General features: G+C 58.7%; 47 protein-coding genes, 1 other RNA gene, 1 pseudogene and 1 riboswitch. Of the genes and pseudogenes, 33 read left to right on the forward strand and 16 right to left on the reverse strand.

Annotated elements, in window-relative coordinates; genetic code table 11:
- Positions 1-3 precede the first annotated feature (3 nt).
- Complete coding sequence (locus ACR0DB_RS20995; RefSeq protein WP_480552786.1) at positions 4-1,755, reverse strand: DNA polymerase III subunit gamma/tau; 1,752 nt, start codon at positions 1,753-1,755, stop codon at positions 4-6.
- Between the two features lie 138 nt (positions 1,756-1,893).
- Here ACR0DB_RS20995 and ACR0DB_RS21000 point away from each other — a divergent pair, with 138 nt between their 5' ends.
- Positions 1,894-2,391: a protein-tyrosine phosphatase family protein gene (locus ACR0DB_RS21000; RefSeq protein WP_480552788.1), complete on the forward strand. Its 498-nt coding sequence runs from the start codon at positions 1,894-1,896 to the stop codon at positions 2,389-2,391.
- 2 nt (positions 2,392-2,393) lie between these two features.
- Here the strand turns inward: ACR0DB_RS21000 and ACR0DB_RS21005 are convergent, their stop codons facing one another.
- Positions 2,394-2,801 carry a hypothetical protein gene (locus tag ACR0DB_RS21005; protein ID WP_480552789.1) on the reverse strand — a complete coding sequence of 136 codons (408 nt, stop codon included), beginning with the start codon at positions 2,799-2,801 and terminating at the stop codon, positions 2,394-2,396.
- Between the two features lie 84 nt (positions 2,802-2,885).
- A riboswitch (cobalamin riboswitch) is annotated at positions 2,886-3,104 on the reverse strand.
- Positions 3,105-3,240: 136 nt separating this feature from the next.
- On the opposite strand from ACR0DB_RS21005, the gene ACR0DB_RS21010 reads away from it, so the two are divergent.
- Positions 3,241-4,119: an alpha/beta hydrolase family protein gene (locus ACR0DB_RS21010; protein WP_480552791.1), complete on the forward strand. Its 879-nt coding sequence runs from the start codon at positions 3,241-3,243 to the stop codon at positions 4,117-4,119.
- Here ACR0DB_RS21010 and ffs read toward each other — a convergent pair.
- An RNA gene (gene ffs, locus ACR0DB_RS21015) (signal recognition particle sRNA small type) lies at positions 4,114-4,212 on the reverse strand. The genes ACR0DB_RS21010 and ffs overlap by 6 nt on opposite strands.
- A gap of 39 nt (positions 4,213-4,251) precedes the next feature.
- Complete coding sequence (locus ACR0DB_RS21020; RefSeq protein ID WP_480552792.1) at positions 4,252-6,093, reverse strand: bifunctional 2',3'-cyclic-nucleotide 2'-phosphodiesterase/3'-nucleotidase; 1,842 nt, start codon at positions 6,091-6,093, stop codon at positions 4,252-4,254.
- Positions 6,094-6,273: 180 nt separating this feature from the next.
- On the opposite strand from ACR0DB_RS21020, the gene nudC reads away from it, so the two are divergent.
- The gene (gene nudC, locus ACR0DB_RS21025) at positions 6,274-7,254 is read left to right on the forward strand and encodes an NAD(+) diphosphatase (RefSeq protein WP_480552793.1); all 981 of its coding nucleotides are present in this window, start codon (positions 6,274-6,276) and stop codon (positions 7,252-7,254) included.
- Between the two features lie 40 nt (positions 7,255-7,294).
- Positions 7,295-7,762, forward strand: coding sequence for an SRPBCC family protein (locus ACR0DB_RS21030; protein ID WP_170791135.1), 468 nt, complete (start codon positions 7,295-7,297; stop codon positions 7,760-7,762).
- A gap of 143 nt (positions 7,763-7,905) precedes the next feature.
- Here ACR0DB_RS21030 and ACR0DB_RS21035 read toward each other — a convergent pair whose 3' ends face one another.
- Positions 7,906-8,736 (reverse strand): prephenate dehydratase, encoded by an 831-nt coding sequence (locus ACR0DB_RS21035; protein WP_480552795.1) that lies wholly within the window; start codon positions 8,734-8,736, stop codon positions 7,906-7,908.
- Between the two features lie 119 nt (positions 8,737-8,855).
- Here ACR0DB_RS21035 and ACR0DB_RS21040 point away from each other — a divergent pair, with 119 nt between their 5' ends.
- The 5 genes from ACR0DB_RS21040 (at position 8,856) to ACR0DB_RS21060 (ending at position 15,216) form a co-directional block, all read left to right on the forward strand.
- The gene (locus ACR0DB_RS21040; RefSeq protein WP_170775003.1) at positions 8,856-9,365 is read left to right on the forward strand and encodes a c-type cytochrome; all 510 of its coding nucleotides are present in this window, start codon (positions 8,856-8,858) and stop codon (positions 9,363-9,365) included.
- Between the two features lie 170 nt (positions 9,366-9,535).
- On the forward strand, positions 9,536-11,440 hold the full coding sequence (locus tag ACR0DB_RS21045; protein WP_480552797.1) for an extracellular solute-binding protein: 1,905 nt from the start codon (positions 9,536-9,538) through the stop codon (positions 11,438-11,440).
- Positions 11,441-11,449: 9 nt separating this feature from the next.
- Positions 11,450-12,535, forward strand: a complete 1,086-nt coding sequence (locus ACR0DB_RS21050) for a microcin C ABC transporter permease YejB (protein WP_170774684.1) — start codon at positions 11,450-11,452, stop codon at positions 12,533-12,535.
- Entirely contained in the window at positions 12,536-13,642 is a 1,107-nt protein-coding gene (locus ACR0DB_RS21055; RefSeq protein ID WP_170783025.1) for an ABC transporter permease, read from the forward strand. It abuts the gene before it with no gap.
- Positions 13,639-15,216: an ABC transporter ATP-binding protein gene (locus ACR0DB_RS21060; RefSeq protein WP_170783024.1), complete on the forward strand. Its 1,578-nt coding sequence runs from the start codon at positions 13,639-13,641 to the stop codon at positions 15,214-15,216. Before ACR0DB_RS21055 ends, ACR0DB_RS21060 begins: the two co-directional genes overlap by 4 nt.
- Positions 15,217-15,235: 19 nt before the next feature.
- Here the strand turns inward: ACR0DB_RS21060 and ACR0DB_RS21065 are convergent, their stop codons facing one another.
- Both ACR0DB_RS21065 and hemN read right to left on the reverse strand, forming a co-directional pair.
- The gene (locus ACR0DB_RS21065) at positions 15,236-17,164 is read right to left on the reverse strand and encodes an elongation factor G (protein ID WP_170774678.1); all 1,929 of its coding nucleotides are present in this window, start codon (positions 17,162-17,164) and stop codon (positions 15,236-15,238) included.
- A 205-nt stretch (positions 17,165-17,369) separates the two neighbouring features.
- On the reverse strand, positions 17,370-18,725 hold the full coding sequence (gene hemN / locus ACR0DB_RS21070; protein WP_480552799.1) for an oxygen-independent coproporphyrinogen III oxidase: 1,356 nt from the start codon (positions 18,723-18,725) through the stop codon (positions 17,370-17,372).
- A gap of 61 nt (positions 18,726-18,786) precedes the next feature.
- Here hemN and fnrL point away from each other — a divergent pair, with 61 nt between their 5' ends.
- Positions 18,787-19,530: a transcriptional regulator FnrL gene (fnrL, locus tag ACR0DB_RS21075; protein ID WP_170774674.1), complete on the forward strand. Its 744-nt coding sequence runs from the start codon at positions 18,787-18,789 to the stop codon at positions 19,528-19,530.
- Between the two features lie 6 nt (positions 19,531-19,536).
- On the opposite strand, the gene ACR0DB_RS21080 is transcribed toward fnrL, so the two are convergent.
- Positions 19,537-20,376 carry a universal stress protein gene (locus ACR0DB_RS21080; protein WP_480552801.1) on the reverse strand — a complete coding sequence of 280 codons (840 nt, stop codon included), beginning with the start codon at positions 20,374-20,376 and terminating at the stop codon, positions 19,537-19,539.
- A gap of 195 nt (positions 20,377-20,571) precedes the next feature.
- On the opposite strand from ACR0DB_RS21080, the gene ccoN reads away from it, so the two are divergent.
- From ccoN to ccoP, 4 genes are read left to right on the forward strand one after another with little or no spacing between them, the layout of a single operon-like run.
- Complete coding sequence (ccoN, locus tag ACR0DB_RS21085) at positions 20,572-22,179, forward strand: cytochrome-c oxidase, cbb3-type subunit I (RefSeq protein WP_170774670.1); 1,608 nt, start codon at positions 20,572-20,574, stop codon at positions 22,177-22,179.
- A gap of 14 nt (positions 22,180-22,193) precedes the next feature.
- Complete coding sequence (ccoO, locus tag ACR0DB_RS21090) at positions 22,194-22,922, forward strand: cytochrome-c oxidase, cbb3-type subunit II (RefSeq protein ID WP_170774668.1); 729 nt, start codon at positions 22,194-22,196, stop codon at positions 22,920-22,922.
- Between the two features lie 10 nt (positions 22,923-22,932).
- Positions 22,933-23,118 (forward strand): cbb3-type cytochrome c oxidase subunit 3, encoded by a 186-nt coding sequence (locus ACR0DB_RS21095; RefSeq protein WP_170774667.1) that lies wholly within the window; start codon positions 22,933-22,935, stop codon positions 23,116-23,118.
- Positions 23,115-23,978, forward strand: coding sequence for a cytochrome-c oxidase, cbb3-type subunit III (gene ccoP / locus ACR0DB_RS21100; RefSeq protein WP_170774665.1), 864 nt, complete (start codon positions 23,115-23,117; stop codon positions 23,976-23,978). The genes ACR0DB_RS21095 and ccoP overlap by 4 nt, the downstream gene beginning before the upstream one ends.
- Positions 23,979-24,123: 145 nt before the next feature.
- Here ccoP and ACR0DB_RS21105 read toward each other — a convergent pair whose 3' ends face one another.
- Positions 24,124-24,282, reverse strand: coding sequence for a hypothetical protein (locus tag ACR0DB_RS21105; RefSeq protein ID WP_170791117.1), 159 nt, complete (start codon positions 24,280-24,282; stop codon positions 24,124-24,126).
- A gap of 99 nt (positions 24,283-24,381) precedes the next feature.
- On the opposite strand from ACR0DB_RS21105, the gene ACR0DB_RS21110 reads away from it, so the two are divergent.
- The 7 genes from ACR0DB_RS21110 (at position 24,382) to nusG (ending at position 30,580) form a co-directional block, all read left to right on the forward strand.
- Positions 24,382-25,257 (forward strand): LysR family transcriptional regulator, encoded by an 876-nt coding sequence (locus tag ACR0DB_RS21110; RefSeq protein WP_480552803.1) that lies wholly within the window; start codon positions 24,382-24,384, stop codon positions 25,255-25,257.
- A gap of 99 nt (positions 25,258-25,356) precedes the next feature.
- A complete protein-coding gene (ccoG, locus tag ACR0DB_RS21115) occupies positions 25,357-26,784 on the forward strand; it encodes a cytochrome c oxidase accessory protein CcoG (protein WP_480552804.1) in 1,428 nt (475 codons plus the stop codon).
- 2 nt (positions 26,785-26,786) lie between these two features.
- Complete coding sequence (locus ACR0DB_RS21120) at positions 26,787-27,245, forward strand: FixH family protein (RefSeq protein WP_170774659.1); 459 nt, start codon at positions 26,787-26,789, stop codon at positions 27,243-27,245.
- Positions 27,246-27,248: 3 nt separating this feature from the next.
- Positions 27,249-29,426, forward strand: coding sequence for a heavy metal translocating P-type ATPase (locus tag ACR0DB_RS21125; RefSeq protein WP_480552819.1), 2,178 nt, complete (start codon positions 27,249-27,251; stop codon positions 29,424-29,426).
- A 4-nt stretch (positions 29,427-29,430) separates the two neighbouring features.
- Positions 29,431-29,589 carry a cbb3-type cytochrome oxidase assembly protein CcoS gene (ccoS, locus tag ACR0DB_RS21130; protein ID WP_170355309.1) on the forward strand — a complete coding sequence of 53 codons (159 nt, stop codon included), beginning with the start codon at positions 29,431-29,433 and terminating at the stop codon, positions 29,587-29,589.
- Between the two features lie 68 nt (positions 29,590-29,657).
- Positions 29,658-29,855 carry a preprotein translocase subunit SecE gene (gene secE, locus ACR0DB_RS21135; protein ID WP_058272489.1) on the forward strand — a complete coding sequence of 66 codons (198 nt, stop codon included), beginning with the start codon at positions 29,658-29,660 and terminating at the stop codon, positions 29,853-29,855.
- 191 nt (positions 29,856-30,046) lie between these two features.
- A complete protein-coding gene (gene nusG, locus ACR0DB_RS21140) occupies positions 30,047-30,580 on the forward strand; it encodes a transcription termination/antitermination protein NusG (protein ID WP_170774657.1) in 534 nt (177 codons plus the stop codon).
- Positions 30,581-30,675: 95 nt separating this feature from the next.
- Here nusG and ACR0DB_RS21145 read toward each other — a convergent pair whose 3' ends face one another.
- Positions 30,676-31,911, reverse strand: coding sequence for a peptidoglycan-binding domain-containing protein (locus ACR0DB_RS21145; RefSeq protein WP_480552805.1), 1,236 nt, complete (start codon positions 31,909-31,911; stop codon positions 30,676-30,678).
- Between the two features lie 132 nt (positions 31,912-32,043).
- Here ACR0DB_RS21145 and ACR0DB_RS21150 point away from each other — a divergent pair.
- Positions 32,044-32,292: pseudogene (locus ACR0DB_RS21150) on the forward strand (transcription termination/antitermination protein NusG); the annotation flags it as partial.
- A gap of 86 nt (positions 32,293-32,378) precedes the next feature.
- Here the strand turns inward: ACR0DB_RS21150 and ACR0DB_RS21155 are convergent.
- Together ACR0DB_RS21155 and ACR0DB_RS21160 are read right to left on the reverse strand one after the other, a co-directional pair.
- The gene (locus ACR0DB_RS21155) at positions 32,379-33,143 is read right to left on the reverse strand and encodes a hypothetical protein (RefSeq protein ID WP_480552806.1); all 765 of its coding nucleotides are present in this window, start codon (positions 33,141-33,143) and stop codon (positions 32,379-32,381) included.
- Positions 33,140-33,961 (reverse strand): hypothetical protein, encoded by an 822-nt coding sequence (locus tag ACR0DB_RS21160; protein WP_480552807.1) that lies wholly within the window; start codon positions 33,959-33,961, stop codon positions 33,140-33,142. The genes ACR0DB_RS21155 and ACR0DB_RS21160 overlap by 4 nt, the downstream gene beginning before the upstream one ends.
- Before the next feature lie 348 nt (positions 33,962-34,309).
- On the opposite strand from ACR0DB_RS21160, the gene rplK reads away from it, so the two are divergent.
- Together rplK and rplA are read left to right on the forward strand one after the other, a co-directional pair.
- The gene (rplK, locus tag ACR0DB_RS21165) at positions 34,310-34,759 is read left to right on the forward strand and encodes a 50S ribosomal protein L11 (protein ID WP_170774649.1); all 450 of its coding nucleotides are present in this window, start codon (positions 34,310-34,312) and stop codon (positions 34,757-34,759) included.
- Position 34,760: 1 nt separating this feature from the next.
- Positions 34,761-35,459: a 50S ribosomal protein L1 gene (gene rplA, locus ACR0DB_RS21170; RefSeq protein WP_170774647.1), complete on the forward strand. Its 699-nt coding sequence runs from the start codon at positions 34,761-34,763 to the stop codon at positions 35,457-35,459.
- 61 nt (positions 35,460-35,520) lie between these two features.
- Here rplA and ACR0DB_RS21175 read toward each other — a convergent pair whose 3' ends face one another.
- Together ACR0DB_RS21175 and ACR0DB_RS21180 are read right to left on the reverse strand one after the other, a co-directional pair.
- Complete coding sequence (locus ACR0DB_RS21175) at positions 35,521-36,546, reverse strand: Hint domain-containing protein (protein WP_480552809.1); 1,026 nt, start codon at positions 36,544-36,546, stop codon at positions 35,521-35,523.
- 139 nt (positions 36,547-36,685) lie between these two features.
- Positions 36,686-37,651: a phosphotransferase family protein gene (locus ACR0DB_RS21180; protein ID WP_480552810.1), complete on the reverse strand. Its 966-nt coding sequence runs from the start codon at positions 37,649-37,651 to the stop codon at positions 36,686-36,688.
- Between the two features lie 376 nt (positions 37,652-38,027).
- Here ACR0DB_RS21180 and rplJ point away from each other — a divergent pair, with 376 nt between their 5' ends.
- The 4 genes from rplJ (at position 38,028) to rpoC (ending at position 47,679) form a co-directional block, all read left to right on the forward strand.
- Positions 38,028-38,546: a 50S ribosomal protein L10 gene (rplJ, locus tag ACR0DB_RS21185; RefSeq protein ID WP_170774641.1), complete on the forward strand. Its 519-nt coding sequence runs from the start codon at positions 38,028-38,030 to the stop codon at positions 38,544-38,546.
- 79 nt (positions 38,547-38,625) lie between these two features.
- Positions 38,626-39,000 (forward strand): 50S ribosomal protein L7/L12, encoded by a 375-nt coding sequence (gene rplL, locus ACR0DB_RS21190; protein ID WP_010441182.1) that lies wholly within the window; start codon positions 38,626-38,628, stop codon positions 38,998-39,000.
- A gap of 250 nt (positions 39,001-39,250) precedes the next feature.
- Positions 39,251-43,387, forward strand: coding sequence for a DNA-directed RNA polymerase subunit beta (rpoB, locus tag ACR0DB_RS21195; RefSeq protein ID WP_480552811.1), 4,137 nt, complete (start codon positions 39,251-39,253; stop codon positions 43,385-43,387).
- A 50-nt stretch (positions 43,388-43,437) separates the two neighbouring features.
- Positions 43,438-47,679, forward strand: coding sequence for a DNA-directed RNA polymerase subunit beta' (rpoC, locus tag ACR0DB_RS21200; RefSeq protein ID WP_480552813.1), 4,242 nt, complete (start codon positions 43,438-43,440; stop codon positions 47,677-47,679).
- A gap of 330 nt (positions 47,680-48,009) precedes the next feature.
- Here the strand turns inward: rpoC and ACR0DB_RS21205 are convergent, their stop codons facing one another.
- Positions 48,010-48,240, reverse strand: coding sequence for a hypothetical protein (locus ACR0DB_RS21205; protein ID WP_480552814.1), 231 nt, complete (start codon positions 48,238-48,240; stop codon positions 48,010-48,012).
- Between the two features lie 144 nt (positions 48,241-48,384).
- Between ACR0DB_RS21205 and ACR0DB_RS21210 the strand changes: the two genes are divergently transcribed.
- The gene (locus ACR0DB_RS21210; RefSeq protein WP_480552815.1) at positions 48,385-49,254 is read left to right on the forward strand and encodes a DMT family transporter; all 870 of its coding nucleotides are present in this window, start codon (positions 48,385-48,387) and stop codon (positions 49,252-49,254) included.
- Here ACR0DB_RS21210 and ACR0DB_RS21215 read toward each other — a convergent pair.
- Positions 49,239-50,045: a putative rhamnosyl transferase gene (locus ACR0DB_RS21215; protein WP_480552816.1), complete on the reverse strand. Its 807-nt coding sequence runs from the start codon at positions 50,043-50,045 to the stop codon at positions 49,239-49,241. The two genes, ACR0DB_RS21210 and ACR0DB_RS21215, sit on opposite strands and share 16 nt — an antisense overlap.
- 398 nt (positions 50,046-50,443) lie before the next feature.
- Here ACR0DB_RS21215 and rpsL point away from each other — a divergent pair, with 398 nt between their 5' ends.
- From rpsL to ACR0DB_RS21235, 4 genes are all read left to right on the forward strand, one after another.
- Complete coding sequence (rpsL, locus tag ACR0DB_RS21220; protein WP_005621086.1) at positions 50,444-50,815, forward strand: 30S ribosomal protein S12; 372 nt, start codon at positions 50,444-50,446, stop codon at positions 50,813-50,815.
- A 15-nt stretch (positions 50,816-50,830) separates the two neighbouring features.
- Positions 50,831-51,301, forward strand: a complete 471-nt coding sequence (gene rpsG / locus ACR0DB_RS21225) for a 30S ribosomal protein S7 (protein ID WP_039529242.1) — start codon at positions 50,831-50,833, stop codon at positions 51,299-51,301.
- Positions 51,302-51,319: 18 nt separating this feature from the next.
- A complete protein-coding gene (fusA, locus tag ACR0DB_RS21230) occupies positions 51,320-53,437 on the forward strand; it encodes an elongation factor G (protein WP_170355294.1) in 2,118 nt (705 codons plus the stop codon).
- A 60-nt stretch (positions 53,438-53,497) separates the two neighbouring features.
- Positions 53,498-53,588: GTP-binding protein (locus tag ACR0DB_RS21235; protein WP_215675807.1), on the forward strand; the 91-nt coding region annotated here is incomplete at its 3' end.

Genomic DNA, 53,588 nt, shown 5'->3' on the forward strand with positions numbered 1-53,588 from the left:
GGGTTAGTCCTCCTCGAACGGGTCCCATTCGTCTTCGACCTCGGGCAGGGCTTCGGTTTCGACCTTGGCGGCGCGTTCTTCGGGGGTTTCGATGCGTTTGATCTTGGCTTTGGGGAATTGAGCAAGCACCGCCTGCACCAGCGGGTGCTGTTCCGCCTCGGCTTTCAACGCCAGATCGGCGGCGTCGCGGATTTCGGCGATGGTTGCTGCCTTACCGTTGGCGTCAATCGTCACCGCCCACCGATTGCCGGTCCAGCGTTGCAGTGCGGTACCCATGCGAGCGGCCAGGTCGGTTGGGGCCGAGTCCGTCGGTGTGAATTCGATCCGTCCGGGTTGGTACGAAACCAGCCGGACACCGTTTTCGACCTCGACCAGCAGTTTCACATCCCGGTTGGTGCGGATCAGTTCGACCACATGTTCGAAGGTAGGGTAGCGGGCCAGAGCCGTCTGCACATCCTGCGCCAGTGCCGCCGTCGGTGCACCTGCTCCGCCGCGGACGTGTGGCGCATAGGCAGAGGCCTCGGGGGCCTGCACGGCGTGCGGTGAGGCGGTCATTCCGCCGCCGGGTCCGCCATTGGGTGACGGAGGCGGGGTGTCTTGCAAACGTTTGATCAACTCTTCCGGGCTGGGCAGGTCGGCAACATGGGTCAGGCGGATCACGGCCATCTCGGCGGCCATCATGGCGTTGGGGGCGGCTGAGACCTCTTCCAGAGCCTTCAATAACATCTGCCACATACGGGTCAGGACGCGCATCGGCAGGGCCTCTGCCATTTGCTGACCGCGCGCGCGTTCGTCGGGGGACACGGTCGGGTCTTCGGCGGCATCCGGCGTGATTTTCACGACCGAGACCCAATGGGTGATCTCGGCCAGATCGCGTAGCACGGCCAGCGGGTCGGCGCCTTCGGCATATTGCGCGCCAAGCTCAGTAAGCGCCCCGGCGGCGTCGCCGCGCAGGATCATGTCCATCAGGTCCAGCACTCGGCCACGGTCGGCTAGACCCAGCATCGCACGCACCTGATCGGCGCTGGTTTCCCCGGCACCGTGTGAAATCGCCTGATCCAGCAGAGAGGTCGCATCCCGCGCCGAGCCTTCGGCCGCGCGGGTGATCAACGCCATCGCGTCCTCGGCGATTTGCGCACCTTCGGCCTCGGCAATGCGGCGCAGCAAGCCGATCATGTCTTCGGGTTCGATCCGGCGCAGGTCGAACCGCTGGCAACGCGACAGAACCGTCACGGGTACTTTGCGAATCTCGGTGGTGGCAAAGATGAATTTCACATGCTCGGGTGGTTCCTCAAGCGTCTTGAGCAGCGCGTTGAAGGCGCTGGTCGACAGCATGTGGACCTCGTCGATGATGTAGATCTTGTAGCGGGCCGAGGCCGCGCGGTAGCGGACGCTGTCGATGATCTCGCGAATATCATTGACGCCGGTGCGGCTGGCGGCGTCCATCTCCATCACGTCCACATGGCGGCCCTCCATAATGGCCACACAATGTTCGCACTGGCCGCAGGGTTCGGTGGTCGGCTTGCCCTCGCCATCGGGGCCGATGCAGTTCATACCCTTGGCGATGATACGGGCCGTGGTGGTTTTGCCGGTGCCGCGAATGCCGGTCATGATAAAGGCTTGCGCAATTCGATCCGCCTCGAACGCGTTTTTCAGCGTGCGTACCATGGCGTCCTGACCGACTAGATCGGCGAAGGTTTCCGGGCGGTATTTGCGGGCAAGAACCTGATAGGCGGGGCTGGGCGTGTCGGTCATATCTGCTCTGTCGGATTCGGAGTCCGATGCAGCGTAGTGACCCCTGCCGCCCACGTCCACAGCAGCAGCGCAGGAAATTCGATTTGCAAGCAAGGACGCAGGCGATACATCATCGGTGCAGATTGATCGGAACGTGCCATGAATAATTTCGCCATCTATTCCCTGCGACTGGGGCCGGGTCGTCTGGGGATATCTCCGCTGCCCGGCGCGGGAGGTGACTATGCGGCCGATCTGAAGACGGTGCAGGACTGGCGACCGGATCTGGTGATTTCAATGACCACAAGCTCTGAGATGAAAAACCTGGGAGCGGCGGCGTTCGGTGGCGATCTGGAGCGGCACGGGGTCGAATGGGCTCACCTGCCGGTCCAGGATTTTGGTGCGCCGGATGCGCGGATACAGGCCATTTGGTCCAATGTCAGCCAGCGGGCCCGTGCGCTGCTGTCCGGCGGCGGAGGCGTTTTGGTCCATTGTCGGGGCGGCTGCGGGCGATCGGGTATGGTTGCTTTGCGGTTGATGACGGATAGCGGACTGCCCGCAGATACCGCTTTGCAGATGCTACGGACAGTACGTCCCTGCGCCGTCGAGACCGAGGCGCAGATGGTCTGGGCCACTTCGGCGGCCCGGACGGGCAGCTGAATTCAGGCTGAAAGCTGGTGTTCGGTCGGCGCGGCTGGCTGGGGCGCCGTGGTAACCACTTCCATCATCGCGCAGGGCGGTGTCGGCAAAAGGCTGGCTGCGTGGGCGGTGAAATCTGCTCCGAACAACATATCCGCATAGCGATCCAGCCGCTCGGCCGGAGTGTCGGCGGCCACACCGCAGAACACCCGGATCTGATCGGGTTGGGCGCGAAACCGGGCCGAGCACCCTTCGGCGCAATGGGTCAAGTCGCTGCTGCCTTCGATCTCGAACGCATCGGTTGTTGCCGGACGGGCCGTGGCCATTGCATCCGTCAGGGCGCGTGCCATTCGGGCCAGTGCCGGGCATGGGGCGTCGGTTTTTTGGCATACCGTCGCGGTGAATTCGTGGGTCTTGGTCTTCCAGATCATGATGCGCCCTCCGCGCGCTGGACGAGGGGCATGGATCAGGTGTGACAGCGTGCTGACGACCTGTCCCGGACACCCCGCCCGAGTTTCGGTTTTCGTTCGATGGCAGGTCTCCTGACTTGCGGGTCGTGGCTTTGCCGACCTTCCCAGCCTTTCGGCCAGTGGTATCTCGGCATTGCTCACCGCTTACAGTTGCGGGGGCAGTCTCGGCCTTGGTTCGTTCCGGCAATGCCGGGCAGAACCGCACCGTGTTCCCTTTTCATCCTATCCCGAAAAGGGACAAGAACCATCACGCCATCGCTAGCGGTTGAGCGGGCTTCGAGTCAAGCGCCATTGAATCCCGGCGCGACGTTGGGTCAATTTCCCCACGGCTTGACTCTGATGACGGAACAGGGCCGACTGCGCGGGTGAACTAAACAGTTTAGAATATGAGGCGCGGGCGATGTTGGACAATACGCATCCTGTTTTGACCGAAGATGTCCAGTTTCCGTCTGGTTCGGCGATGCTGTCGGGGCGGCTCTATCTGCCTGCCTTGCCTCCCAAGACAGTTGTGGTGATCCATGCAGCGACCGGCGTGCCCCGCGACTATTATCAGCATTTTGCCCATTGGCTGGCGGCCGAGCAGGGTATGGCTTGTCTGACCTATGACTATCGGGATTTCGGCCATTCGCTGACCGGCCGATTGCAGGACTCGCAGGTAACTATGGCGGACTGGGCGCTGGTCGACATGCCCGCCGCCCGCGCGGAAATGCGCAGACGCTTCCCGGACGCGGAACAATGGAGCATCGGCCATTCCGTTGGCGGAATGTTGGGCCCGGTTCAACCGGATATCGCGCAGATTGACCGCATGATCTGTGTTTGCTCCGGGCTGGTCACTCTGTCTGATCACCCGTGGCCGTACAAGGCACTGGCGGGGTTGTTCTGGTATGGCCATGCGCCGCTGGTTGTCAAAGCGGCGGGGTATTTGCCGGGCAGGGCTTTGGGCTTTGGGGCTGACTTGCCCGCGCGGGTCTACTGGCAGTGGCGTAGATGGTGCACGGCACCGACGAACTACCTGCCCGATTTGGGCAAGACCCTGCCCGAGGCGCACTGGGCCGGGCAGGGAGTGCCGGTCGATCTGATCGCATTCGACGACGATCAGGTGGTGCCGCCCAAAGCGGTGTGGCGCCTGGCCGAGCTTTATGGCCCGAATGCACGGCGTCGGTTGTTGTCACTGTCAGATTTCGGGGTGAAAGAGATCGGGCATATCGGCGTGTTCGCCCGTCGCAACGCAGCGGTCTGGCCGCAGCTTATTGCCCGGGATCATGTGGGAGATAAGTGAGAGGTTGGACATCGACCCAAGCGGGGCTCGTTGTGGCTGCTTCCTTCCGGACCTGACCAGGTTGGCGAGGCGCTCGCCCGCGCCAACCTCTCAGCACGCGATATAGGCAAGTGCGCGGCAAATGACAACCCGTCAGAGCGTCAAATGGATCAGCAGAAAACCGGCCTCGTCCTCTCCAGCGATGTTGGGTGCAAATTCGGCGATGTCGTCCAGATGATGCCAGGCCTTGTGGCCTGTACGCAGAACCGCCAACGCCCCGGCCACAGAGGACAGACGGAACGGACGCTCGAACACGGTGCCGGAATGAGGCCCGGCAGTCACGTAGTTTTTGACCAGATCTTGTAGGGGCAGAATCGGCAGCGGAACGCGCGTCGCCCGCCCGGCAAAGGGGAAGTGCCCACCGCCATTTGCGCGGTAATTATTCAACGCCACCACAAAGGTCTGCTCTGCATCCAAGGGTTGGCCTTCGAAACGAATCTCGCGGACGCGGCGGGCCGATGGGTGCAAAAGTGCCCCATCTGCGCCAAACCGAGCGGGCTGGCTAAGGTCGATCCGGTATGTCAGCCCATGCAGGACGTCAAAATTATGCCCCGCGCGGTCCGAGGCCAGCAGATCGCATCGTTGGCCGGGGATCATCCTGTTAAAGACGCCTGCGGACATTTCCAGCCAATCTTCGATTTGCGAACCGGTGACGGCGACGGCCATCATCTCATCGGGAAAGACGTTCAGGTCCGTCACATGGCGCAAGCAGATTTCCCCGGCTGGGACGTCGGTAAAGAACCGAGGCCCGGCACGCCCGCCGAATTTCGACGGGGACACGGCGGACAGCATCGGGCAGTCCCGATAGTCCGTATCCTTCAAAAAAGGTCGCAACGCGAGGGTTTGAGCGGCGGCCACGAAAGCCAAGCCCCGGTCATAGCCGCAAAAGCTGAAATAGCTGTGCATATGCTGCTTTACTTGCCCTACGGGTTCTGCCACCCGCCGCCGCGTCTCGGCGTGGCCGGTGGCAAGTAGCTGCGTCAGTGCGGCGTCTTCATCTGACGCCTCTGTCGAAACCGAACGCACCTGCGCGTGTCCATGAAATACCTGCCATCGGTCGTCCAGTGATGTGCCGAGGGTCAGATCGATGACGCCCAGATATGACCCCGCCGCACCGGGCATCACGACGGGGGTGCTGTGCACCAGCCCGCGATCAACGTCGATATAGCCGCTGTATTCTTGTTCAGGGCTGGGAAAAACCATATGGGAATGCCCGCCCGCAATGGCGTCGATCCCGTCGATGGCGGCCAACGGTACCAACGCGTTTTCCATGCCGGGCGTGTCTTGCGCCGGACCGAACCCCGTATGCGCCAGCGCCACAACGAGATCGCAGCCCAGTTCGTGCAGTTCAGCGACTTTGCGGCGCGCACAGTCAAGGATGTCGCCGATCTGAACTGCACCTGCCAGCTTGTGCGCCTCCCATTTTGCGGTCTGGGGTGGCAGGACCGAGAATATGCCGATTGCAAGCTCGTGCGCGTGCCCTTGGATTTCGACCTGACGCCTGACAATCGTGTGCTCCTGCCAGACCTGCGGGCTGGAGGATTTGTGGGCATTGCTGCACAGAACAGGGCAGGGGGCCTGCCGCATGATCCGGTCCAGCACGTCCAGACCAAAGCCATAATCGTGATTGCCCAGCCCTATAGCATCGTAGCCCAGAAGGTCGAAGGCCTGCATCAGAACATGGCGCTCGGGGTGTTGAGCCACGGCCCAGTCGCCCAGCGGCGTGCCCTGGACCGAGTCGCCATTGTCTACCAGCAGAACCAACCCGTCCTGTACCTCGCTTCGGGCCTTGCGGATCAGGTCTGCGGTCCGGGTCAGGCCAATCGTCGGTTCGTGCCTGTCAGTGTAATAGTCATACGCCGTCAGATTCATATGCAGATCGGACGTGGCCAGAATTCGCAGTTGGACGGTTTGAGAGGAAGGAAAAGTCGACACTACTCTACTTTAGGCAGTTTTTTATTAATCATTTTCAACAAAAAGAGTGTTGCGTGCAATTTTCAAGGCGGACCTGCGGTCTTTCAGCGGCAGCGGGTGTTTTTTCGGAGTTCCATGAATACCCATTGCAACCCCAGAACCATCGTGGCAGCCCTATGCGCACAATCTGGGGGGCATGCAATGAAGAATGCAGAGTTTGTGACGTTCGGCGGATCAGGGCTGGACCGTGCGGCACATATTCGGGGCGATGCCGACGCGCTGGCTGGCCTGGTGGCGGACCCGAATGCCAAATGCCTGCTGATATGGCGCGGCAAACCCCTTGTAGAGGGTGAGGCTTCGGATCGGTTGGGTCTGATCCCGGTGTCTCATGCGCTGGTCGAAAACGGACCGGGCGGAGTTGCGGATGGGCTGATTTTTCTGGGCCTGTCGGATGGTGTCCCGGTCTTTGCTGCCGATATCTCGAATTGGGAGCCTGACGGGCAGGATTTGTCTGAAGTAGGTGGTTTCGTGGATGGCTCGGAACAGCAGCATCCTGACCTGCCAGACAGGTTCGTATTTGCCGAGCTGCGCCGGATCATGACGTGGCTGTCCCCGCGTGATGCCGAGCTTGCGGCGACCGCCAAGGCGGTAATCGGCTGGCACGAAACCCATAAATTCTGCGCCCGCTGCGGCGCGGCCAGCGCGATGACGCAGGCCGGATGGCAACGAAGCTGTCCCACGTGCAGCGGCCAGCATTTTCCGCGCACGGACCCGGTGGTGATCATGCTGATCACCCATGGGGACTCGGTACTGATGGGGCGGTCTCCGGGTTGGCCCGAGGGGATGTATTCGCTGCTGGCGGGTTTTGTCGAACCCGGCGAAACGCTCGAAGCTGCTGTGCGCCGCGAAGTGTTCGAAGAGGCGGGCGTGCCCGTCGGCGCTGTCACCTATCTGTCCAGCCAGCCCTGGCCCTTCCCGGCCTCTTTGATGTTTGGTTGCGCGGGTCAGGCGCTGTCGCGTGACATCTCGATTGATCCCGTTGAAATTGAAGATGCCATGTGGGTCAGCAAATCCGAGATGATGCAGGCCTTTGCCGGTGAGCACCCGGTTCTGAAACCTGCCCGCAAAGGGGCCATTGCACATTTCCTGTTGCAGAACTGGCTTGCAGATACGCTGGACTGACGAAATAGAGACGCAATAGATCAACGAACTAAAGGTCGGAATGCAGTTCACAGTACAGGAAGATATTCAGGCACCGATCAACGCCGTTTTCGAAATGGTCGCCGATTTCGAACGGTTCGAACGTATGGCCATGCGCCGCGGGATCGAGGTGCGGCGGCTGTCCGGCCACATGGGGGTGGTGCCGGGCACCAAATGGCAGGCCGATTTCACCCTGCGGGGCAAGCCACGCCATGTTGAGATAACAATGGCACACAGCGACCCGCCCGCGCAAATGCGGTTCGAGGCAATCGGCAAAGGGGTCGGCGGTGTCACAGAGGTTGATCTTCTGGCTCTGTCCCAACGCCGTACCCGGTTAAGCGTGGATGTAACGCTGACGGCCAAATCCCTGCCCGCGCGGCTGTTTCTGCAATCGCTGCGGCTGGGCAAATCGCGGTTCCGGGCCCGGTTCCAATCCCGACTGACCGAATTCGCCCGCGAGATGGAGGAACGACACCTGCACGGGTCGTAACACCCAAACGAGCGATCTTATCCTGAGACAGGCAACCTCACACGATGCGAAGATCGGCGTCAACAATGCCGAGGGGCTGGCCTATTATCAGGCGATGGGATTCGTGGACTACCGCCGAATTGACGGCGCGCGCTGCAAATCCTTCACCTTGTGACCGCCGCCGGGTAAACGCCTAGCACTTCGACATTTGTGGTGAAATGCTCCAGCTCTTCCATCGCCAGTTGCACATTGCGGTCGTCGGGGTGCCCCACGATATCGGCATAGAACTGCGTGGCGGTGAATGAGCCGTCGACCATATAGCTTTCCAGCTTGGTCATGTTGATCCCATTCGTGGCAAACCCGCCCATCGCTTTATATAGCGCGGCAGGGATGTTGCGGACCTGAAAGACGAAGCTGGTGATCATTCCGTGTTCACCGCGTCGCGTGCGGTCTTCCTCGCGTGACATTACAAGGAAGCGGGTGGTGTTGTCGTCATTGTCCTCGATATGGCGTGCCAGAACGTTCAGGCCATAAATCTCTCCGGCCAGTTCGCTGGCCAGCGCGGCCGAGTGAAGTTCGCCCTGTTCGGAAACTTCGCGCGCGGCGCGGGCATTATCGGGACTGACGCGCCCGTGGATGTTGTGTTGTTTTAGAAAACCCGCGCATTGGGGCAGAAGAACCAGATGGGAATGGGCCTCGGTCACATCGTCCAGCGTGGCACCCGGAACGGCCAGCAGGTTGATATGGACGCGGACAAAGGCCTCATCAATGATGTGCAGCCCACTATGGGGCAGCAGGCGGTGAATATCGGCCACGCGCCCATAGGTCGTGTTCTCAACCGGCAGCATCGCCAGATCCGCCGCGCCCGAGCGCACCGATTCGATCACATCCTCGAAAGTGCGGCAGGGCAGGGCCTCCATATCGGGGCGTGCGTTACGGCAGGCCTCGTGACTATAGGCGCCGGGCTCCCCCTGAAATGCGATACGTTTGGTCATTTGGTCGATTCCGTGCAACAAGTTCCAGAATTGGGCGTTTAGTCGCGGTGTCTATACCTTGCCTCTTGTCAGGGGAAGCCTTAGACACCCCGCAGACAGCTGAAATGGACTCGCGATCAATGTTCGACACGATGACAGTTACCAAGGCCGCCGCAGGCCTGTTTGGCACCTTCCTGGTGCTGCTTCTGGCCAAATGGGCCGCCGAAGGCCTGTACCATGCCGATGGTCATGGCGAGACGGCCTCGTACATCATTGAAACCGAAAGCGCAGGCGAAAGCGCCGACGGTGAGGAAGTGGTGTTCGAAGACCTGCTGGCCGCAGCCGACCCGGAAAAAGGCGCACGCGTTTTCCGTAAATGCACCGCTTGCCACAAGCTGGAAGACGGCGCGAACGGCACAGGCCCCTATCTGTATGGCATCGTTGACCGCCCTGTGGCGTCGGCCAATGGCTTCACCGGCTATTCGGCCTCGATGCAGGCCCATGGCGGCAACTGGACACCCGAAGCGCTGGACGCCTTCCTTGAGCGTCCGAGCGCCTATATTTCCGGCACATCCATGAGCTTCGCGGGCCTGAAAAAGCCGCAAGAGCGTGCCGACCTGATTGCCTATTTGCAGACCATCGGCAACTGATCCTGCGAATAACCCGAAAAAACAAAGGCCGCTGCCCCCTGCAGCGGCTTTTTTTGTCTAAACAGAACTTCACAAAGCGCTCACGCATTCTAAACTTGAATTTGTAAGTGCTGGTATTTTAGCTGGCGAACGCAAGATTAAAACACGTGATGCAACAGGGGATGAGCAACATGAGGTCCAACCGGGAAATCGTTCAGGCGCGTGTATTGGACTTCAGAGGCGGGCTTTGGGCTCTGATGGCCGGTATGGTCATGGTGATGTTGATGGTACTGCCGGGGCGGGCCGAGGAAACGATAATCAAAAGTCACGGTTTCTCGGAATTTGGTGATCTAAAATATCCCGAGGGCTTTGCGAATTTCGACTACGTCAACCCGAACGCCCCGCGCGGAGGAGAGCTTTCCTATGCCGCGCAGGGCACGTTTGACAGTTTCAACCCCTTCACCCGGCAGGGGCGAGCGGGCGCACGATCTGCAGACCAATACGAATCCCTGTTGATTGAGTCTTATGACGAGCCTGCCTCGTATTACGGCTTGCTCGCAGAAAGCCTCGAATACCCGGAAAGTCAGGAATGGGTCATTTTCAATATGCGGCCCGAAGCGCGGTTTTCTGATGGAACGCCTGTCACGGCAGAGGATGTCGTGTTTTCTCACAATCTGCTTTTAGATCAGGGTTTGAAGTCTTACGCCGAGGCCGTTCGCAAGCGTATCCCCCGCGCCGAGGCATTGGATGAACATCGAGTCAAATTCTACTTTGCCCCTGATATCCCGCGCCGGGCGCTGATCTCTCAGGTTGGTGGCACGCCGGTGTTTTCCAAGGCTTGGTTCGAGGCGGACCCGGAAAACCGCCGTCTGGACAAATCTCGCCTTGAACCGGGCATCGGGTCGGCCCCCTATCTTCTGGACAGCTACGACATCAACCGACGCATCGTTTACAAGCGCAATCCCGACTATTGGGGCGATGAGATTAACGTGAATGTTGGCCGGAATAATTATGACACCATCCGCATCGAGTATTTCAGCGACTCGATTGCCGCGATGGAGGGGTTCAAGGCCGGAACATTCACTCTTCGGCAGGAAAACAACTCGAAAAGCTGGGCGACGGCCTATGATTTCCCGGCGATTGCAAATGGCAATGTCCTGCGGGTCGAGCTTGAGGACGGCAACGTCCCGTCGGCCTCTGGTTTTATCATGAACCTTGACCGGCCTCAGTTTCAGGACCCCCGCGTGCGCGAGGCGGTTCAACTGGGCTATAACTTCGAATGGACCAATGAAAGCCTGCAGTACGGCCTGTTCCAGCAGCGCGACTCGTTCTGGCAAGGCACGCATCTTGAGGCAGCCGGCCTGCCCGAAGGGCGCGAGCTTGAGGTGCTGCAAAGTCTAGGCGATGCGGTGGACCCTGCTGTGCTGACCGAAGAACCGGTCTCGGCCCATGACTCGCGCCCGGCCCGTCAGAATGACCGCCGCAACCTGCGTGCTGCGATGCAACTGTTGGATGAGGCGGGCTGGAAAGTCGGAGACAACGGCATCCGCAGCAATGACAATGGCGAAGTTCTGAAGATCGAGTTTCTGTCGGACCAGCCCACTTTGGATCGGATTATCCAACCATTTGTCGACAACCTGCGCGCCATGGGGATTGATGCGACCTATAACCGGGTCGACAACGCTCAGTTCACACTGCGCCGTCGGGATCGGGATTTCGACATGATCTTTGGCGGCTATCCGACCTCGTTGCAGCCATCCACAGGGCTCTATCAGCAGTTCGGGACCGAGGCAGCCGCGTATTCGGTGTTTAACCCGTCGGGCGCGCATGGCCCCGATATCGAACCGCTGATCGACAATATCGTCGCCGCGACTGACAGCGAAGAACTGCACGCCAATGTGCGGGCGCTGGATCGTGTGCTGCGGGCCAAGCGGATCATGGTTCCCACCTGGTATCTGGGTAAATACTGGGTCGCCTACTGGGACATGTACGAGCACCCTGCGAATCTGCCGCCCTATGCGCTGGGCGTCGAGGACCTGTGGTGGATCAACGCCGAGAAAGAAGCCGAGTTGAAATCCTCGGGCGCCTTGAGGTAATCCGCCCTCATGGGAGCATATATTCTAAGACGTCTGTTGCTGGTCATCCCTACTTTGCTTGGGATTATGATCGTCAACTTTACGCTGGTTCAGTTCGTTCCGGGCGGCCCGATTGAACAGATTATCGCCCAGATGGAAGGTGGGGGTGATGTGTTCGAAGGCATTGCCGGCGGCGGCAGCGATATCGAGCAGCAAACCGGCGGCGCGAATGACCGCTATATCGGTGCGCGTGGGCTGCCGCCCGAGTTCATCGAAGAGTTGGAAAAAGAATTCGGGTTCGACAAACCTCCGGTCGAGCGGTTTCTGGACATGATGGGCAACTATCTGACGCTGGATTTCGGCGAGAGCTATTTCCGGTCGATCAGCGTGATTGATCTGGTGCTGGAGAAAATGCCAGTGTCGATCTCGTTGGGGCTGTGGTCAACGTTGATTGCTTATCTGGTGTCGATCCCGTTGGGAATTCGCAAGGCGATGAAGGATGGTTCGACCTTTGATACCTGGACCAGCGGGGCAATCATCGTGGCCTATGCCATCCCCGGTTTCCTGTTTGCGATCTTGTTGCTGGTGCTGTTCGCCGGCGGCTCCTACTGGCAGATTTTCCCGCTGCGGGGGCTGACCTCGGACAATTGGGATGACCTCAGCGCTGTGGGCAAGGTATTGGACTATTTCTGGCATATTGCTTTGCCGATCATTGCGCTGACAATCTCGGCCTTTGCGACGCTGACCTTGCTGACCAAGAACTCGTTTCTAGATGAGATCAAAAAACAATATGTGATGACCGCTCGCGCCAAGGGCCTGAACGAGCGCAGGGTGCTTTATGGTCACGTGTTCCGTAACGCGATGCTGATCGTGATCGCGGGTTTCCCGGCTGTGTTCATTGGCGTGTTCTTTGGTGGATCAATCATTATCGAGACGATCTTCTCGCTGGACGGCCTGGGCCGCTTGGGATTCGAGGCCGCAGTGGCGCGCGACTATCCGGTGATCTTTGGCACTCTGTTCATCTTTGGTCTGATGGGGCTGGTTGTCGGCATCATCAGCGACCTGATGTATGTGTTGGTCGACCCGCGCATCGATTTCGAAAAGCGGGAGGGGTAAATGGCACTGTCCCCACTCAACCAGCGCCGCTGGCGCAATTTCCGCCGCAATGGCCGGGCCTTCTGGTCGCTGATCATCTTCTCGGTGCTGTTCGGCCTGTCGTTGTTTGCCGAATTCATTGCCAATGACAAACCCATTCTGGTGAACTACCGGGGTGAGTATTTCACGCCGATCTTCAACTTCTATCCAGAAACGGCCTTTGGCGGCGACTTCCAGACCGAGGCGATCTATCGCGACCCCGAGGTTCAGTGTCTGATCGACAGCGGCGGGATCGAAGATTGCTTTGACGATCCCGAAGGCATCATTGAACAAATTCAGGCCGGAACATACGAGGCCGAAGGGTTCGAGCGTGGCTGGGCTATCTGGCCGCTGATCCCCTATTCCTTCAACACCAGCGTGGATCGCCCCGGCGCGGCTCCGCTGCCGCCCAACGGGCAGAACCTGCTGGGCACGGATGACACCAAGCGCGATGTGCTGGCACGGGTGATTTACGGGTTCCGCCTGTCGATCCTGTTCACACTGATGGTCACCGGCGCGGCCAGCATCATAGGCATTTTTGCAGGGGCCATTCAGGGCTTCTTTGGTGGCTGGCTCGACCTGATTTTCCAGCGCGTGATCGAGATCTGGTCGGCCACGCCCTCGCTTTACGTGATCATCATCATGTTCGCCATTCTGGGCCGAAGTTTCTGGCTACTGGTGGCGCTGATGATTCTGTTTAGTTGGACCGGCCTTGTCGGCGTGGTCCGGGCCGAATTCCTGCGGGCGCGCAACCTTGAATATGTGCGGGCGGCGCGGGCGCTGGGTGTGGGCAACATGACCATCATGTTCCGCCATATGCTGCCCAACGCGATGGTAGCCACGCTGACCTTCATGCCCTTCATCGTCACAGGTACGATTGCCGGGTTGGCCTCGCTGGACTTTCTAGGGTTTGGCCTGCCGTCCTCGGCTCCGTCGCTGGGTGAGCTGACTTTGCAAGCGAAACAGAACCTGCAAGCGCCGTGGCTGGCTTTCACCGCGTTTTTCACCTTTGCCATCATGCTGTCGCTGCTGGTCTTCATCTTTGAAGGCGTGCGGGATGCGTTTGATCCCAGAAAGACCTTCTCATGAGCCTTTTGGATGTGAAAAACCTCAAGGTCTCGTTCAAGCAGGACGGGCAGGTCTCTGATGCGGTCAAAGGCGTGTCGTTCACCGTGGATCGCGGGGAAACGGTTGCACTGGTGGGCGAATCCGGCTCGGGGAAGTCGGTGACCGCGCTCAGCACCGTGTCGCTGTTGGGCGACAGCGCGATTGTCGAAGGCTCGGTCACCTATGACGGGGATGAGATGATCGGCGCCGCGCCAGCCAAGCTGATGGATGTGCGCGGCAACGATATCAGCTTTATCTTCCAAGAGCCGATGACCTCGCTGAACCCGTTGCACACGATCCAGAAACAGATGGCGGAATCGCTTGCGCTGCATCAGGGCGTCACAGGGGACGCCGCGCGCGAACGGATTGTCGAGCTGCTGACCAAGGTTGGCATCCGCGACCCGCGCGAGCGTTTGGACAGCTACCCGCATCAACTGTCCGGCGGACAACGTCAGCGGGTCATGATCGCCATGGCGCTGGCCAACAAACCCGACATCCTGATCGCGGATGAGCCCACAACAGCGCTAGATGTGACCATTCAGGCGCAAATCCTGGAACTGCTGGCCGAATTGCAGAAATCCGAGAATATGGGGATGCTGTTCATCACCCATGACCTTGGTATCGTGCGCCGCATCGCTGACCGGGTTTGCGTGATGAAGGATGGCGAGATCGTGGAATCCGGCGTGACATCCGAGATCTTCGATAACCCGCAGCATCCCTATACGCGCAAATTGCTGGCCGCCGAACCTTCGGGTCATCCCGATCCTGTGGCGACTGACGCCGAAGAGGTCGCGCGCACTGATCACCTGAAGGTTTGGTTCCCGATTCAGCGCGGCTTGCTGAAACGAACGGTGGGTCACGTGAAGGCTGTGAACGACGCCACGCTCAGCGTGCGCGCGGGTGAGACGCTGGGCATCGTGGGCGAAAGCGGCTCGGGCAAGACGACATTGGCACTGGCGATCATGCGGCTGATCGCGTCCGAGGGTGGGATCACCTTCCGCGATCAGGACGTGCGCCGCTGGTCCACGCGCGAGTTGCGACGGCTGCGCAAAGATATGCAGATCGTGTTTCAGGATCCGTTCGGCAGCCTAAGCCCGCGTATGACCTGCATGCAGATCATTGCCGAGGGGTTGGCGATCCACAACGTCGACCCGCACCGCGCGCCCCGTGATCTGGTGGCCGAAGTGATGACCGAGGTGGGTCTCGACCCTGCCGCGATGGACCGTTATCCGCATGAGTTTTCGGGCGGGCAACGTCAGCGCATTGCCATTGCCCGCGCGATGATCCTGCGGCCCAAGCTGCTGGTTCTGGATGAACCGACCAGCGCGCTGGACATGACAGTGCAGGTGCAGATCGTCGATCTGCTGCGCGATCTACAGCGCAAATACGGGCTGGCCTATCTGTTCATCAGCCACGACCTAAAGGTTGTGCGCGCCATGTCGCATAACGTGATCGTCATGCGCAACGGCGACGTGGTCGAGATGGGCGCGGCTGAAGACCTGTTTGAGAATGCTCAGACAGAGTATACCCGCGAACTGATTGCGGCAGCGGGCTGAAAACAGCCCGCGCCATGTGTCAGGCGTTGGCTGTTTCCCTGACCGCTGCTTTTGGAACCGGGCCGCGTAATTCTTCATAGTGATCAAAGCTCAGCTTGACCCATCCTGTGCCACGCGTGGCGCTGGCAAGGCTCCGGTGCAACTCGTCCTGCGCCACTGCGGGAAGCTGGGCGTTGAAAATCTCCCAGCCCGAAGCGTTGGGATTGCCCTCGAACCCAAGAACCTGCCCCTGTAGCGAGCTGATTGTGGGCACCAGGTCGCCGACGAAATCCGATGGCAGGTGTATCTCGGCGTTCAGGATGGGTTGCAGCACTACGGGTTTAGCCTGTGGCAGCGCCTCACGCACTGCGTTCTTGCCCGCTGTACGAAACGCATAGTCAGAACTGTCCACATTATGGTGTTTACCGTCGTTGAGCGTGACTTTGACATCGACAACAGGGAAGCCCTCGGGCCCCTGCACCAGCGCGTCTTTCGCACCATGCTCGACCGAGGGGATGTAGTTGCGCGGAACCGCGCCGCCTTTGACCACCTCTTCAAACTGGAACCCCGCGCCACGCGGCATCGGCGCGATTGAGATCACTACATCGGCAAACTGCCCCGCCCCGCCGGATTGCTTACGGTGGCGGTGGCGATGTTCGACGGGCGCACGGATAGTCTCGCGATAGGCGGTCTCGACTGGGTCGGCCTCAATCTCGATACCGAAATCCTCGGCCAGCTTCGCCGTCACGCGGCGCATGTGTTGTGGACCTTGCGAGCCCAGCACCGAATGTCCGCTCAGCTCGTCCTGATCCAGATGCAGTCCGGGGTCGATCTCGACCAACCGCGCCAATGCGTTGGACAGGCGTACATCGTCCCGCTCATGCGATGGTGAGACGACCTGACGATGCGCGGCCGGATGGGACCAGGCCCATTCCGGCAGGGCGGTTGCGCCCTTGCTGTCATAGATATTACCGGGATTCAGATGGTCGGATTTCACCGCCAATCCGATTTGTCCAGCCTCCAGCGTGGCGATCTGGGTTTTGGCATCCAGCGTCGTCAGGTTGCCGACGGTTTCGCCGCCCAACGCTTCGTGAGCCTTGACGCCGTCACCAAGCCCGCGCAGCACGATGATCTTGCCGATATGCTTTTTCACATCAGCAAACCCGGCAATGGCGCGTGCGTTTTCGGCAGCCTCGTCCCGGTCGGCGGCGATGTTGAACTCGGGCGCTTCGTGCCGCAGGGCCTTCATCAGCCGGGTCAGGCCGTTGCCGTGGCTGGCGGCCCCCAAACAGGCGGGGATCAGTTGGTGGTTTTGCAAAACCTGTGCCGCCAGATCGTAAACCTCGCCACTGGGGGGCTGTTTGTCCTCGATCAGTTGCTCCAGCAAATGATCGTCAAAGTCCGACAGCGTTTCCAACAGTTCGGTCCGCGCCTCTTGTTCACGATCTTCAACGGATTGCGGCAGCTCGATCAGGGCCGAGGGTTGGCCTTCCTGATACTTCCACGCCCGCTCCGAGATCAGATCGACCGCACCGACAATCGTGTCGCCTTCGCGGATGGGTACCTGTCGCAAGGCGATGTGGTGTGTACAATAGGTCTGCAGTGCCGAGATGATATCGCGGATGCGGCCATTGGGGCTGTCCATGCGGTTGATGAACAGAAAACAAGGAATGCCTGCCTCTTCGACAAGGCGCAGATAGGGCGCACACAGGACGGCTGCATCCGGGTCGGGTGGGACGACCACCACTGCTGCGTCCGAAATGGCCATGGCGGGGCCGACATAGCCCAGATTGTCGCCGCCTCCGTCGACGTCGATGGCGCACCATGGCTCGTCCAAGTAAGAAAAACCGTGCACATGCACGGTTCCGGATACGTCGAATGTGGTGGGCCGCCCGTCGAGGCGGCTGATGGCCTCGACCAGAGTGGTTTTGCCCGATTGGCTGGGGCCGAGGACGGTGAAAACGCGCATGAGTGCTGTCCCTCTTTAAGGTTGCAGAAATACCTGCACGAAAAGGGCTGTCCGGCGCGGATGCGTCGGCAAGAACTGTCTGCAAATTCACCTGCCTCAGGGTGCGATACGCACACCCCAAGTGTGGAGAAAACCAGAGGCCTGCGTCAAGCCCCTGTGCGGGAATGCATGGGTAGGCCCGCGTGGGGACCCACCGGGAAAGGGGTTAGATTGCCGAACTATGCCCGGCCTTGCTGAGGTCATAGGCATCAAAGCTGCGGGCAATCATTCGGGTCAGAGGGCGCGCTTCGGGCGGGATGAACAGCCCGTCTTCGGTAATGCTGAGCAAATTGTCGAAGGCGGCATTGGCCGACTGATACATCTGGTTCAGCTCACTAACCGAGATGTCGTGGTCGCGCAGAATCTCCGCCGAATTGATCTTGAAATCGCACATCAGCGCTTCGATCAGGCGTGATCTCAGAATGTCCTGCCCCTTGAACAGGTGCCCGCGCGAGGTCGAGAACCGCCCTTCGCGGATCGCCTTGGTATGCGCCGACGTTGCCGGAGCGTTCTGGGCATAGCCCTGTGGAAAACGCGAGATCGAGCTGGCGCCGACACCGATCAGAACCTCGGCCTGATCATCGGTATAGCCCTGGAAGTTCCGCTTCAGCTTCCCGGTCTTCAGGGCACGGGTCAGGCCGTCTTCCTGAGTGGCAAAGTGATCGATGCCGATTTCGGCGTAATTGTCCCACATGAACAGGCGGCGGGCGGTGTCGAACAGGTCCAGACGCTGTTCAGGCGTAGGCAGCGCGTCGGACGGGATCATCTGCTGCCGCTTGGCCATCCACGGCACATGGGCGTAGCCATACAGCGCAACCCGGTCGGGGTTGAGCGACAGCAGCTTCTGTACGCTTTCCGTCATCCGCGTTTTGGTCTGATGCGGCAGACCATAGAGGATATCGGCGTTCAGACTATGGATGCCCCGTTCGCGGATCATTTCGGCCGCTTTGCGTGTTGTGTCATAGTTTTGGATGCGACCGATGGTCTTTTGGATTTCATCATCGAAGTCCTGAACCCCAATCGACGCACGGTTCATGCCCGTCTCTGCCAGGGCATCCAGTCGGGCCTCGTCAATCTCGTTCGGGTCGATCTCGACCGAGAACTCGGCATTAGGGCCAAGTGGGACCACGTCGAGAATGTGGGCGGCCAGATCGCGCATCAGGTCGGGGTTCAGCAAGGTGGGCGTGCCGCCACCCCAATGCAGGCGCGACAGGGTCACGCCCTCGGGCAGGCGCGCGGCCAGCAGGTCTAGCTCGGCCTTGAGGACATCCACGTAGGCAATGACCGGATTGTCGGTCTGGGTGCCTTGCGTCCGGCAGGCGCAGAACCAGCACAGCCTGCGGCAGAATGGAACATGGATATACAGCGAGATCGAACTTCCGGGTTTGATGTCGGAAATCCAGTCGCCATAAAGGCTTGACCCCACGTCATTGCTGAAGTGCGGGGCGGTGGGATAGCTTGTATAACGCGGGACTTTCGCGTCAAATAGTCCAAGCTGTGCCAGTTGTGGTTTAACTATCATGACGGTACCGTTAGTGGACGCCACGAACGGATGCTTTGATAGAGATCAAGTGGAAGCGCGCATGACACCCACATTCAAGATCGACCATACGAACTGTGCAGACTGCCCGATCCGCCACCGGGCCGTGTGTGCGCATTGTGACGCGGATGAGCTGGAAGAGCTTGAAGGCATTAAATATTATCGCAGTTTCGAAGCCGGGCAGACGATCATATGGTCGGGTGATCAGATGAACTTTGTAGGCTCGGTCGTGTCTGGAATTGCGTCTCTGACGCAAACAATGGAAGACGGTCGTACTCAGATGGTCGGTCTTTTGTTGCCTAGCGACTTCGTCGGCCGTCCGGGGCGCGATTCGGCCCCGTATGACGTTCAGGCGACCACAGATCTGGTTATGTGCTGCTTTCGAAAGAAGCCCTTCGAAGAGTTGATGAACACGACTCCGCATATCGCGCACAGGTTGTTGCAGATGACTCTGGACGAGTTGGACGCCGCCCGTGAATGGATGCTGGTTCTCGGTCGTAAGACCGCCCGCGAAAAGATTGCGAGCCTATTGTCCATCATCGCCCGCAGGGATGCCTCGGTCGGTCAAAGAGGTAGCGATGGCCCCATCGTATTCGATCTGCCCCTCACGCGTGAGGCGATGTCGGACTATCTCGGCCTGACTCTGGAAACGGTCAGCCGCCAGATTTCGGCGCTTAAGAAGGATGAGGTTATCCTGCTGGAAGGCAAGCGCCACGTGACGATTCCCGATATGGGACGCCTGATGGAAGAGGCCGGGGACGATTCGGATGGCGGCTTCCTAGTGTAACCGGCGCTAATGCGCCAGAAACACCGGTACTGAAGATTGTTCCAACATGTTTCGCGTCGCACCGCCCAGAATGGCTTCGCGGAACCGCGAATGGCCATAGGCGCCCATTACGATCATGTTGGCTTCGGTGTCCGAAGCGTGACGGTTCAGGATATCCGAAACCCGCGTCATGGTTTTGCTGAGAACGTCAATCTCGCATCGCACCCCGTGACGGGCCAGCATCTGTGATAGCATCCCGCCGGGGTCAGAACGATCCGGCCCATGGCGGGGCGGGTCGATCACCACGATCCTCACCAGATCGGCCTGCTTCAGAAATGGCAGGGCTCGACGGATAGCGCGCATGGCCTCGACGCTTTCGTTCCAGCCGATCAGAATCGTTCCGGGGCGGCTGAAAGGCTGCGCTTTGTCGGGGACGATCAGAACCGGGGCGTGACCTTCGAACATCGCAGCCTCGACAATTGGTTCTGCTTCGGCGCCGCGGTCCTCGCCATAGGGCTGTGGCAGAATCACCAGATCGGAAAACCGGGCGCGATGCGCCACGTGGCGCCCAAGATCGGCGATCTGGGCCACACCGTTTTCGGCAGACCAGCGCGTGCCGGATTTGGATAGGAAGGCCTTTGCATAATCCAGCACTTCCTCGGCCTCGGCATTGGCCCGGCTCAGCGTTTCTTGCAGGATCAGCGCATTGGCTCCTGCATAGTAGTAACCCGTCTGGCTGCGATCCACGCCAAGGCATAATGCCTCGACATGTGCGTCCTGCGCTTCGGCCAGCGCTACCATCTGCCCCAGTGCCGCATCTGAGGGTTTGGTTTCTGTCATCACGGTGAGAAGTGATTTGTAAGCCATCTTGACCTCTTGCCTACGGGGCGGGGCAAACTGAGACGTTCCAGCCCATTCGTTTCTGAAGCATAGTCACAATATCTGCCGACTCGTCTTGACACAGATCAAAGCAGTTAGAACCGCTGTGGTAGAAAACAGCAGCCAGTCAAAAGGGTCTCGCGACACAAAAGAATCGCGCGGGGCATGGCAAAGGGACGCAATATGTCAAATTATATCAAGCTGATCGTGCTTGGTGTGATTGCGGTATTCGCCGCGATCGCAACCAATTACGCACGCGATTTGGCGTATCAGGTGCACGCAATTCTGGTGATGTTGATCGCCGGTGGTTTGTTCATCTGGACGCTTAGAAACACGGATGAGCCAGAAACGTTCGTTGATCGCTCGGGTGAATACATGGATGGCGTGATCCGCTATGGCGTGATCGCAACCGCCTTTTGGGGGGTAATCGGGTTCCTGGCGGGGACCTTTATTGCGTTCCAGCTGGCCTTTCCTGCGCTCAACTTCGAATGGGCACAGGGCTATCTGAACTTTGGCCGTTTGCGTCCGCTGCACACCTCGGCGGTGATTTTTGCTTTTGGCGGCAACGCGCTGCTGGCGACCTCGTTCTATGTGGTGCAGCGTACCAGCGCCGCGCGCTTGTGGGGCGGAAACCTGGCGTGGTTCGTGTTCTGGGGCTATCAGCTGTTCATCGTTCTGGCCGCGACCGGCTATGTTCTGGGTGGCACACAGTCCAAGGAATACGCCGAGCCCGAATGGTATGTTGACCTGTGGCTGACCATCGTTTGGGTCGCCTATCTGGCCGTTTACCTGGGCACGATCATCAAGCGGAAAGAGCCTCATATCTACGTCGCCAACTGGTTCTACCTTGCCTTCATCGTCACCGTTGCGATGCTGCATGTGGTCAATAACCTGACCATCCCTGTCAGCATCTGGGGCTCGAAATCGGTCATCGTCTGGTCGGGCGTACAAGATGCCATGATCCAGTGGTGGTACGGCCACAACGCCGTGGGCTTTTTCCTGACTGCAGGTTTCCTGGGCATGATGTATTACTTCATCCCGAAACAGGCCGAGCGTCCGGTCTTTTCATACAAGCTGTCGATCATCCACTTCTGGGCGCTGATCTTCCTGTATATCTGGGCTGGTCCGCACCACCTGCACTATACCGCGTTGCCTGACTGGGCCTCGACGCTGGGCATGGTGTTCTCGGTCGTGCTGTGGATGCCTTCGTGGGGTGGTATGATCAACGGTCTGATGACCCTTTCGGGCGCATGGGACAAGCTGCGTACGGACCCTGTGATCCGCATGATGGTCATCTCGGTCGGTTTCTACGGCATGTCCACCTTTGAAGGCCCGATGATGTCGATCCGTGCCGTGAATTCGCTGTCTCACTACACCGACTGGACCATCGGCCACGTGCACTCTGGCGCGTTGGGCTGGAACGGTATGATCACCTTTGGTGCGCTCTACTATCTGGTGCCTGTCCTGTGGAAGCGTGAGCGTCTGTACTCGCTGCAGATGGTCAGCTGGCACTTCTGGCTCGCCACGATCGGCATCGTGCTCTACGCCGCGTCGATGTGGGTCACCGGTATTATGGAAGGCCTGATGTGGCGCGAAGTGGATGCCAACGGCTTCCTGGTGAACTCGTTCGCTGACACCGTGGCAGCCAAGTTTCCGATGTATGTGGTGCGTGCGCTGGGTGGCGTGATGTTCGTCGCTGGTGCCGTAATCATGTGCTACAACCTGTGGATGACTGTGCGGAAGGCACCGGCCAAAGAGGCCAGCCTGACCGTCGCGGTCCCGGCTGAATAAGGAGGGCCGGAGCAATGGCAATTCTCGACAAACATAAGATCCTCGAGACCAACGCGACCCTCCTGCTGGTGTTCAGCTTTCTGGTCGTGACCATTGGTGGCATCGTTCAAATCGCCCCGCTGTTCTACCTTGAGAACACCATCGAAAAGGTGGAGGGCATGCGCCCTTACACCCCTCTCGAGATGGCGGGCCGTGAGGTTTATCTGCGCGAAGGCTGCTATGTCTGCCACAGCCAGATGATCCGCCCCATGCGAGATGAGGTCGAACGGTACGGTCACTACTCGCTGGCGGCTGAGTCGATGTATGACCACCCGTTCCAGTGGGGCTCCAAGCGGACCGGTCCTGATCTGGCCCGCGTGGGCGGTCGCTATTCGGACCAGTGGCATGTGGACCACCTGCGTGATCCGCAGTCGGTTGTGCCGGAATCGGTTATGCCGAAATACGGCTTCCTCGAGCATCGCAAGCTGGACGGCAAGTATATCGGTGACATCATGAAGGCGAACGCCGTTGTCGGCACGCCTTACACCGAAGAGATGCTGGCCAATGCCGAGGCCGACTTCCGTGCGCAGGCCGATCCGGACAGCGACTATGACGGGCTGCTGGAACGCTATGGCGACAAGGTCAGCGTGCGCAATTTCGACGGTCAGCCAGAGCTGACCGAAGCGGATGCGTTGGTGGCTTATCTTCAGATGCTGGGCACGCTGGTTGATTTCTCGACCTTCACCCCGGACGCAAGCCGTTAAGGAGGGCGTTATGGAAGAATACACACTCCTCAGACAGTTCGCGGATAGCTGGATGCTTTTGCTGCTGTTCTCGGTCTTTGTCGGCATCATCATCTGGGTTTTCCGCCCCGGTGCCAGCAAGGAATACAAGGACACCGCCAACATCCCCTTCCGGCATCAAGATAAACCCGCCGAATCCAAGGAGGCGCGGCCATGAGCAAGACACCTGATAAACAGCCAGGCGATCCGAATACCACGGGTCACAGCTGGGACGGTATCGAAGAATTCGACAATCCGATGCCCCGCTGGTGGCTGTGGACCTTCTACGCCTGTATCTTCTGGGGCGTGATCTACACGATCATGTATCCAGCATGGCCGCTGGTTCAGTCGGCAACCGCAGGCGTCACTGGCTGGTCCTCGCGCGGGGAAGTGCAGCAGGATATTGTATCCTTCGAAGAAGCCAACGCGCCCTGGAACGCACGTCTGGTGGAAACCCCGCTGGAAGAGATTTCGGCGGATGCCGAGTTGCAGCAATACGCTGTGAACTCAGGCGGTGCCGTGTTCCGCACCTGGTGTGCGCAATGCCACGGCTCGGGAGCGCAGGGTGCTCCGGGTTTCCCGAACCTGCTGGATGACGCATGGCTGTGGGGCGGTTCACTTGAGGATATCGAGTTCACAATCGCCCATGGCATCCGGAACGAAGAAAGCGACGATGCGCGCTATTCCGAGATGCCGGCCTTTGGTGAACTGCTTGAGAAAGAAGAGATTGCTCAGGTGGTTCAATACGTGATGTCGCTGACGAATGCCCAAAGCGATGATGCGGCGGCGCAGGCTGGCAAGGTTGTGTTCGAAGACAATTGCGCGGCTTGCCATGGCGAAGACGGCACTGGCGATGTCTTTCAAGGTGCGCCGAACCTGACCGACGCGATCTGGCTCTATGGCGGCAGCCAAGAAGCGCTGACCGAGACGGTGACTTACAGCCGGTTTGGCGTGATGCCCGCTTGGGAAAACCGCCTGACCGATGCGCAGATCCGCGCTGTCACGGCTTACGTCCACCAGTTGGGCGGCGGCCAGTAAAGCCAAAAGAATACCTTCGGACGGTTCGCCGCCCGAAGGTTGCAGCACCGGCTGTTCCATCTGTTCGCGCGTTTCCAGAACAGCCGGTGCTATTTCCCTACCGTAGAGTTCCGCCCATGACGGGTCCAGAACTTGGGTAAAGCGATCACAGATCGTTCAGATCGACATCGCGGAGCGGTTCTTTCCACCAATGACTGTCCGGCAACCACTCCTTCCTGGACTGGTTTGGCTTGGGCGCATCCCGGATGACCGGGGCATCGACGCGGGTTGCGGTCAGAAAAGTTCGTGCAAAAACGGTGAACATTGTCAGCCTCCTATACGCTGCGATCATGGGTTAAAGATTGACCTTTGGGCTTTGAAATGCGACTCAAATGAAACTCTAACATGTAAGTTTGGATTACATATGGATTGGCTATCTCTGCCCCCTTTGGCGGCCCTAAGGGCCTTTTCTGCCTTCGCCGAGCGGCGCAATGTGGTTGCAGCTGGTGCGGCGCTTAATGTCAGTCACGCTGCCATCAGTCAGCAATTACGCGCGCTTGAGAAACATCTGGGCGTGGCCCTGCTGGACCGGACCGGTAAATCCATGACCCTGACACCGGAAGGCGAGGAGCTGGCCCGCGCCCTGCATCTGGGCTTTGGCGCGATTGGCACGGCCATCGCTGATCTGACCAAGGCCCGGCAGGGGCGGCCCGTGCATGTGTCTTTGACCTCATCCTTCGCGGCATCTTGGCTAATGCCGCGCCTGCCTACGTTTCAGGCCAAATACCCGGATATCCATCTTGCGCTAGACCCTTCGCCCAAGCTGGTCAGCCTTACACCCGGTGGGGTGGATGTGGCTATACGCTATGGCGCGGGCGACTGGCCGGGTGTCAGCGCCGAGATGCTGCAACCCAGCCCCATGGTCATCGTCGCCGCACCTTCCCTGCTGGATGGCAAGACCGACTGGACCGCGAAGGAGCTGAGCCAGTTACCTTGGCTTGAGGAATTCGGAACGACCGAGGCAACCACATGGCTGGCCCGGCAAGGTGTTGATCACGGACCGGGCGCCGGGCGCATCGCGCTGCCGGGCAACCTGCTGCTGGATGGGGTGCGCGCGGGGCAGGGCGTGACCGTGACCGCGCGGCATTTTGTCGAAGGCGACATATCATCCGGTCGTATCGTCGAACTGTTTCAGGAACCCGGCGACTTCGGCTATCATATCATTCTGGGCGATGCGCCCCTGCGTCCTGCCGTAAAGACTTTTGTCGCGTGGCTTAGGCGTCAGGCGCGCGACCTGTGACAAAAGGTGTCTGTACGATGCGCTTTTGACCCATGTCAAAGTGCCGGGTGGTGTGATCTGGGACAAGGCGCAGAATAGAAGTGAGTCTGGAGCCAGCCCGTGAGCGATTCCGATCCCGCCCCTAGCCTTTACGCCGCACGAGAGCCGATTTTCCCCCGGCGCGTGTCCGGTCCGTTTCGCAATCTGAAATGGATCATCATGGCGGTGACGCTGGGTATTTACTACATCACTCCGTGGATCAGATGGGACCGTGGCCCCAGCCTGCCGGATCAGGCGGTGCTACTGGATCTGGCCAACCGTCGCTTTTACTTCTTCTGGATCGAGATCTGGCCGCACGAATTTTATTTCGTTGCCGGCCTCTTGATCATGGCTGGGCTGGGCCTGTTCCTGTTCACCTCGGCCTTGGGGCGTGTGTGGTGTGGCTATGCCTGTCCGCAGACGGTGTGGACTGATCTCTATATTCTCGTCGAACGCTGGATCGAAGGCGACCGCAACGCCCGCCTACGTCTGCACCGACAAGAAAAGCTGGATATGCGAAAGGCACGGTTGCGCCTGACGAAATGGACCGCCTGGTTCCTGATCGGTTTGGCAACCGGCGGTGCCTGGGTGTTCTATTTCGCCGACGCGCCCACATTGCTGCGTGATCTGGTGACGGGCAATGCGCACCCCGTGGCCTACACAACCATGCTGATCCTGACCGGCACCACCTTCCTGTTTGGTGGTTTCGCGCGGGAACAGATTTGTATCTATGCCTGCCCCTGGCCGCGTATTCAGGCGGCGATGATGGACGAGGATACTCTGGTCGTTGGCTACCGCGAATGGCGGGGCGAGCCGCGCGGCAAGGGCAAACGCACGGCGGATTCTGAGTTGGGCGATTGCATCGACTGCATGGCCTGCGTGAACGTCTGCCCCGTGGGCATCGACATCCGCGACGGGCAGCAGTTGGAGTGCATTACATGTGCGCTCTGTATCGACGCTTGTGACGACATGATGGCCAAGATCGGCAAGCCTCGTGGTCTGATCGACTACATGGCGCTGAGTGACGAGACCCGCGAACGGGCGGGTGAAACCCCCAAGAATGTCTGGAAACACATTCTGCGGCCCCGCACGATCATGTATACGGCCATGTGGGCGGCGGTTGGTTTTGCGCTGCTCTTTGCGCTGTTCATCCGCTCGGATATCGACCTGACCGTCGCACCTGTGCGCAACCCGACCTTCGTGACCCTCTCAGATGGCACAATCCGCAACACCTATGACGTGCGTCTGCGTAACAAACATGGTGAGGAACGCCCGTTCAAGCTGACCCTGGCAGGCGACCCGGCCTTGCAAATCCAGATCGAGGGCATCGACGGAGACACTGTCAATGTCACCGCAGATACGGCACAATTGACCCGTGTCTACGTGGTGACCGCAGGTGATACCGGCCCTTCTGCTGCGGATGTGACGCCTGTGCGCATCTGGGTCGAGGATCTGGAAAGCGGCGAACGCGCTTATAAGGACACCACGTTTAACGGACGGGGGAACTGAGCATGGCTGAACGTCAATTCACCGGAAAACACGCGCTGGCCGTGTTTGTCGCGGCCTTTGGTGTGATCATCGCCGTCAATCTGGTGCTGGCATACAGCGCGGTGAAAACCTTTCCGGGGCTAGAGGTCAAAAACTCTTACGTCGCGAGCCAAGAGTTCAACGAGCGTTTGCAGGAACAACAAGCCCTTGGATGGTTCATCCGAGCCGAGGTTTCGGGCGGATTGCTGGTTCTGCACATCACCGATCAAACCGGCGCTCCGGTCGAAGTGGCCGAGTTGCAGGCCGTGGTTGGCCGCGCCACCCATGTTAAAGAAGATTTCGCCCCTGATTTCACCTTTGACGGTACTGCCTATGCAACCCCTGCGGCGCTGGGCAAGGGCAACTGGAACATCCGTCTGGTCGCCAAGGACCACAGCGGAGCGGAATTCGCTCAGCGCGTGCCGCTTTATGTGAAAGGGTAGGGGATCGTGGCGCAGCTCAGTTCCGGCACAGCGGCCTGTCCGGGTTGCATTGCGGCCCCGGCAGAACCAGCACGACCTATCCCTCAGGACGTGCAAATCGCTCTGTCGTTGCCGGGCATCCATTGCTCGGCCTGTATCGCGACGGTGGAACGCGCGTTGAACGCCACTCCTGGCGTCGAGGATGCGCGCGTCAACCTGACCCTGAAACGCGCCATGATCAAAGCCGCGCCCGATCTGCGTGCTGCCGATCTGATCCCGGTGCTGGAAAACGCGGGTTTTGAGGCACATGAGCTGGACCCCGGTGCCCTGTCCGCCACACAGGCTGACAAGGCGGGGCGCGACCTGCTGATGCGGCTGGCTGTGGCCGGGTTTGCCTCGATGAACGTAATGCTGCTGTCGGTCTCGGTCTGGTCCGGGGCGTCCGACGCCACACGGGACATGTTCCACTGGATATCGGCGGCGATTACGCTGCCGGCGATCGCGTTCTCCGCGCAGCCCTTCTTTGCGAATGCGTGGTCAGCCTTGCGCGTGCGGCGTCTGAACATGGACGTGCCGATCGTGCTGGCGATCCTGTTGGCGCTGGTCACATCGCTTTGGGAAACCACGCTCAGCGGCGAACATGCCTATTTCGACGCCGCCCTGACGCTGACGTTCTTCCTGCTGGCCGGGCGTTATCTGGATTACCGCACCCGCGCCGCTGCCCGATCTGCGGCCGAGGAGCTGACCGCGCTGGAAGTCCCCCGCGCCATTCGGGTCGTGGATGGCATTGAGGAAGAGGTCGCCGTTGCCACGCTGAGCGTAGGCGACCTGATCTTGATCCGCCCCGGCGGGCGGACACCTGTGGATGGCGAAATTGTCTCGGGCCAGTCCGAACTCGACCGGTCCCTACTGACCGGAGAAACCCTGCCGGTGTTCGCCGAGGCGGGCACGACTGTCAGCGCTGGAGAAGTCAACCTGACCGGCCCTCTGACCATCCGCGCGACGGCGGTGGGTGAGGACACCTCGCTGCACCGCATGGCCGATCTTGTGGCCATCGCGGAATCGGGGCGCTCGCGATACACCTCGCTGGCCGACAAGGCGGCCAAGCTCTATGCGCCCGGTGTGCATATCCTGTCGGCGCTCAGCTTTGCGGGTTGGTATATCTATTCCGGTGACGTGCGCACGGCGCTGAACATCGCCGCCGCCGTTCTGATCATTACCTGCCCCTGCGCGCTGGGCTTGGCTGTGCCAGCAGTGACCACGGCGGCCTCGGGGCGGTTGTTCCGTAAGGGGATGCTGATCAAGCACTCTACCGCGCTGGAACGTCTGGCCGAGGTTGATACGGTTGTTTTCGACAAAACAGGCACGCTGACCTCTGGTATCCCTGAACTGACCAATCTGGGCGACCATTCCCGCGCGGATCTTGAGGTCGCGCTGGCCCTGGCCCAGGCGTCCTCGCACCCGTTGTCGGTTGCTTTGACCAAGGCCGCTCGCGAGGCTGGGATAAAACCCGCCACGCTGAAAGACGTCACCGAGGTTCCGGGCTACGGCACTGAGGGTACCTATCGTGGTCAGCGCGTCCGTCTGGGCCGGGCGGTGTGGACCGGCGCGGAAGAGGGCGACCAGACCGCCGCATGGCTGGCCATCGCCGGGCAAGCGCCGTCGGCATTTCTGTTCTCGGACGCGCTGCGCGTTGGTGCCGCGGATGCGGTCCAAACGCTGCGCGAAGCGGGCAAAGAGGTCATCCTGATCTCGGGCGATACGCAAGGCGCGGTTCAGGCGCTGGCGGGTAAGCTGGGCATTCAGAACTGGATTGCGCAAGCCCTGCCACAGGACAAGGCCACGCATGTCGAGGTGCTGCGCGATCAGGGCCATCATGTGCTGATGGTGGGCGACGGGCTGAATGACACGGCCGCGCTGGCGGCGGCGCATGTGTCGATCTCACCAGCGTCCGCACTGGATGCGGCGCGGGTGGCGTCTGATATCGTGCTGCTGGGCAACGACCTGTCACCTATCGCCGATGCCTGCGATACCGCTGCCAAAGCCACAAAACGGATTCGCGAGAACTTCCGCATCGCCACCGTCTATAATATCATCGCGGTGCCTTTGGCTGTGGTTGGTCTGGCGACGCCGTTGATCGCGGCGCTGGCGATGTCGACCTCATCAATCACTGTGTCTTTGAACGCGTTGCGGGTAAGGTAAAGCGATGGAAGTCTTGGCTTATCTGATACCGATTTCCCTTTTTCTGGGCGGGGTTGGGCTGGTGGCGTTTGTCTATACTGTCCGCTCGAACCAGTATGACGATCCTGAAGGGGATGCCCGTCGCATCCTCAGCGACGAATGGGACGACAAGCCCAAGCCCTGACAGCCCTTGAAATTGCCGCAATGCCCGGTTATGTCCGGCCCATCCGCTAGCAGAGAGAACACCGCCAAATGGCTACTATGAATCCGATCCAGTTCATTCAGCAAGTCCGCGCCGAAGTAGCAAAGGTCGTGTGGCCCACGCGCCGCGAGGTTCTGCTGACCACGGTCATGGTGTTCATCATGGCGGCTCTGACCGCCGTATTCTTTGCGCTGGTCGATCTGGGCATTCGCGGGGGTCTGCAACTGATCCTAGGTGCGTTCGGCTAAACCCGTTCGGGCGGGGTGGAAACACCGCTTACCCCTTGCACAGCACGCGATGTCCTTGTAGGTCACGCGGGACTCTTCGGAATGGGCGTGCGGCGATTCGGACCGCGCGCCGCTTTTTATTCCGGATGACGTAACTGAATTCAAACGACGGGCGCAGTCGCGGCCCAAAGGCAAACAAGGACGACAGGTTCATGGCGAAACGGTGGTACTCGGTCAGCGTTCTTTCGAATTTCGAAAAGAAGATCGCAGAACAGATCCGCACGTCGGTGGCCGAACACGGCCTTGAGGACGATATCGACGAAGTTCTGGTGCCCACCGAAGAGGTGATCGAAGTACGCCGGGGCAAGAAGGTCACAACCGAACGCCGTTTCATGCCCGGTTACGTGCTGGTGCACATGGAAATGTCGGATCAGGGCTACCACCTTGTGAACTCGATCAACCGCGTCACCGGTTTCCTGGGCCCGCAAGGCCGCCCGATGCCGATGCGAGATGCTGAGGTGAACCAGATCCTCAACCGCGTTCAGGAAGGCGAAGAAGCGCCCAAGCTGATGATCTCCTTTGAGGTCGGCGAGAAGGTCAAGGTCAACGACGGCCCGTTCGAGGATTTCGACGGCATGGTCGAAGGCGTGGACGACGAGAACCAGAAGCTGAAGGTTTCGGTCTCGATCTTTGGCCGCGAAACACCGGTCGAGCTGGACTTTACACAGGTGACCAAGCAGGGCTGATTTAAGCCTTCACAGCAATTTCTAACGCCGCGCTGCCATGAGCAACGCGGCGTTTTTCTTTTCAGTGCCACAAAAGTTGGTTTTTAACGCTCCGCTTATTGCGCCTGCACCATGGCCGCACGCAAAAGCTGCGGGCGGTCGGTTTGCGACGGCAGGAACACCGCTTGCGATCCGGCGTCAAGCGCCGACAGGCTTGCGTCATACCATTGCATTGCAAGGTCCTGACGTTCCTGCACCCCAAAGCCTTCGCGCAGGTGGTGGCCGACCAGTTCTCCGTAGGCAGGCTCACCCAAGGCGACCAGCATCAGTGCCGAGCCAACTGCGGTATCCATGTTGTCCTGACGGTAGCCGAGCGACAGACAGACCTTGCTTGTGGCGGACAGATCGGCTGGGCTCAGCCCGGTATCCAGAGCGAATTTGCGCATCTGGCTTTCCGCATCGGCTTTCGAGCTGAGCGAAAGCGCAACCACCTGCGGCGACAGGGTGTCACCAAAGGCGGCACATTGCGTGCTGATCTGATCGGGGGTCAGGCCCTGAATGTCCTGGATCAGTTCTTCACCACGCGCCATGGCATAGCTACGGGCCAGGCAGAACTGCTCGCTCAGGGCGAAATCTGGGTCCGACATATTGGCCAGTGTGGTGTATCCGCCATTGGTCGAGGTTTGCAGCATCACCGCACTGCACCGGTTGGCAAGTGAGGGCCGTGCTGTGCCACCGGCAAAGAGGCTGGGCAAGCTGCCCGTCGATGCGGTTTCGGTTGGGGCTTCTGTGGGTGTGGTCTCGGGCTGGGCAGTCACAACCGGAGTGATAGGGGCCGGAGCCTGAGCCTGGGGCTGCGGGGCAGCCGCCAGCGCTGCACCACTGTGAACCTGCTGACGATAGGCAAACAAAAGTGGCTGACCCGACAGTTGCGTCGCGGCCTGCCCGCCGCTGGTCGCCCAGTAGTAGGCCTGGTTCAGAAAGTCGCTTTGATAGGGGGGGAAGTCATAGCCATTGACCGGATAGCCCATCGATGCCTGATACCGCTCGATCGCGGCGCGGGTACCGCCCCCGACTTGGCCATCGACTCGTCCGGCATTGTAGCCGAAATAGTTCAGGGCAGTCTGTGTTTGAGCCCCCTGTGAGGTGGACGGAATACCCGATCTGTAAGTCCGCGTTGTTGTCGATCGGCTGGATTGCTTCTTTCCTTGCTCTTTACCGATTGCGTAGCCAATGACGCCACCCACGACGGCACCGCCAAGAATTTCGCCCGCATCCGCTCGGGCCACCTGTGGAGCTGTAATGGCAAGCGAGAGCGCGATGCTCAGTGTTGTGATGAATCGAATGATCATAATAAACCTCCGCCAAATACGTATAGTTGCAGTCACTATAGCACAACTGCCCCTCGTGCAGTGTCACAATAGCCAAGACGTGATCGGTGCGCGGGGATTTGCTTTGCTGGCGGAGGTTTTTCCCGAGGCGCGATGCAGAAACAGGGTTATAACCTAGTGAACTCTATCAACCGCGTTCAGGAAGGCGAAGAAGCGCCGAAACTGATGATCAGCTGTGAAGTTGGCGAGAAGGCCAAGGTCAACGACGGCCCATTCGAGGATTTTGATGGCATGGTCGAAGGCGTGGATGACCAGATCCAGAAGCTGAAAGTTTCGGTCTCGATCTTTGGTCGGGAAACACCGGTGGAGCTGGACTTTACGCAGGTTACGAAGCAGGGCTAAACGCTCTGTGCCTGGAAATGGAACGCCCGCGCTGCCCAAAACACTGCGGCGCTTTTTTGGCAAGAAACGGTTGCAACACTCCGAGGTTAGGGCCGACCGGGAATGAGTTCCTGTTGCTGAAGCACCGTCAATACATCCAGAATTGTTGACGGGCTGACATCAACAGACCCGTCAAGCAATATACCAAGTCCACCGTCTCCGATCTCGCGCGGGCCACCGCTTTCGTAGACCGGATCAAGTGAAGCGAGTTCTGCCGGCAATTCCGGGCACAATGGGGTTTCGTTGAGCACAAGATCTACAGCTGCCAGCATCAGTTCTTTTACGGACTCGAGGGTGTCGTCTTCCAAGATTTGTTCGCGCTGCGCTTCCGGCGCCGTGAGTGTGAGATCGATTAGTTTGATGTAGGCGCAATTGTCGCGCAGTTCGACAGTCGCTTCGGTGGACATGTTCGCCAGAATGGAATTCTTTTCTTGGCCGCGTTGAAAATCGCGCTCACTGGTGCGGCTGCACTCAAAGAGTGCAACAGTAACCTCGCCGTCTAAATCAATTGCATCGTCCTTGGCCCCAAAGCTTATGTCATCTAGCCTGACTTGCAGACCGCAATTATCGACTATCGCGTTGTCAGCCAGTCTTTCGGGCACAATTTTCTGTGCGCCCCGTAAGTCGAGTAATGCTCCGACGCCTATCCGTGTAGTGTCAACGGCAGTTAGGGTCAGATTTAGCTTGTAGGGCAAATCCGTATCGCGAACTGGCAATGTCGCGTCGATGATAAAATCCACCTGTTGGGCGTATGGGGCTCGGGCACCTACAACGGCTGCCATCAAGACTGGGATAATTAACCAAAGTCTCATTCAGCAAACTCCAAAACACCAAGGTTCTTTAGACCCGCAAGAACTTTGACTATTGTCTCGGCGCTTACGTCGGCTGATCCAACAACAGCAGCGCCCATTCCCCCGGGTGCAACTTCACGTGTTCCACCAGACTCGTAAATTGGATCAAGAACCGTGAATTCTTCTGGCAGTGGTGGGCAAACCGGGTTGGCTGCCAGAAACTCTCCACCCTTTTCAAGGACCGCTTCGTTGATGCGGTCGGTCAGCCCGAAAAGATTGGTAACAGTTCCGATGAACCCACGCGGGCTGAGGTCCGCGCTTTCGATACTGAATGTAAGGCATTGGCCCTTAACTTCCGCCTTGGCGACAGCAATTGCATCTACCGTGGCCCCAAAATATTGAAAGCCCGGTTCTTCATTCCGTTTGCACCGCGTGAATTGAGCACGAGCCGAACCCTTAACCTTTACGGTTTCACCTATGGCGGTGACGTCTTGGATGTCGAGATAGATCTGACGCTTGCAGGTTTCTTCCAACGGACCGGTCAGTATTTGCGGTGCCTTTTCCTGCAATCCGCGCAAATCCATGAACGCCCGCAATCGCAGCCGAGTTGGGCTGGATTCCTCCAGGCCCGCGTAGACTGTGAAGGGGACCGGAATATCGCGCAGCGGAACTTCCTTGGTCAGCTTGACCTGAAACTGACCCGAATAGGTGCTGGGATCAATTCCTGTCGCAGCGAAAGCAGCATCGGTGTTGGACACGCTGGTTTGGGAAGTTGCGTCGGACGCACCACCCTGATCCTGAGCTTTGCTGCCGCATCCGGGCAACATAGCTAGGAGCACACATATAAGTAGCCCCTTGTTTAGCCGAGATGACGCCATCCCTGATCACTTCTTTTGTAGCCAATTTGCTCCAAGATACCCGCCTTGTTCTCTGACGCAACTTATGTATTCAGATGAATTATTCTGTTTGATTGTTCCCAAAAGCCACTGAGGTCCGGACAATACAAAAAGTCAAACTGGCAATAGCGCGACATCCACTTGCCAACCCCACCATTCCACTATAAATGCCGCCTCTATCGTCTTCGGGCGAGATTCTCTCGTGGGAGGTTGCTGGGATCGCGATCCCGATCGAACCACGCAACATAGTCTGGGTGAAACGCGTTTCACCCGAGTTGAAAGGAAAACCAAATGGCCAAGAAGCTTGCTGGTACAATGAAGCTGCAGGTTCCTGCAGGTCAGGCGAACCCCTCGCCGCCAGTTGGTCCGGCGCTGGGTCAGCGCGGCATCAACATCATGGAATTCTGCAAGGCGTTCAACGCCAAGACCGCAGACATGGAGCAAGGCGCCCCTTGCCCGACCGTGATCACCTATTATCAGGACAAGTCCTTCACCATGGACATCAAGACGCCGCCCGCGTCTTATTACCTGAAAAAAGCCGCTGGCCTGAAGCCGGTTGGCAAGCGTAACCGCCCCCGTGGCGCGGAAAACCCCGGTCGCGAGACCGTGGCAACCGTGACCTCGAAGCAGGTTCGCGAAATCGCCGAAGCCAAAATGAAAGATCTGAATGCCAACGATATCGAAGGCGCAATGCAGATCATCCTGGGCTCGGCCCGCTCCATGGGCATCGAGGTGAAGTAAGATGGCAAAACTTGGTAAACGCACCCGCGCTGCGCGCGAAGCTGTCGCCGGCAAAGAAAACCTGTCGGTCGAAGATGCAGTTGCCCTGGTCAAAGCCAATGCAACCTCGAAATTCGACGAGACCATCGAAATCGCGATGAACCTGGGCGTTGACACTCGTCACGCAGACCAGATGGTTCGTGGCGTTGTTGGTCTGCCCAACGGCACCGGTAAAGCGATGCGCGTTGCTGTGTTCGCGCGTGGTCCCAAGGCGGACGAAGCGAAAGAAGCAGGCGCGGATATCGTTGGCGCAGAAGACCTGATGGAAACGATTCAGGGCGGCACCATCGAATTCGATCGCTGCATTGCCACCCCGGACATGATGCCCATCGTTGGCCGTCTGGGTAAGGTTCTGGGCCCCCGCAACCTGATGCCGAACCCCAAGGTTGGCACCGTGACCATGGACGTGAAAGCGGCCGTGGAAGCAGCCAAAGGCGGTGAAGTTCAGTTCAAGGCGGAAAAAGGCGGCGTTGTGCACGCAGGCGTTGGCAAAGCGTCGTTTGACGAAGCTAAGCTGGCCGAAAACGTCCGTGCTTTCGTCTCGGCTGTGGCCAAGGCCAAGCCGTCGGGTGCAAAAGGCACCTACATGAAAAAGATCGCACTGAGCTCGACCATGGGCCCCGGTGTGACCCTGGATGTGGCGGCTGCGTCGGGCGAATAAGCCCTTCAGTCAATGCAGATTTGAAACCGGGTTGCCGAAATGCAGCCCGGTTTTTTTGTCTTTACAGGTAGGCGCGCAGAACCTCTGCCTCACGGGCGCTGATGGTCGAGGCCGCGGTTTCGCCGAAAGCAGAGACTCCGAATTTCAACACGGGGAATAGGGTTAGAATCTCGGACCGTTGGGCCTCTGACAGGGCGTGTTTGGCGGTGTCGCCAAAGAAATAGCTTTCAGTCAGTGCCCCGTTTGAGCGGACGATATGATGCCGGTCGAACATGAAATGCGTGTAGGTGATACTGTCCATTTCGCAGATTTCAACGCCAGGCAGGCCGCACAGGTGTTTGGCGGCAACGAAGACTTCGGATGAGCCGAACAGCATGTCGGTGACGGGGGCCGAGACCAGTACCCGGTGCTGTGGCGACAAGATAAGCTTGCGGCTGTTTCCAATCGCATCTTTTTCTATCACGACAGGGGCAAAGGCGCCGGTGCCTTGCGCTTCGGTTGTGCCGATCCACAGAATGGGTTGGAACCCGGCGTCGCGGGTCCAGACCATTTGACCTTTTTTCAGCAGGGCTACTTCGATTTCGCCATCGACGGTTTCGATCAACGTGCCGGGGCCAAAGCAAGGGATATAGTCATCATAGGAAGACGACCCGGCGTTGGAACCGGAAATCTTGATGTAGGACGTGCCGGGTGTCAGCGGTTCGGATGTTGCAAAACCCCAAACGTCCGAGGTGATGCCATTTTGCGAAAAGACATAAATCTCGATCTCGGGGCCGGTAGGTACTCCGTTTTCGTCGAGGGCGCGGACAACGATGATGGATTCGGATTCGACCTGGGTACCGTCGGCGACGATACCGCCACCATCCGTGATGACGTGCCCGGCTTCTTGGTCATCGTTGAAGACGTTAGGGCTTCCGCTGGTGTCATCCAGCATGACAGTGGTGCCAAAGCCTCCGGAGTATTCAAAAATCGTTCCGTCGGGGGTGTCCGAGTTGTTGATGATCGGATCGCCTTCAATCGAGCTGTCGGGGCTGGACGTGACGATCAGAGCTTCACTGTCCTGGGCAAAAAAGCTGCGAAGTACCATTGAATACGAACACCTGTAGCTGATGAAGATCCGGATCACGGATCATTTTTTCGAGGCAATCTGGACCAAAATATTGGTGCAGGTCGAGAGGGTAAATATCAAAACCTTTCCATGTCGTTACAAAAAAGCGTCAGTGTAGTCAGGGCTTTTGGAACGCAAGACGCAACCGGTCGCCGAGCCTTTGCCGACTGTCCTCATCATAGGCGCTATATGGGTGATCAGCTTGCCAAAGGGACAGCCAGTCAATCAATAGTCGGGCACGCAGACAGAAATCGAGGACGTCCATACGGAACGGGTGGCGATATCGACGTAGGAACATCTGTTTGTTGGCTTGCACGATTCCACTGCGGTCAATGGCGTCGGTCGGCGCGTTGCGGAAAACATCTGACTTCAGGAAGTCTACAACATCATAAACCGCCAGTTTTTCGCGGGTTTCAGTAAAATCCAGCCCGACCATCTGCCCTCGCCCGACAATCAGGTTCTGGCTGTGGAAATCACCATGGGCCAGGACCTGGGTCTCGGGCGCGCCCCTCAGGTCAGCCATCTCGGCCAACAGCACCCTGAGCATGACGTCACTTTCTGCTCGAACCGAAGGTGGAACCTGTGCGTTTAACTCTGCGATCAGGTCAGTCATCCATTTGGGGCGAAATCCGTACTCCTTGGACGGACGGAAAGAATGTAGATCGTTCAGCCACGCGCCGGCGCGGCGATAGATCTGGGCGACTTGGGCGTCATCTATGCTGTTGTGGATCAGGTCTGCGGCGGTTGGTCGGTCGATGAAGGGGGTGACAAAGAACGCCTGAGACGGCGAAAGATAGACCGGGTGCGCGACGCCGGACTCTTTTTTAGGCGAAAAATACTCCGATAACGCGGTGAGGTGGTCGAATTCCTGTTTCAGTCGTCCGGTGCCAGGGGAGTCGATGTCAATCTTGAGGGCGTACACCTCATGAGCAGCACGCAGTTTAATCACCATGCGCGTGTCAGGAAAGTCATGAGATCGGTAGATGCAATCGAACGCACCAACCGGATTGGCCCCGATTTGCCGAGCGAACTCGTCCACATAGCGAGAGGCGCGGTGAAATTCTTCGTCCGAAAGGGGGTGCATTCTTGGAGGGAACCGTGTCCAGGCGTGTCTGATAATCTGCCCAATGGACGGGCAGTTGCAGCCCTTGTCAATGCCATGGCAAAACCGCGCCTAATCCGCAATTTACCTCTTGGAAACCCACGCCATCTGCCCTAAAGAGACTTGCGGAGTAAAGCGTGCGATTCGTCGTGCGCTTTATTTCGTTTCGTCCAAGACGGTGGGTGGTGCCATATGGCCCCTTAATCTCCTGCCTGAGACGGGTAAGACCAAAGAATTCTGAGGGTCGCGATCCTCGGGCGCATTTTGGCCAATCCCGTAACAACGGACCTGAACGCTGTGGTTTCGACCGCAGCAAATATGAGCCGGGATGTCCAACATCCCAAACTTGGAGAGAACTGTGGATAGAGCCCAGAAAGAGAAAGTGGTCGAGGAACTCGGCCAAATCTTCGAAAGCTCTGGCGTCGTAGTGGTAGCTCACTACGCCGGTCTGACAGTTGCCGAGATGCAGGACCTTCGCGCACGTGCTCGTGACGCGGGTGGTGCCGTGCGTGTTGCCAAGAACAGGCTCGCCAAAATCGCCCTCGACGGAAAGCCATGTGAGAGCATCGCTGACCTGCTGACGGGTATGACCGTTCTGACCTATTCCGAGGACCCCGTGGCAGCAGCCAAGGTGGCCGAAGACTTCGCCAAGGAGAACAAGAAGTTCGAAATCCTTGGCGGTGCAATGGGCGAGAACGCTCTGGACCGCAAAGGCGTGGAAACAGTTTCGAAAATGCCGTCTCGCGAGGAGCTTATTGCTTCGATCGTGGGCTGCATTGGCGCACCTGCTTCGAACATCGCCGGCGCGATTGGCGCACCTGCAAGCAACATCGCAAGCATCCTTTCCACCATCGAAGAGAAGGCGGAAGCTGCGTAAGCGGTTGGCACTGAATGATCTGCGTAGGGAACACTCCCTGACGTTGGAACACACACTGTAAACGGAAAGAGCTGATAAAATGGCTGATCTGAAAGCACTCGCAGAAAGCATCGTGGGTCTGACCCTGCTGGAAGCACAAGAACTGAAAACCATCCTCAAAGACGAATACGGCATCGAGCCCGCAGCTGGCGGCGCCGTAATGGTCGCAGCTGGTGGCGACGCCGGTGGCGCAGCTGAGGAAGAAAAAACCGAATTCGACGTCGTTCTGAAGAACGCCGGCGCTTCGAAAATCAACGTGATCAAAGAAGTTCGCGGCATCACCGGCCTGGGCCTGAAAGAAGCCAAGGAACTGGTCGAAGCTGGCGGCAAGATCAAAGAAGGCGTGTCGAAAGACGAAGCCGAAGAAGTCAAAGGCAAGCTGGAAGCAGCTGGCGCCGAAGTCGAGCTGGCCTAAGCCAACCGACAGGTGCATCGCTGATGCGCCGAAAATTCAGGCTGGACCCAGAGAAATCCGGGTCCAGCCGAACCTGTCTTAGAAAGGGCCTCATGTCTTGGGGCGTTTTCTAAGACACGGTTTTCGGATCGGGAGGCCACCTTCGGGACGGTGGCCACGAATTGATCCGGACGTGTCGTCTCGATTGTGCAAGATGCCGGGGCCCGACGGTGTCTTTGCCCGCTGAGAACATCGAAAGGTGACATCTGACATGGCTCAAACGTTCCTTGGCCAGAAACGTCTTCGTAAATATTACGGCAAAATCCGCGAAGTTTTGGAAATGCCGAACCTCATTGAGGTCCAGAAATCTTCATATGATCTTTTCCTGCGCTCCGGCGATGCAGAACAGCCCACAGACGGCGAAGGCATCAAAGGCGTGTTCCAGTCGGTTTTCCCGATCAAGGATTTCAACGAAACCTCTGTGCTGGAGTTCGTGAAATACGATCTGGAAAAACCCAAATATGATGTCGAAGAGTGCATGCAGCGCGACATGACCTACAGCGCGCCGCTGAAGGTTACTCTGCGTCTGATCGTGTTTGATGTCGATGAGGACACCGGCGCGAAATCGGTCAAAGACATCAAGGAACAGGACGTGTTCATGGGCGACATGCCCCTGATGACACCGAACGGAACGTTCATCGTGAACGGCACCGAGCGTGTAATTGTCAGCCAGATGCACCGCTCGCCCGGTGTGTTCTTTGACCACGACAAGGGCAAGACCCACTCGTCCGGTAAACTGCTGTTTGCCTGCCGCATCATCCCGTATCGCGGCAGCTGGCTGGACTTTGAGTTCGACGCCAAGGACATCGTGTTCGCCCGTATCGACCGTCGCCGCAAGCTGCCTGTGACCACCCTGCTGTACGCACTGGGTCTGGATCAGGAAGCGATCATGGACGCGTATTACAACACCGTGTCCTACAAGCTGGACAAGAAGAAAGGCTGGGTCACGCCGTTCTTCCCCGAGCGTGTGCGCGGGACCCGTCCGACATACGACCTGATCGACGCGAAATCAGGTGAAGTGATTGCCGAAGCGGGCAAGAAAGTCACGCCGCGCGCCGTGAAGAAGCTGATAGACGAAGGCAACGTCACCGACTTGCTAGTTCCCTTCGACAACATCGTCGGCAAGTATGTCGCAAAGGACATCATCAACGAAGAAAACGGCGCGATCTATGTCGAAGCCGGTGATGAGCTGACCCTGGAATACGACAAGGACGGCGACCTGATCGGTGGCACCGTCAAGGACCTGATGGATGCGGGCATCACCGACATCCCGGTTCTGGACATCGACAACGTCAATGTCGGTCCCTACATGCGCAACACTATGGCTCAGGACAAGAACATGAGCCGCGAAACCGCGCTGATGGACATCTACCGCGTCATGCGTCCGGGTGAGCCGCCCACCGTCGAAGCGGCCTCGGCCCTGTTCGACACGCTGTTCTTCGACAGCGAGCGCTATGACCTGTCCGCTGTTGGCCGCGTGAAAATGAACATGCGTCTGGCTCTGGACGCGCCTGACACTCTGCGTACCCTGCGCCGCGAAGACATCGTGGCCTGCATCAAGGCGCTGGTTGAGCTGCGTGACGGCAAAGGCGACGTGGACGATATCGACCACCTCGGCAACCGTCGTGTGCGCTCGGTGGGCGAACTGATGGAGAACCAGTACCGCGTTGGTCTGCTGCGCATGGAGCGCGCGATTAAAGAGCGTATGTCGTCAGTCGAGATCGACACCGTCATGCCTCAGGACCTGATCAACGCGAAACCGGCTGCGGCTGCTGTTCGTGAATTCTTCGGCTCGTCGCAGCTGTCTCAGTTCATGGACCAGACCAACCCTCTGTCTGAAGTCACCCATAAACGCCGCCTCTCGGCGCTTGGCCCGGGTGGTCTGACACGTGAACGTGCAGGCTTTGAAGTGCGCGACGTTCACCCGACCCACTACGGCCGGATGTGCCCGATTGAAACGCCTGAAGGTCCGAACATCGGTTTGATCAACTCGCTGGCCACCTTTGCCCGCGTGAACAAGTATGGCTTCATCGAAACACCGTACCGCGTAGTCAAAGACGCCGAGGTGACTGATGAGGTTCACTACATGTCCGCGACCGAGGAAATGCGTCACACCGTGGCGCAGGCGAACGCGACTCTGGACGCTGATGGTAAGTTCATCAACGATCTGGTGTCGACCCGTCAGGCCGGTGACTACACTCTCGCCCCGCGCGAGAATGTGGACCTGATCGACGTGTCACCGAAACAGCTGGTATCAGTAGCTGCATCGCTGATCCCGTTCCTTGAAAATGACGACGCGAACCGCGCTCTGATGGGCTCGAACATGCAACGTCAGGCGGTTCCGCTGCTGCGCGCCGAAGCGCCGCTGGTTGGTACCGGGATCGAGGAAAAGGTTGCGATCGACTCAGGCGCCGCGATCCAGGCGAAACGCGCCGGTATCATCGACCAGGTCGATGCCCAGCGTATCGTTATCCGCGCCACCGAAGATCTGGAACTGGGCGACGCTGGCGTTGACATCTATCGTCTGCGCAAGTTCCAGCGTTCGAACCAGAACACCTGCATCAACCAGCGTCCGCTGATCAAGGTGGGTGACACCGTCCAGAAAGGCGAGGTTATTGCCGACGGTCCGTCGACCGATATGGGTGAACTGGCCCTTGGTAAGAACGTGGTCGTCGCGTTCATGCCGTGGAACGGTTACAACTACGAAGACTCGATCCTGATCAGCGAACGTATCGCGCGCGATGACGTCTTTACCTCGGTCCATATCGAGGAGTTTGAAGTCGCCGCCCGTGACACCAAGCTGGGTCCGGAAGAGATCACCCGCGACATCCCGAACGTCGGTGAAGAAGCGCTGCGCAACCTCGACGAGGCGGGCATCGTTTACATCGGCGCGGATGTTGAGCCGGGCGATATTCTGGTCGGCAAGATCACTCCGAAGGGCGAAAGCCCGATGACCCCGGAAGAAAAGCTGCTGCGCGCCATCTTTGGTGAAAAAGCATCTGACGTGCGCGACACCTCGCTGCGCGTGAAGCCGGGCGATTACGGTACGGTCGTTGAGGTTCGCGTCTTCAACCGTCACGGTGTCGAGAAAGACGAGCGTGCGCTGCAGATCGAGCGTGAGGAAGTCGAACGTCTGGCCCGTGACCGGGACGACGAACTGGCGATCCTGGACCGCAACATCTATGCGCGTCTGCAGGGCCTGATCCTGGGTAAAACCGCTGTCAAAGGCCCGAAAGGTGTCAAGGCAGGGTCGGTGATCACCGAGGAGCTGCTGGAAACCCTGACCCGTGGCCAATGGTGGCAGCTGGCGCTGGAAGGCGAGCAGGACGCACAGATCGTTGAGGCTCTGAACGAGCAGTACGAAGTGCAAAAGCGTGCTCTGGACGCCCGTTTCGAAGACAAGGTCGAGAAAGTCCGCCGTGGCGACGACCTGCCGCCGGGTGTGATGAAGATGGTCAAGGTCTTCATCGCCGTGAAGCGTAAGCTGCAGCCGGGCGACAAGATGGCCGGTCGTCACGGGAACAAAGGTGTGATCTCCAAGGTTGTTCCGATGGAAGACATGCCGTTCCTGGCCGATGGTACTCCGGTTGACTTCTGTCTGAACCCTCTGGGTGTGCCTTCGCGTATGAACGTTGGTCAGATCCTTGAAACCCACATGGGTTGGGCCGCGCGCGGTCTGGGTCTGAACATCGACGACGCTCTGGGTGAATACCGCCGGTCCGGCGATCTGACCCCGGTGCGCGAAGCGATGAAGCTGGCCTATGGCGAGAATGTCTACGAAGAAGGCATCACGGGTCTGGACGAGGATGGCCTGATTGAGGCTGCGGGCAACGTAACCCGCGGTGTTCCGATCGCAACCCCGGTCTTTGACGGTGCCAAAGAGGCTGACGTCAACGACGCGCTGGTGCGTGCTGGCTTCTCGGAAAGCGGTCAGTCGGTTCTGTTCGACGGTCGCACCGGTGAGCAATTTGCGCGTCCGGTCACCGTGGGCATCAAGTACCTGCTGAAACTGCACCACCTTGTGGACGACAAAATCCACGCGCGTTCGACCGGGCCGTACAGCCTGGTCACCCAGCAGCCGCTGGGCGGTAAGGCGCAGTTCGGTGGTCAGCGCTTTGGTGAGATGGAGGTCTGGGCTCTGGAAGCTTACGGCGCCGCCTACACCCTGCAGGAGATGTTGACCGTGAAATCGGATGACGTCGCCGGCCGGACCAAGGTCTATGAGTCGATCGTCAAGGGCGAGGATAACTTTGAAGCGGGCGTACCGGAATCGTTCAACGTTCTGGTTAAAGAAGTCCGTGGCCTCGGCCTGAATATGGAACTCCTGGATGCGGAGGTTGAGGAGTAAGGGCGCTGCCCTTTCTCCCGTCCCCCCTTCCGCAAGATTTGAGGTAACAAATGAACCAGGAAATCACCAACAACCCGTTCAACCCGCTGACGCCCCCGAAGGTTTTCGACGAGATCAAAGTCTCGCTGGCGTCGCCCGAGCGGATTCTGTCTTGGTCCTATGGCGAGATCAAGAAACCCGAAACCATCAACTACCGCACGTTCAAGCCCGAGCGTGACGGTCTGTTCTGCGCGCGTATCTTTGGCCCGATCAAAGATTACGAATGTCTGTGCGGCAAGTATAAGCGGATGAAGTATCGCGGCGTTGTCTGCGAGAAATGCGGCGTGGAAGTCACCCTGCAGAAAGTCCGCCGCGAGCGTATGGGCCATATCGAACTGGCCGCGCCTGTTGCACACATCTGGTTCCTGAAGTCGCTGCCGTCCCGCATCGGTCTGATGCTGGACATGACGCTGCGCGATCTGGAACGCGTTCTGTACTTTGAAAACTATGTCGTCATCGAGCCCGGTCTGACCGACCTGACCTACGGCCAGATGCTGACCGAAGAAGAGTATATGGACGCGCAGGATGCCTATGGTATGGACGCGTTCACCGCCAATATCGGTGCCGAAGCCATCCGTGAGATGCTGGCCCAGATCGATCTGGAAGCCGAAGCCGAGCAGCTGCGCGCTGATCTGGCCGAAGCAACCGGCGAGTTGAAGCCCAAGAAGATCATCAAGCGTCTGAAGGTTGTTGAGAGCTTCCTCGAGTCGGGCAACCGGCCTGAGTGGATGGTTATGACCGTGATCCCGGTCATCCCGCCGGAACTGCGTCCGCTGGTTCCGCTGGATGGTGGCCGTTTCGCGACCTCGGATCTGAACGATCTGTATCGCCGCGTTATCAACCGGAACAACCGTCTGAAGCGTCTGATCGAGCTGCGCGCGCCTGACATCATCGTCCGCAACGAAAAGCGGATGCTGCAGGAATCCGTTGATGCTCTGTTCGACAACGGCCGTCGTGGCCGCGTGATCACCGGCGCCAACAAGCGTCCGCTGAAATCGCTGTCGGACATGCTGAAGGGTAAGCAGGGTCGTTTCCGCCAGAACCTTCTGGGGAAACGCGTCGACTTCTCGGGCCGTTCGGTCATCGTGACCGGTCCGGAACTCAAGCTGCACCAGTGTGGCTTGCCCAAGAAGATGGCGCTGGAGCTGTTCAAGCCGTTCATCTACTCGCGCCTTGAAGCCAAGGGTCTGTCTTCGACCGTGAAACAAGCGAAGAAACTGGTCGAGAAAGAGCGTCCCGAAGTGTGGGATATCCTCGACGAGGTGATCCGCGAACACCCGGTCATGCTGAACCGTGCGCCGACGCTGCACCGTCTTGGCATTCAGGCGTTCGAGCCGGTTCTGATCGAAGGTAAAGCCATTCAGCTGCACCCGCTGGTCTGTTCGGCCTTTAACGCCGACTTCGACGGTGACCAGATGGCTGTTCACGTCCCGCTGAGCCTGGAGGCCCAGCTGGAAGCCCGTGTTCTGATGATGTCGACGAACAACGTTCTGTCGCCTGCAAACGGCGCGCCGATCATCGTTCCGTCGCAGGATATGATCCTTGGTCTCTACTATGTGACCCTGGAACGCGAAGGTATGCCGGGTGAAGGCAAGGTGTTCGGGTCCATCGACGAAGTTCAGCACGCGCTGGATTCCGGCGAAGTGCATCTGCACACCAAGATCACCGCGCGGATCACGCAGATCGACGACGAAGGCAACGAAGTTCAGAAGCGCTATGAGACCACTCCGGGCCGTCTGCGTCTGGGTGCCTTGCTGCCGATGAACAACAAAGCGCCGTTCGAGCTGGTTAACCGCCTGCTTCGGAAGAAAGAAGTGCAGCAGGTCATCGACACGGTCTACCGGTATTGCGGTCAGAAAGAGTCGGTTATCTTCTGTGACCAGATCATGTCGATGGGCTTCAAAGAAGCGTTCAAGGCCGGCATCTCGTTCGGTAAGGACGATATGGTCATTCCGGACGACAAGTGGGGCATCGTTGATGACACCCGCGGTCAGGTGAAGGACTTTGAACAGCAGTACATGGACGGCCTGATCACTCAGGGCGAAAAGTACAACAAAGTTGTCGATGCCTGGTCGAAGTGTAACGACCGCGTCACCGAGGCCATGATGTCGACGATTTCGTCGTCGGATCGGGCAGAGGACGGCTCCGAGCAGGAACCGAACTCGGTCTACATGATGGCCCACTCGGGCGCGCGTGGCTCGGTCACTCAGATGAAACAGCTGGGCGGTATGCGCGGCCTGATGGCCAAGCCGAACGGTGACATCATCGAGACGCCGATCATCTCGAACTTTAAAGAAGGTCTGACCGTTCTCGAGTACTTCAACTCGACCCACGGTGCCCGTAAGGGGCTGTCGGATACCGCTCTGAAGACGGCGAACTCGGGGTACCTGACCCGTCGTCTGGTGGACGTGGCGCAGGACTGTATCGTGCGTGAGATCGACTGTGGCACAGAACGTGCAATCACAGCCGAAGCAGCCGTGAACGACGGTGAGGTTGTTGCCTCGCTGGCCGAACGTGTGCTGGGCCGTGTGGCGGCTGACGATGTTCTGCGTCCGGGCACCGATGAGGTGATCGTCGCAGCAGGTCAGCTGATCGACGAACGTATGGCCGACACCATCGACGAGGCCGGTGTTGCGTCGATGCGCATCCGTTCGCCTCTGACCTGTGAGTCCGAGGAAGGCGTCTGTGCAACCTGCTATGGTCGTGACCTTGCACGCGGCACCATGGTCAACACGGGTGAAGCTGTCGGCATCATCGCCGCGCAGTCGATCGGTGAACCCGGTACTCAGCTGACTATGCGGACCTTCCACATCGGTGGTGTTGCGCAAGGTGGTCAGCAATCGTTCCAGGAAGCCAACCAGGAAGGTGTTGTTGCGTTCGAGAACCCGCAGATTCTGATCAATGCCGCAGGCGAAAGCCTGGTCATGGGCCGGAACATGAAGCTGGTTATCAACGACGAACACGGCGAAGAACGTGCCAGCTTCAAGCTGGGCTACGGCTCGAAGCTGTTCGTCAAGGATGGCGCAACGGTTGCCCGTGGCGACAAGCTGTTCGAATGGGACCCGTACACCCTGCCGATCATCGCCGAGAAAGCGGGTACTGCGAAATACGTTGATCTGGTTTCGGGCCTTGCTGTCCGCGACGAGACCGACGAAGCAACCGGTATGACCCAGAAGATCGTGATCGACTGGCGCGCGGCCCCCAAAGGCAGCGACCTCAAGCCCGAGATCATTCTGGTTGGTGAAGATGGCGAACCAGTCCGCAACGACGCGGGCAACCCGGTTCACTATCCGATGTCGGTGGATGCGATCCTTTCGGTCGAAGACGGTCAGACCGTCGAAGCCGGTGACGTTGTCGCGCGTATCCCGCGTGAAGGTGCCAAGACCAAGGACATCACCGGTGGTCTGCCGCGTGTGGCCGAACTGTTCGAAGCCCGCCGTCCAAAAGATCACGCGATCATCGCAGAAGCCGATGGTTACGTGCGCTTTGGCCGCGACTACAAGAACAAGCGCCGCATCAGCATCGAACCGGCGGACGAGTCCATGGAGACCATCGAGTACATGGTACCCAAGGGCAAGCACATCCCGGTCGCCGAAGGGGACTTCATCCAGAAGGGTGAATACCTGATGGACGGTAACCCGGCTCCGCACGACATCCTTTCCATCATGGGTGTCGAAGCGCTGGCGGATTACATGATCGACGAGGTGCAGGACGTCTATCGTCTGCAGGGCGTGAAGATCAATGACAAGCACATCGAGGTCATCGTGCGCCAGATGCTGCAGAAGTGGGAGATCCTGGATTCAGGCGACACCACCCTGCTGAAAGGCGAGCATGTCGACAAGCAAGAGTTCGACGCGGCCAACGAGAAGACCATCGCCCGCGGTGGTCGTCCGGCACAAGGCGAGCCGATCCTTCTGGGGATCACCAAAGCCTCGCTGCAAACGCGTTCGTTCATCTCGGCGGCGTCGTTCCAGGAAACCACTCGTGTCCTGACCGAAGCTTCGGTTCAGGGCAAGAAAGACAAGCTGGTTGGCCTGAAAGAGAACGTCATCGTCGGTCGTCTGATTCCCGCCGGTACCGGTGGTGCCACTCAGGCCGTGCGTCAGGTCGCCCAGACCCGCGATAACGTCGTCATCGAAGCCCGCCGGGAAGAGGCCGAAGCCGCCGCTGCTCTGGCTGCGCCGCTGATCGATGACGACATGGTCGGGGATGAGCTGGACATCGTGGTCGACGCCCCCGAAAGCCGCGAATAAGCGCGGTTTCAGAACAAAGAACAGGCCCTGCGGAAACGCGGGGCCTTTTTTGTTGTTGTGGTCTCGCTGAACAGAGGGCCGATAATATCAAAAAAACCGCGCAGTGGGCTCAGGCAATGCGACAGACATGCGCTCAAATGCTCAGATTCAGGAACAGAACGCCAAGCGCAACCCCCACAAACGCGCCTGTCGCAAACCAATTCAGAAGTAGTTTTCCGCGTCGCACACTTCGATGGACACCGCGAAGAAACAAGGCAGGAATGACGGCGATCCAAACAACTGATAAAATTGCAACAGGCAATCCAAATGCGCCTGGGGTGTTACCGTTTTTCACGGATTCCGGTGCCAGATCAGAAATTGCTTGAAGGTTGAAAAATAGAAAAACACAACAAACGAGCAGAGAGCGCCCCAAAACATTAGGTCAAATCTGATAGGGGTCGGGGCAGACTTAGGCTCGCGGGCGCGCGACTGTGCCACACGTGCTTTTGGTTGCGGCTGAACACCACTGGTTTGGTAGCGACGTGGTTGCTGACCAAAACCTTGAGAATTCTTCTCAAACATAAACTCTCCAAAAAACTGACGTCAGAATGGTCCAATTTTTCAACACATTGATACGACTTGTAAATCACTTTTTCCGGCCGCGTGTATTGACTTGCAGTTCGTCATCCCCGCGAATGAGTATGAAGATATCTGAGTTCTGTTTCCATGACCCCAAACATAAAAGGCGCCCTGCTGATGATGGGCAGTATGGCGGCCTTTACCATCAATGATACGCTGATCAAGCTGGCAGGGGCCGAGGTACCTCTGTTCCAGATGGTGGCCATGCGCGGGGTTTTGGCGACGGTTCTTGTGTATCTTATGGCGCGCAACCTGGGGGCGCTGCATTTGCACTTCCCGCGACATGACAAGTGGCTGATCGGTGCGCGTAGCCTGGCCGAGCTGTCGGCCACGTTCTTTTTCCTGACCGCTCTGCTGCATATGCCGCTTGCCAATGTGACGGCGGTCTTGCAGGCACTGCCGCTGACCGTGACTTTGGGTGCGGTTCTGTTTTTTCGCGAACAGATCGGGTGGCGGCGCATTCTGGCTATCGGGATGGGGTTTGTGGGGATGCTGCTGATCGTCCGACCAGGTCCGGAGGGGTTTAGCATCTATGCGATTTACGCGCTGATCGCCGTGATCTCGGTCACGGTGCGGGATCTAATCACGCGGCGCATGTCTAGTGAGGTGCCGTCGCTGGTTGTGACGCTGGCCACAAGCGTCACCATCACCGTTTCGGCCTCGATTGCGACCGTATCAACAGGTTGGGTGCCAGTTTCGCCCGGAGCGGGCGTGATGGTGGGGACGGCGGCGGTGTTTGTACTGATGGGCTATCTGTTCAGCGTCATGGTTATGCGCGAGGGCGATGTGGGGTTCATCGCGCCGTTTCGTTACTCCAGCTTGCTTTGGGCCCTGGGTTTGGGTTGGGTCGTGTTCGGAGACTGGCCAGACGCTGTAACCATGGCAGGTGCCGTGCTGGTCGTGGGTGCCGGGCTTTTCACCCTATTCCGTGAGCGGGCCGTTCACCCACCCGAGTGAGCGCGGCGCACGGCGTCCTGATCGATGGCAAAGCGGGCGATGAACTCGCCCTCTTGTTCGAGGGTCAGGGGGGCAAGCTGGGTGTTGCTTTTGCGGGCATGGGGTGAATCGTTGAACGAATTTAGTGTGCGCACCCACATCGGCGCATCGGGATAGCTGATCACCGGCATGTAGTTTCCGATCCGGTGATGCCCGAAATTCATGATTGTCAGATCGCTTCCGCCCCGAACGTACATGGCAAATCCGATCCCCAGCAGAGGTTGAAACACCTGCGCGGCGTGAATGCCCTCGGGCCCGAACCGCGCCAGGAACCCTTGGTTATAGTCGATGGCGACGGTCTTGTTGTTGCGCATCAGCGCGCCGCCTTCGTCCGCAGCGATACGTAGCCGTTCGACGAAATCCACCGACACGGCGTCGTCGTCGTCATGGCGAAACTGGATGCAGGGCGCGTTGGGGTCGTGGCGTGCAGCGTTCAGGATCTCTTTCATCACCCGCCGGTGGCGCATGGGGCGGCGGGCGATGATCTGCACCTGTTTCATGCCTGCGGTCAGGTCGTGCAGCCGATCAAATGCGGGTTTCGACAGGCAATCCCCGATCACGATGAGCAATTGGAAATCCTCATCCGTCTGTTCGCGCAGACAGGGCAGGGTGGTGGTTTCGAACAGGCGAAACCTCTCTTCCAGCCGGGTAGGGTGGTAGAGATAGGCGCGCCGTTCCTCGATCGTGTCATGTTCGATCTGAAAGCCGCCATAAGCCGGGTAGGAAAAGCGGCACAGACCGATAACTTGCATGATGTATCCGTGATCAAACTGGTCGACCCAACTATGCCTTGGCAACGATGAGCCCGCAACTGGTGAAGGTGACTGAACTCTGATATCTGCCTGTGCAAATCGGCGAAATTGGGTCCGGCATTTGTCAAACGGGCTGCGCTGTTGACACTTGCGCCGACTCCCCCTATTACGCGCGTCATCTCGGTACCGGGGGCCGCCCCATAACCGATTTCAGTAATGAACTGGTCAAGACCCGGACAATTTTGCAGTTCGCGTCCTCTGATAACAAACCGCGACGTTCACCTCGGAATGGGAACGCTCGCGGGTTTTGCGCTTGTGGACGCATGAGTGCAGCAAAGTTTAACCGCACGCAATGCGCGTGCATGTCATGTGTGTTGCAAAACGGGGAAGAAACCGGAATGCCAACTATTCAACAGCTGATCCGCAAGCCGCGGCAGCCCAAAGTAAAACGCTCGAAGTCCATGCACCTGGAGCAGTGCCCGCAGAAACGCGGTGTCTGCACCCGCGTGTACACCACCACACCGAAGAAACCGAACTCGGCAATGCGTAAGGTTGCCAAAGTGCGCCTGACCAACGGGTTCGAGGTCATCTCGTACATCCCCGGTGAAAGCCACAACCTGCAGGAACACTCAGTTGTTCTGATCCGTGGCGGCCGTGTAAAAGACCTTCCCGGTGTGCGTTACCACATCCTGCGCGGTGTTCTGGATACTCAGGGCGTCAAAGATCGTAAGCAACGTCGTTCGAAATACGGCGCGAAGCGTCCCAAGTAAGAAGGAGAGGCTGATATGTCACGTCGTCACGCCGCCGAAAAACGCGAAGTCCTGCCTGACGCCAAATTTGGCGACAAGGTTCTGACCAAATTCATGAACAACCTGATGATCGACGGCAAGAAGTCGGTCGCAGAGCGCATCGTCTACAACGCCTTTGACCGCGTTGAGAACAAGATCAAGCGCGCACCCGTCGAAGTGTTCCACGAAGCGCTCGACAACATCAAACCGTCGGTTGAGGTTCGCTCGCGTCGGGTTGGTGGTGCAACCTATCAGGTTCCTGTCGAAGTGCGCCCCGAGCGCCGCGAAGCACTGGCCATCCGCTGGCTGATCACCGCCGCGCGCGGCCGCAACGAAAACACCATGGAAGAACGCCTCGCCGGTGAGCTGCTGGACGCTGTACAGTCCCGCGGTACCGCCGTGAAGAAGCGCGAAGACACCCACAAGATGGCCGAGGCGAACAAAGCCTTCAGCCACTACCGTTGGTAATCCAGAGGCTTATCCAAAATGGCACGCGAATATCCGCTCGAACTATACCGTAACTTCGGTATCATGGCGCACATCGACGCAGGTAAGACCACCTGCTCGGAGCGTATCCTGTATTACACTGGTAAATCCCACAACATCGGTGAGGTGCACGATGGTGCAGCCACCATGGACTGGATGGAGCAGGAGCAGGAACGCGGCATCACCATCACTTCGGCTGCGACCACCACTTTCTGGGAGCGCACCGAAGACGGTAAAACCGCCGATACCCCCAAGCACCGCCTGAACATCATCGACACCCCCGGCCACGTTGACTTCACCATCGAAGTCGAACGCTCGCTGGCGGTTCTCGACGGTGCCGTCTGCGTTCTGGACGCAAACGCCGGTGTTGAGCCCCAGACCGAAACCGTGTGGCGTCAGGCTGACCGCTACAAAGTTCCGCGTATGGTTTTCGTCAACAAAATGGACAAGATCGGCGCAGACTTCTTCAACTGCGTTCGCATGATCGAAGACCGCACCGGCGCACGCGCTGTTCCGGTTGGTATTCCGATCGGCGCCGAGTCCGAGCTGGAAGGTCTGATCGACCTGGTCACCATGGAAGAGTGGCTGTGGCAGGGCGAAGATCTGGGCGCAAGCTGGATCAAAGCACCGATCCGCGACAGCCTGAAAGACATGGCTGACGAATGGCGCGGCAAGATGATCGAAGCGGCCGTCGAAATGGACGACGACGCGATGATGGAATACCTGGAAGGCAATGAGCCCGACGTTCCGACCCTGCGCGCCCTGCTGCGCAAAGGTACTCTGGACATCGCGTTTGTTCCGGTTCTGGGTGGTTCGGCGTTCAAGAACAAAGGTGTTCAGCCTCTGCTCAATGCTGTGATCGACTATCTGCCCAGCCCGCTGGACGTTGTTGATTACATGGGCTTCAAACCCGGCGACGAGGAAGAAGTTCGTGACATCGCCCGTCGTGCTGATGACGACATGGCGTTCTCGGGTCTGGCGTTCAAAATCATGAACGACCCCTTCGTTGGCTCGCTGACATTCACTCGGATCTACTCGGGCACCATGAACAAGGGTGACTCGATCCTGAACTCGACCAAAGGTAAGAAAGAGCGCATCGGTCGTATGATGATGATGCACTCGAACAACCGGGAAGAGATCGAAGAAGCGTTTGCAGGCGATATCATCGCGCTGGCAGGTCTGAAAGACACCACCACCGGTGACACCCTGTGTGACGCGAAAGAGCCGGTCGTTCTGGAAACCATGACCTTCCCTGATCCGGTGATCGAGATCGCGGTTGAGCCCAAAACCAAGGGCGACCAAGAGAAGATGTCCCAGGGTCTGGCCCGTCTGGCCGCTGAAGACCCGTCCTTCCGCGTGGAAACTGATCTGGAATCCGGTCAGACCATCATGAAGGGCATGGGCGAACTTCACCTGGACATCCTGGTTGACCGTCTGAAGCGCGAGTTCAAGGTTGAAGCGAACATTGGTGCACCGCAGGTGGCCTATCGTGAAACCATCTCGATGCCGGTCGAGCACACCTACACCCACAAGAAACAGTCGGGTGGTTCGGGTCAGTTTGGTGAAGTTAAGCTGGAAATCCAGCCGACCGAGCCAGGCGAAGGTTATTCGTTCGAAAGCCGCATCGTTGGTGGTGCCGTTCCGAAGGAATACATCCCGGGTGTTGAAAAAGGCATCAACTCGGTCATGGATAGCGGCCCGCTGGCTGGCTTCCCCGTGATCGACTTCAAGGTTGCCTTGCTGGACGGTAAGTTCCACGACGTTGACTCGAGCGTTCTGGCGTTCGAAATCGCGGCCCGTATGTGTATGCGTGAAGGCATGCGCAAAGCTGGCGCGAAGCTGTTGGAACCGATCATGAAGGTCGAGGTGATCACCCCGGAAGAATATACCGGCGGTATCATCGGCGACCTGACCTCGCGTCGTGGCCAGGTGTCTGGTCAGGAACCGCGCGGCAACGCGATCGCGATCGATGCGTTCGTTCCGCTGGCGAACATGTTCGGCTACATCAACACTCTGCGTTCGATGTCGTCGGGCCGTGCCCAGTTCACCATGCAGTTCGATCACTACGATCCGGTTCCGCAGAACATCTCGGACGAGATCCAGGCGAAATACGCATAACCAAAGATTTGAGGGAGTCCGGTTTACGGGCTCCCTTCATTACCGAAAAAGGAGGCCATCATGGCAAAGGAAAAGTTTGAGCGTACAAAACCGCACGTCAACATCGGCACGATTGGCCACGTTGACCATGGTAAGACCACGCTGACCGCAG

The sequence above is a fragment of the Ruegeria sp. AB6 genome (assembly GCF_056542685.1).

Excerpts from the sequence above, each read along its gene's own strand:
- secE (WP_058272489.1), top strand. The coding sequence starts at position 29,658 with ATGGCTACTATGAATCCGATCCAGTTCATTCAGCAAGTCCGCGCCGAA.
- ACR0DB_RS21050 (WP_170774684.1), top strand. The coding sequence starts at position 11,450 with ATGGGAGCATATATTCTAAGACGTCTGTTGCTGGTCATCCCTACTTTG.
- ccoP (WP_170774665.1), top strand. The coding sequence starts at position 23,115 with ATGAGCAAGACACCTGATAAACAGCCAGGCGATCCGAATACCACGGGT.
- ACR0DB_RS21180 (WP_480552810.1), bottom strand. The coding sequence starts at position 37,651 with ATGCACCCCCTTTCGGACGAAGAATTTCACCGCGCCTCTCGCTATGTG.
- rplA (WP_170774647.1), top strand. The coding sequence starts at position 34,761 with ATGGCAAAACTTGGTAAACGCACCCGCGCTGCGCGCGAAGCTGTCGCC.
- ACR0DB_RS21205 (WP_480552814.1), bottom strand. The coding sequence starts at position 48,240 with ATGTTTGAGAAGAATTCTCAAGGTTTTGGTCAGCAACCACGTCGCTAC.
- nudC (WP_480552793.1), top strand. The coding sequence starts at position 6,274 with ATGAAGAATGCAGAGTTTGTGACGTTCGGCGGATCAGGGCTGGACCGT.
- ACR0DB_RS21030 (WP_170791135.1), top strand. The coding sequence starts at position 7,295 with ATGCAGTTCACAGTACAGGAAGATATTCAGGCACCGATCAACGCCGTT.
- rpoC (WP_480552813.1), top strand. The coding sequence starts at position 43,438 with ATGAACCAGGAAATCACCAACAACCCGTTCAACCCGCTGACGCCCCCG.
- rplK (WP_170774649.1), top strand. The coding sequence starts at position 34,310 with ATGGCCAAGAAGCTTGCTGGTACAATGAAGCTGCAGGTTCCTGCAGGT.
- ACR0DB_RS21040 (WP_170775003.1), top strand. The coding sequence starts at position 8,856 with ATGTTCGACACGATGACAGTTACCAAGGCCGCCGCAGGCCTGTTTGGC.
- fusA (WP_170355294.1), top strand. The coding sequence starts at position 51,320 with ATGGCACGCGAATATCCGCTCGAACTATACCGTAACTTCGGTATCATG.
- ACR0DB_RS21105 (WP_170791117.1), bottom strand. The coding sequence starts at position 24,282 with ATGTTCACCGTTTTTGCACGAACTTTTCTGACCGCAACCCGCGTCGAT.
- ACR0DB_RS21000 (WP_480552788.1), top strand. The coding sequence starts at position 1,894 with ATGAATAATTTCGCCATCTATTCCCTGCGACTGGGGCCGGGTCGTCTG.
- ACR0DB_RS21045 (WP_480552797.1), top strand. The coding sequence starts at position 9,536 with ATGAGGTCCAACCGGGAAATCGTTCAGGCGCGTGTATTGGACTTCAGA.
- hemN (WP_480552799.1), bottom strand. The coding sequence starts at position 18,725 with ATGATAGTTAAACCACAACTGGCACAGCTTGGACTATTTGACGCGAAA.
- ACR0DB_RS21210 (WP_480552815.1), top strand. The coding sequence starts at position 48,385 with ATGACCCCAAACATAAAAGGCGCCCTGCTGATGATGGGCAGTATGGCG.
- ACR0DB_RS21065 (WP_170774678.1), bottom strand. The coding sequence starts at position 17,164 with ATGCGCGTTTTCACCGTCCTCGGCCCCAGCCAATCGGGCAAAACCACT.
- ccoO (WP_170774668.1), top strand. The coding sequence starts at position 22,194 with ATGGCAATTCTCGACAAACATAAGATCCTCGAGACCAACGCGACCCTC.
- ACR0DB_RS21060 (WP_170783024.1), top strand. The coding sequence starts at position 13,639 with ATGAGCCTTTTGGATGTGAAAAACCTCAAGGTCTCGTTCAAGCAGGAC.
- ACR0DB_RS21055 (WP_170783025.1), top strand. The coding sequence starts at position 12,536 with ATGGCACTGTCCCCACTCAACCAGCGCCGCTGGCGCAATTTCCGCCGC.
- ACR0DB_RS21120 (WP_170774659.1), top strand. The coding sequence starts at position 26,787 with ATGGCTGAACGTCAATTCACCGGAAAACACGCGCTGGCCGTGTTTGTC.
- rpsL (WP_005621086.1), top strand. The coding sequence starts at position 50,444 with ATGCCAACTATTCAACAGCTGATCCGCAAGCCGCGGCAGCCCAAAGTA.
- nusG (WP_170774657.1), top strand. The coding sequence starts at position 30,047 with ATGGCGAAACGGTGGTACTCGGTCAGCGTTCTTTCGAATTTCGAAAAG.
- ACR0DB_RS21145 (WP_480552805.1), bottom strand. The coding sequence starts at position 31,911 with ATGATCATTCGATTCATCACAACACTGAGCATCGCGCTCTCGCTTGCC.
- ACR0DB_RS21095 (WP_170774667.1), top strand. The coding sequence starts at position 22,933 with ATGGAAGAATACACACTCCTCAGACAGTTCGCGGATAGCTGGATGCTT.
- ACR0DB_RS21110 (WP_480552803.1), top strand. The coding sequence starts at position 24,382 with ATGGATTGGCTATCTCTGCCCCCTTTGGCGGCCCTAAGGGCCTTTTCT.
- ccoS (WP_170355309.1), top strand. The coding sequence starts at position 29,431 with ATGGAAGTCTTGGCTTATCTGATACCGATTTCCCTTTTTCTGGGCGGG.
- ACR0DB_RS20995 (WP_480552786.1), bottom strand. The coding sequence starts at position 1,755 with ATGACCGACACGCCCAGCCCCGCCTATCAGGTTCTTGCCCGCAAATAC.
- ccoN (WP_170774670.1), top strand. The coding sequence starts at position 20,572 with ATGTCAAATTATATCAAGCTGATCGTGCTTGGTGTGATTGCGGTATTC.
- ACR0DB_RS21080 (WP_480552801.1), bottom strand. The coding sequence starts at position 20,376 with ATGGCTTACAAATCACTTCTCACCGTGATGACAGAAACCAAACCCTCA.
- ACR0DB_RS21155 (WP_480552806.1), bottom strand. The coding sequence starts at position 33,143 with ATGAGACTTTGGTTAATTATCCCAGTCTTGATGGCAGCCGTTGTAGGT.
- fnrL (WP_170774674.1), top strand. The coding sequence starts at position 18,787 with ATGACACCCACATTCAAGATCGACCATACGAACTGTGCAGACTGCCCG.
- ACR0DB_RS21175 (WP_480552809.1), bottom strand. The coding sequence starts at position 36,546 with ATGGTACTTCGCAGCTTTTTTGCCCAGGACAGTGAAGCTCTGATCGTC.
- ACR0DB_RS21010 (WP_480552791.1), top strand. The coding sequence starts at position 3,241 with ATGTTGGACAATACGCATCCTGTTTTGACCGAAGATGTCCAGTTTCCG.
- rpoB (WP_480552811.1), top strand. The coding sequence starts at position 39,251 with ATGGCTCAAACGTTCCTTGGCCAGAAACGTCTTCGTAAATATTACGGC.
- ACR0DB_RS21215 (WP_480552816.1), bottom strand. The coding sequence starts at position 50,045 with ATGCAAGTTATCGGTCTGTGCCGCTTTTCCTACCCGGCTTATGGCGGC.
- ACR0DB_RS21035 (WP_480552795.1), bottom strand. The coding sequence starts at position 8,736 with ATGACCAAACGTATCGCATTTCAGGGGGAGCCCGGCGCCTATAGTCAC.
- rpsG (WP_039529242.1), top strand. The coding sequence starts at position 50,831 with ATGTCACGTCGTCACGCCGCCGAAAAACGCGAAGTCCTGCCTGACGCC.
- ACR0DB_RS21005 (WP_480552789.1), bottom strand. The coding sequence starts at position 2,801 with ATGATCTGGAAGACCAAGACCCACGAATTCACCGCGACGGTATGCCAA.
- rplL (WP_010441182.1), top strand. The coding sequence starts at position 38,626 with ATGGCTGATCTGAAAGCACTCGCAGAAAGCATCGTGGGTCTGACCCTG.